The 57,671-nt window shown below is 40.1% G+C and carries 58 protein-coding genes (2 of these 58 only partly in view); 19 read left to right on the top strand and 39 right to left on the bottom strand.

Going from position 1 to position 57,671, the window contains the following annotated elements:
- Positions 1 to 584: the 3' portion of a tRNA (guanosine(46)-N7)-methyltransferase TrmB gene (gene trmB, locus FEE42_RS09580; protein ID WP_135969625.1), read on the top strand. It extends 163 nt beyond the left edge of the window; only the last 584 of its 747 coding nucleotides appear in the window; its start codon lies beyond the left edge, outside the window; its stop codon occupies positions 582 to 584.
- Between the two features lie 106 nt (positions 585 to 690).
- Positions 691 to 1,035: a YggL family protein gene (locus tag FEE42_RS09575; protein WP_059368194.1), complete on the top strand. Its 345-nt coding sequence runs from the start codon at positions 691 to 693 to the stop codon at positions 1,033 to 1,035.
- A gap of 139 nt (positions 1,036 to 1,174) precedes the next feature.
- On the opposite strand, the gene FEE42_RS09570 is transcribed toward FEE42_RS09575, so the two are convergent.
- From FEE42_RS09570 to FEE42_RS09560, 3 genes are all read right to left on the bottom strand, one after another.
- Complete coding sequence (locus FEE42_RS09570) at positions 1,175 to 2,194, bottom strand: ABC transporter ATP-binding protein (protein WP_059368196.1); 1,020 nt, start codon at positions 2,192 to 2,194, stop codon at positions 1,175 to 1,177.
- Positions 2,195 to 3,844, bottom strand: a complete 1,650-nt coding sequence (locus tag FEE42_RS09565; protein ID WP_059368200.1) for an ABC transporter permease — start codon at positions 3,842 to 3,844, stop codon at positions 2,195 to 2,197.
- 166 nt (positions 3,845 to 4,010) lie between these two features.
- Entirely contained in the window at positions 4,011 to 5,027 is a 1,017-nt protein-coding gene (locus tag FEE42_RS09560) for a Fe(3+) ABC transporter substrate-binding protein (protein WP_059368202.1), read from the bottom strand.
- A 337-nt stretch (positions 5,028 to 5,364) separates the two neighbouring features.
- Here FEE42_RS09560 and napF point away from each other — a divergent pair, with 337 nt between their 5' ends.
- From napF to FEE42_RS09525, 7 genes are all read left to right on the top strand, one after another.
- Positions 5,365 to 5,895: a ferredoxin-type protein NapF gene (gene napF, locus FEE42_RS09555; RefSeq protein ID WP_059368205.1), complete on the top strand. Its 531-nt coding sequence runs from the start codon at positions 5,365 to 5,367 to the stop codon at positions 5,893 to 5,895.
- Complete coding sequence (locus FEE42_RS09550; RefSeq protein ID WP_059368210.1) at positions 5,888 to 6,172, top strand: chaperone NapD; 285 nt, start codon at positions 5,888 to 5,890, stop codon at positions 6,170 to 6,172. The genes napF and FEE42_RS09550 overlap by 8 nt, the downstream gene beginning before the upstream one ends.
- Before the next feature lie 99 nt (positions 6,173 to 6,271).
- Positions 6,272 to 8,755, top strand: a complete 2,484-nt coding sequence (napA, locus tag FEE42_RS09545; RefSeq protein WP_059368212.1) for a nitrate reductase catalytic subunit NapA — start codon at positions 6,272 to 6,274, stop codon at positions 8,753 to 8,755.
- A 98-nt stretch (positions 8,756 to 8,853) separates the two neighbouring features.
- Positions 8,854 to 9,660, top strand: a complete 807-nt coding sequence (gene napG, locus FEE42_RS09540) for a ferredoxin-type protein NapG (protein ID WP_059368214.1) — start codon at positions 8,854 to 8,856, stop codon at positions 9,658 to 9,660.
- On the top strand, positions 9,660 to 10,526 hold the full coding sequence (gene napH, locus FEE42_RS09535) for a quinol dehydrogenase ferredoxin subunit NapH (RefSeq protein ID WP_164028355.1): 867 nt from the start codon (positions 9,660 to 9,662) through the stop codon (positions 10,524 to 10,526). The genes napG and napH overlap by 1 nt, the downstream gene beginning before the upstream one ends.
- 5 nt (positions 10,527 to 10,531) lie before the next feature.
- Entirely contained in the window at positions 10,532 to 10,975 is a 444-nt protein-coding gene (locus FEE42_RS09530) for a nitrate reductase cytochrome c-type subunit (protein ID WP_077494376.1), read from the top strand.
- A 12-nt stretch (positions 10,976 to 10,987) separates the two neighbouring features.
- On the top strand, positions 10,988 to 11,608 hold the full coding sequence (locus tag FEE42_RS09525; RefSeq protein WP_059368221.1) for a cytochrome c3 family protein: 621 nt from the start codon (positions 10,988 to 10,990) through the stop codon (positions 11,606 to 11,608).
- Between the two features lie 131 nt (positions 11,609 to 11,739).
- Here the strand turns inward: FEE42_RS09525 and FEE42_RS09520 are convergent, their stop codons facing one another.
- The 23 genes from FEE42_RS09520 to FEE42_RS09410 form a co-directional block, all read right to left on the bottom strand.
- The gene (locus tag FEE42_RS09520) at positions 11,740 to 13,293 is read right to left on the bottom strand and encodes a methyltransferase regulatory domain-containing protein (protein WP_164028353.1); all 1,554 of its coding nucleotides are present in this window, start codon (positions 13,291 to 13,293) and stop codon (positions 11,740 to 11,742) included.
- Between the two features lie 219 nt (positions 13,294 to 13,512).
- On the bottom strand, positions 13,513 to 14,499 hold the full coding sequence (locus FEE42_RS12890; RefSeq protein ID WP_237184419.1) for a hypothetical protein: 987 nt from the start codon (positions 14,497 to 14,499) through the stop codon (positions 13,513 to 13,515).
- A gap of 47 nt (positions 14,500 to 14,546) precedes the next feature.
- Entirely contained in the window at positions 14,547 to 14,672 is a 126-nt protein-coding gene (locus FEE42_RS12955; RefSeq protein WP_257792957.1) for a hypothetical protein, read from the bottom strand.
- A gap of 3 nt (positions 14,673 to 14,675) precedes the next feature.
- Complete coding sequence (locus FEE42_RS09505; protein ID WP_237184418.1) at positions 14,676 to 15,083, bottom strand: hypothetical protein; 408 nt, start codon at positions 15,081 to 15,083, stop codon at positions 14,676 to 14,678.
- Between the two features lie 44 nt (positions 15,084 to 15,127).
- Positions 15,128 to 16,309 carry a hypothetical protein gene (locus FEE42_RS09500; RefSeq protein WP_164028352.1) on the bottom strand — a complete coding sequence of 394 codons (1,182 nt, stop codon included), beginning with the start codon at positions 16,307 to 16,309 and terminating at the stop codon, positions 15,128 to 15,130.
- Positions 16,310 to 16,312: 3 nt separating this feature from the next.
- On the bottom strand, positions 16,313 to 18,226 hold the full coding sequence (locus FEE42_RS09495) for a hypothetical protein (protein WP_237184417.1): 1,914 nt from the start codon (positions 18,224 to 18,226) through the stop codon (positions 16,313 to 16,315).
- Positions 18,227 to 18,508: 282 nt separating this feature from the next.
- A complete protein-coding gene (locus FEE42_RS09490) occupies positions 18,509 to 19,627 on the bottom strand; it encodes a hypothetical protein (RefSeq protein ID WP_164027395.1) in 1,119 nt (372 codons plus the stop codon).
- 12 nt (positions 19,628 to 19,639) lie between these two features.
- Entirely contained in the window at positions 19,640 to 19,933 is a 294-nt protein-coding gene (locus FEE42_RS09485; RefSeq protein WP_164028350.1) for a hypothetical protein, read from the bottom strand.
- Between the two features lie 38 nt (positions 19,934 to 19,971).
- Positions 19,972 to 21,111: a hypothetical protein gene (locus FEE42_RS09480; RefSeq protein WP_164027394.1), complete on the bottom strand. Its 1,140-nt coding sequence runs from the start codon at positions 21,109 to 21,111 to the stop codon at positions 19,972 to 19,974.
- Positions 21,112 to 21,123: 12 nt separating this feature from the next.
- Positions 21,124 to 24,015 carry a toxin VasX gene (locus FEE42_RS09475; protein ID WP_164028348.1) on the bottom strand — a complete coding sequence of 964 codons (2,892 nt, stop codon included), beginning with the start codon at positions 24,013 to 24,015 and terminating at the stop codon, positions 21,124 to 21,126.
- Entirely contained in the window at positions 24,005 to 25,423 is a 1,419-nt protein-coding gene (locus tag FEE42_RS09470; protein WP_164028347.1) for a DUF4123 domain-containing protein, read from the bottom strand. Before FEE42_RS09470 ends, FEE42_RS09475 begins: the two co-directional genes overlap by 11 nt.
- Positions 25,424 to 25,677: 254 nt before the next feature.
- Positions 25,678 to 27,705: a BCCT family transporter gene (locus tag FEE42_RS09465; protein ID WP_135969401.1), complete on the bottom strand. Its 2,028-nt coding sequence runs from the start codon at positions 27,703 to 27,705 to the stop codon at positions 25,678 to 25,680.
- Between the two features lie 264 nt (positions 27,706 to 27,969).
- Complete coding sequence (gene mnmA / locus FEE42_RS09460) at positions 27,970 to 29,118, bottom strand: tRNA 2-thiouridine(34) synthase MnmA (protein ID WP_164028345.1); 1,149 nt, start codon at positions 29,116 to 29,118, stop codon at positions 27,970 to 27,972.
- Between the two features lie 108 nt (positions 29,119 to 29,226).
- Positions 29,227 to 29,433 carry a tautomerase family protein gene (locus FEE42_RS09455; RefSeq protein ID WP_077583476.1) on the bottom strand — a complete coding sequence of 69 codons (207 nt, stop codon included), beginning with the start codon at positions 29,431 to 29,433 and terminating at the stop codon, positions 29,227 to 29,229.
- Between the two features lie 16 nt (positions 29,434 to 29,449).
- The gene (gene nqrM, locus FEE42_RS09450; protein ID WP_018356316.1) at positions 29,450 to 29,710 is read right to left on the bottom strand and encodes a (Na+)-NQR maturation NqrM; all 261 of its coding nucleotides are present in this window, start codon (positions 29,708 to 29,710) and stop codon (positions 29,450 to 29,452) included.
- A 2-nt stretch (positions 29,711 to 29,712) separates the two neighbouring features.
- Complete coding sequence (locus FEE42_RS09445) at positions 29,713 to 30,753, bottom strand: FAD:protein FMN transferase (RefSeq protein ID WP_164028343.1); 1,041 nt, start codon at positions 30,751 to 30,753, stop codon at positions 29,713 to 29,715.
- Positions 30,754 to 30,920: 167 nt separating this feature from the next.
- On the bottom strand, positions 30,921 to 32,156 hold the full coding sequence (gene nqrF / locus FEE42_RS09440) for an NADH:ubiquinone reductase (Na(+)-transporting) subunit F (RefSeq protein WP_164028341.1): 1,236 nt from the start codon (positions 32,154 to 32,156) through the stop codon (positions 30,921 to 30,923).
- Between the two features lie 12 nt (positions 32,157 to 32,168).
- On the bottom strand, positions 32,169 to 32,765 hold the full coding sequence (gene nqrE, locus FEE42_RS09435; protein ID WP_018356313.1) for an NADH:ubiquinone reductase (Na(+)-transporting) subunit E: 597 nt from the start codon (positions 32,763 to 32,765) through the stop codon (positions 32,169 to 32,171).
- A 3-nt stretch (positions 32,766 to 32,768) separates the two neighbouring features.
- Entirely contained in the window at positions 32,769 to 33,395 is a 627-nt protein-coding gene (locus FEE42_RS09430) for an NADH:ubiquinone reductase (Na(+)-transporting) subunit D (RefSeq protein WP_164028339.1), read from the bottom strand.
- Positions 33,395 to 34,129 (bottom strand): Na(+)-translocating NADH-quinone reductase subunit C, encoded by a 735-nt coding sequence (locus FEE42_RS09425; RefSeq protein ID WP_135969405.1) that lies wholly within the window; start codon positions 34,127 to 34,129, stop codon positions 33,395 to 33,397. Before FEE42_RS09425 ends, FEE42_RS09430 begins: the two co-directional genes overlap by 1 nt.
- The gene (locus tag FEE42_RS09420) at positions 34,122 to 35,357 is read right to left on the bottom strand and encodes an NADH:ubiquinone reductase (Na(+)-transporting) subunit B (RefSeq protein ID WP_164028337.1); all 1,236 of its coding nucleotides are present in this window, start codon (positions 35,355 to 35,357) and stop codon (positions 34,122 to 34,124) included. Before FEE42_RS09420 ends, FEE42_RS09425 begins: the two co-directional genes overlap by 8 nt.
- A 2-nt stretch (positions 35,358 to 35,359) precedes the next feature.
- Positions 35,360 to 36,703 (bottom strand): Na(+)-translocating NADH-quinone reductase subunit A, encoded by a 1,344-nt coding sequence (locus FEE42_RS09415; protein ID WP_059368284.1) that lies wholly within the window; start codon positions 36,701 to 36,703, stop codon positions 35,360 to 35,362.
- A gap of 324 nt (positions 36,704 to 37,027) precedes the next feature.
- Positions 37,028 to 37,339, bottom strand: coding sequence for a BolA family protein (locus FEE42_RS09410; RefSeq protein ID WP_077583481.1), 312 nt, complete (start codon positions 37,337 to 37,339; stop codon positions 37,028 to 37,030).
- A 95-nt stretch (positions 37,340 to 37,434) separates the two neighbouring features.
- Between FEE42_RS09410 and FEE42_RS09405 the strand changes: the two genes are divergently transcribed.
- The 7 genes from FEE42_RS09405 (at position 37,435) to holA (ending at position 44,500) form a co-directional block, all read left to right on the top strand.
- On the top strand, positions 37,435 to 38,034 hold the full coding sequence (locus tag FEE42_RS09405; protein WP_164028335.1) for a YajG family lipoprotein: 600 nt from the start codon (positions 37,435 to 37,437) through the stop codon (positions 38,032 to 38,034).
- Between the two features lie 302 nt (positions 38,035 to 38,336).
- Positions 38,337 to 39,284, top strand: a complete 948-nt coding sequence (gene corA / locus FEE42_RS09400; RefSeq protein WP_018356306.1) for a magnesium/cobalt transporter CorA — start codon at positions 38,337 to 38,339, stop codon at positions 39,282 to 39,284.
- Complete coding sequence (locus FEE42_RS09395; RefSeq protein ID WP_018356305.1) at positions 39,284 to 39,829, top strand: YggT family protein; 546 nt, start codon at positions 39,284 to 39,286, stop codon at positions 39,827 to 39,829. Before corA ends, FEE42_RS09395 begins: the two co-directional genes overlap by 1 nt.
- 69 nt (positions 39,830 to 39,898) lie before the next feature.
- Positions 39,899 to 40,186 carry a DUF167 family protein YggU gene (yggU, locus tag FEE42_RS09390; protein WP_164028333.1) on the top strand — a complete coding sequence of 96 codons (288 nt, stop codon included), beginning with the start codon at positions 39,899 to 39,901 and terminating at the stop codon, positions 40,184 to 40,186.
- A gap of 127 nt (positions 40,187 to 40,313) precedes the next feature.
- A complete protein-coding gene (gene leuS / locus FEE42_RS09385) occupies positions 40,314 to 42,902 on the top strand; it encodes a leucine--tRNA ligase (RefSeq protein ID WP_164028331.1) in 2,589 nt (862 codons plus the stop codon).
- A gap of 60 nt (positions 42,903 to 42,962) precedes the next feature.
- Complete coding sequence (locus tag FEE42_RS09380) at positions 42,963 to 43,466, top strand: LPS-assembly lipoprotein LptE (RefSeq protein ID WP_059368318.1); 504 nt, start codon at positions 42,963 to 42,965, stop codon at positions 43,464 to 43,466.
- Positions 43,466 to 44,500 (top strand): DNA polymerase III subunit delta, encoded by a 1,035-nt coding sequence (holA, locus tag FEE42_RS09375; protein ID WP_135969409.1) that lies wholly within the window; start codon positions 43,466 to 43,468, stop codon positions 44,498 to 44,500. Before FEE42_RS09380 ends, holA begins: the two co-directional genes overlap by 1 nt.
- Here holA and mutT read toward each other — a convergent pair.
- The 3 genes from mutT to secM form a co-directional block, all read right to left on the bottom strand.
- Positions 44,484 to 44,903, bottom strand: coding sequence for an 8-oxo-dGTP diphosphatase MutT (mutT, locus tag FEE42_RS09370; RefSeq protein ID WP_135969410.1), 420 nt, complete (start codon positions 44,901 to 44,903; stop codon positions 44,484 to 44,486). The two genes, holA and mutT, sit on opposite strands and share 17 nt — an antisense overlap.
- 61 nt (positions 44,904 to 44,964) lie before the next feature.
- Positions 44,965 to 47,658 carry a preprotein translocase subunit SecA gene (gene secA, locus FEE42_RS09365; RefSeq protein ID WP_135969411.1) on the bottom strand — a complete coding sequence of 898 codons (2,694 nt, stop codon included), beginning with the start codon at positions 47,656 to 47,658 and terminating at the stop codon, positions 44,965 to 44,967.
- Positions 47,659 to 47,776: 118 nt separating this feature from the next.
- A complete protein-coding gene (secM, locus tag FEE42_RS09360) occupies positions 47,777 to 48,076 on the bottom strand; it encodes a secA translation cis-regulator SecM (protein ID WP_135969430.1) in 300 nt (99 codons plus the stop codon).
- A 76-nt stretch (positions 48,077 to 48,152) separates the two neighbouring features.
- On the opposite strand from secM, the gene FEE42_RS09355 reads away from it, so the two are divergent.
- Positions 48,153 to 48,482 carry a DciA family protein gene (locus FEE42_RS09355; RefSeq protein WP_059368335.1) on the top strand — a complete coding sequence of 110 codons (330 nt, stop codon included), beginning with the start codon at positions 48,153 to 48,155 and terminating at the stop codon, positions 48,480 to 48,482.
- Here FEE42_RS09355 and FEE42_RS09350 read toward each other — a convergent pair.
- The 8 genes from FEE42_RS09350 to FEE42_RS09315 form a co-directional block, all read right to left on the bottom strand.
- On the bottom strand, positions 48,472 to 49,323 hold the full coding sequence (locus tag FEE42_RS09350) for a Dam family site-specific DNA-(adenine-N6)-methyltransferase (protein ID WP_059368337.1): 852 nt from the start codon (positions 49,321 to 49,323) through the stop codon (positions 48,472 to 48,474). The two genes, FEE42_RS09355 and FEE42_RS09350, sit on opposite strands and share 11 nt — an antisense overlap.
- Before the next feature lies 1 nt (position 49,324).
- Complete coding sequence (gene aroB / locus FEE42_RS09345) at positions 49,325 to 50,413, bottom strand: 3-dehydroquinate synthase (protein ID WP_059368340.1); 1,089 nt, start codon at positions 50,411 to 50,413, stop codon at positions 49,325 to 49,327.
- Between the two features lie 42 nt (positions 50,414 to 50,455).
- Positions 50,456 to 50,998 (bottom strand): shikimate kinase AroK, encoded by a 543-nt coding sequence (gene aroK, locus FEE42_RS09340; RefSeq protein ID WP_059368343.1) that lies wholly within the window; start codon positions 50,996 to 50,998, stop codon positions 50,456 to 50,458.
- Between the two features lie 260 nt (positions 50,999 to 51,258).
- Entirely contained in the window at positions 51,259 to 52,293 is a 1,035-nt protein-coding gene (locus FEE42_RS09335) for a glycosyltransferase family 9 protein (RefSeq protein WP_164028329.1), read from the bottom strand.
- Entirely contained in the window at positions 52,293 to 53,549 is a 1,257-nt protein-coding gene (locus FEE42_RS09330) for an O-antigen ligase family protein (RefSeq protein WP_164028327.1), read from the bottom strand. The genes FEE42_RS09335 and FEE42_RS09330 overlap by 1 nt, the downstream gene beginning before the upstream one ends.
- 67 nt (positions 53,550 to 53,616) lie before the next feature.
- Entirely contained in the window at positions 53,617 to 54,693 is a 1,077-nt protein-coding gene (gene fbaA / locus FEE42_RS09325) for a class II fructose-bisphosphate aldolase (RefSeq protein ID WP_164028325.1), read from the bottom strand.
- 81 nt (positions 54,694 to 54,774) lie between these two features.
- Positions 54,775 to 55,938, bottom strand: a complete 1,164-nt coding sequence (pgk, locus tag FEE42_RS09320; protein WP_059368358.1) for a phosphoglycerate kinase — start codon at positions 55,936 to 55,938, stop codon at positions 54,775 to 54,777.
- 92 nt (positions 55,939 to 56,030) lie between these two features.
- Complete coding sequence (locus tag FEE42_RS09315; protein WP_164028323.1) at positions 56,031 to 56,744, bottom strand: ribonuclease T2 family protein; 714 nt, start codon at positions 56,742 to 56,744, stop codon at positions 56,031 to 56,033.
- Between the two features lie 81 nt (positions 56,745 to 56,825).
- On the opposite strand from FEE42_RS09315, the gene FEE42_RS09310 reads away from it, so the two are divergent.
- Both FEE42_RS09310 and FEE42_RS09305 read left to right on the top strand, forming a co-directional pair.
- The gene (locus FEE42_RS09310; RefSeq protein WP_077550490.1) at positions 56,826 to 57,092 is read left to right on the top strand and encodes a YfhL family 4Fe-4S dicluster ferredoxin; all 267 of its coding nucleotides are present in this window, start codon (positions 56,826 to 56,828) and stop codon (positions 57,090 to 57,092) included.
- Positions 57,093 to 57,107: 15 nt separating this feature from the next.
- Complete coding sequence (locus FEE42_RS09305) at positions 57,108 to 57,260, top strand: DUF1232 domain-containing protein (RefSeq protein WP_077550517.1); 153 nt, start codon at positions 57,108 to 57,110, stop codon at positions 57,258 to 57,260.
- A gap of 48 nt (positions 57,261 to 57,308) precedes the next feature.
- On the opposite strand, the gene FEE42_RS09300 is transcribed toward FEE42_RS09305, so the two are convergent.
- Together FEE42_RS09300 and trpS are read right to left on the bottom strand one after the other, a co-directional pair.
- Positions 57,309 to 57,599, bottom strand: a complete 291-nt coding sequence (locus FEE42_RS09300; protein WP_077550489.1) for a YfcZ/YiiS family protein — start codon at positions 57,597 to 57,599, stop codon at positions 57,309 to 57,311.
- A 28-nt stretch (positions 57,600 to 57,627) separates the two neighbouring features.
- Positions 57,628 to 57,671, bottom strand: partial view of a tryptophan--tRNA ligase gene (gene trpS, locus FEE42_RS09295; protein WP_164028321.1) — the 3' end only. The gene runs 961 nt beyond the window's last position; the window shows 44 of its 1,005 coding nt (coding positions 962-1,005); the start codon falls outside the window, past its right edge; it ends in the stop codon at positions 57,628 to 57,630.

The raw sequence follows: 57,671 nt of genomic DNA, 5'->3' as shown, positions 1-57,671 counted from the left end.
TAGACTACCAAACTACCCCTTTCAATTTCGTAAAAATTTATGGCAATACGAATCCAGTGATCTTAGAAATCGGTTTTGGCATGGGAAAATCCCTTGTCGATATGGCGGTTGCTAATCCCGATAAAAATTATCTTGGCATTGAAGTGCATACCCCCGGTGTCGGGGCTTGCGTTGCTTATGCGGTGGAAAAAGGGGTAAAAAATCTTCGCGTAATTTGCCATGATGCCACCGAAATTTTACGCGATAGTATTGCGGATCATACACTCGCCGGATTACAACTATTCTTCCCCGATCCTTGGCACAAAGCAAAACACCATAAACGCCGTATCGTTCAACCGCACTTTGTCGAACAAGTGGTAAAAAAACTCGACAAAAACGGTTTTATCCATATGGCAACGGACTGGGAAAACTATGCCGAACAAATGTTGGACGTGCTACAATCCAATACGAATTTAGTGAATACCTCAGCAACCGGCGATTATATTCCCCTCCCGGATTTTCGTCCGCTAACAAAATTTGAAGCCCGCGGGCATCGGTTAGGACATGGTGTGTGGGATTTATTTTTCGTTAAAAATAATGTTTAACTCATTGAAAATATGTATTTTTGTTTAAGTTTAGTGTTTTTCACAAACAAAATCTAATATAAATAAACCGATTTATCCTTACCACTAACAAAAACAGGAGAACAATATGTCTAAATCCTACAACCAACGCCAACGTAAGAAACTCCATCTTGCGGAATTCCAAGAGTTAGGATTTCTAGTAAACTTTCAGTTTGCTGAAGGTACTTCAATCGAAACCGTTGATGAAATGATTGATCGTTTTATTGAAGAAGTCATTCAACCAAACGGCTTAGCTTATGAGGGCAGTGGCTATTTACACTGGGAAGGCTTGGTTTGCTTAGAGAAAATCGGTAAATGTGATGAAAGCCACCGTGAAACCGTGAAAAAATGGCTAGAAACCAACGGATTACAACAGATTGAAATCAGTGAATTATTTGATATTTGGTGGGAATACCCTGCATCAAAAGCGTAAATTTTTCACAATAAAAAAACAGCATGGGAAAACATTATTTTCATGCTGTTTTTTTATGATTTGTTCATCTAACATGATTACGTTGGCATTTACGATAAAATCAAGTTTGTCATCGATATATTGATTTCAGCCTAATACTTTACTTAGCGGGAAAAAAGACAAATTCTTGGCAATGAAGATCAATACTCACCGCGGATTGCAGAGGTAAATCTGCAATGTGGTAAGCGGTAAGATGAATACCGTTTATTGCAATTTGATAACGATAGTATTGCCCTAAAAAAAGTTTATTAATAATCTGCCCTTGCCCTGTATTGTCAGGTTTAATGAGGATCTGCTCAGGACGAAGAAGCCATTGATAATGCCCTTCAGCGTATTCCGTTTCAGAAGGCAGACAATAACTACCGATTGGGCTTTTGAAACGCCGATCGGCATAAATTTCACAAGATAAATAGTTTGTAGTACCGAGAAAATCAGCAACAAAATTGTTGATTGGCTGGTGATAAAGTCGGTTTGGAGTGCCAATTTGCATAATTCTTCCTTGATCCATTACCGCAATTTTATCGGCAAAAGCAAAAGCCTCTTCTTTGCTGTGCGTAACAAAAATCGCAGGGACTTTTTGGCTTTTTAGAATCTGTTTGATCTCTTGGATCATTGAATATCTTGTTTGGCTATCAATGTTAGAAAAAGGCTCGTCCAGCAAAAGCAAGGTCGGCTGACAAGCCAAGGCTCTAGCGACGGCAACCCTTTGTTGCTGTCCGCCTGATAATTCGTGGGGAAAACGTTGTTCAAATCCCTCTAGTTTCACCACGTTAAGCATTTGTTGCATAATGGTTTGCCGCTCACTTTTTGCTAATTTAGTTAAGCCAAACTGAATATTGTCCGCAACGGTTAGATGTGGAAAAAGGGCGTAATCCTGAAAAATTAAACCGATTTGACGTTGTTCTACGGGGATTTGATTAATCACCCTGCCCGCTAATTTTATTATGCCTTGTGTAGTGGGAACTAATCCGGCTATCGCTTTAAGTAAGGTGGTTTTACCACAACCGCTCGCCCCGAGTAAGCAAACAATTTCATTTTCTGCGACGTCAAGCTCAAGATTTTTTAAAATCTGATTTTGTTCAAACTGACAGCTAAGTTGCTGAACTTCAAGTAATTTCATTTAACGCTCTTTTTGTGATTGCGAAATTAATGAACGAGTCAGCCAAATCACGGGAATCAACCCTACCAGCACTAAGACGATAGCAGGCAAGGCTGCGCGCTCCAACTGTTCATCCGAGGTAAAAGTAAAAACGTAGGTAGCCAAAGTATCAAAATTAAATGGTCGGAGTAATAATGATGCATTGAGTTCTTTCATACTTTCAATAAAAACCATCAATATTGCCGTAATCATTCCTTTTGAAATCAAAGGAATATGAATATTTTTAAACATAGCAACACCCGTTTTCCCCATGCTTCGACTTGCCATGTCCAATGTCGGGGAAATTCGTTCAAGACAAGCGCCCAAAGTGCCAATTGCCATTGCTAAAAAACGAATAGTATAAGCCAGAACCAAAGCAAACAATGAGCCGGAGAAAATCAATCCGACCGGTTTTAACTCTAATGATTTAAGTAAACCGTGTAATTGATGATCGGCAAAGGTAAGAGGAGAAAGCAAGCCGATAGCCAATACTGTGCCTGGAATCGCATAACCAAAACCGGATAAACCGAGTGATAATCGGGTCATTTTGCTAAAGCACCGATTTTCCTTAGAAAGCCTGTGGGCAAAATGCAATAGCAGCGCGACACAAACAGTAGTGATCGCAGCAATAGAGGATACTTTCAAGCTATTTGCCGCAAACTTCACAAAGTCCAAATTCCATGACTGCTCAAAATACTCTATTGACCAAAAAATTAACCGACCAAAGGGAATAAAAAATGCGATAGCCAATAACCCCCAACACCAAGTTAATGCCAAAGCATTGCGCCAACCTGTTAAGGTTTTCAAATGTGCTTTCTTTTCATAACCACGTTGATAGCTTTTTTGTTTACGGCGACTGTACTGTTCAAGGCTGATGAATAAGAAAATCATCATCAGCATAAAAATTGAAATACGGCTTGCCGTGCCTAAATCGTGGAAGCTGAGCCAAGAATCATAAATTGCAGTTGTAAGCGTCGGCACGGCGAAATAGGCAACCGTACCAAAGTCACCTAGCGTTTCCATTGCCACTAACGCCATCCCTACCGCAATGGCTGGGCGAATAAGCGGAAAAGTAATGCGGCGGAAAATTTGACTCGGTGTGGCGCCAAGCATTTTGGCACTGTGTTGTAGATTTTCGGATTGTTCTAAAAATGCGACACGTACAAGCAAAAAAATATAGGGATACAAGACTAAAGCGAGCACAAAACACGCGCCATAAAGTGTACGAATTTGTGGAAACCAATAATCTCTAGGAGTTTGCCAACCAAAAATATCACGCAGTAAAGACTGAAATCCCCCGGAATAATCAAGTAAATCAGTGTAAAGATAGGCAATCAAATAAGCAGGCATGGCAAGAGGGAGACAAAGTAACCATTGTAATGTGCGTTGTCCCCAAAATTGAAAATTGGCAACCAACCAAGCTGAAGGCAACGCAAAAAATAATGCCAAGGCGACAGTACCGACCACCAATAAAACGGAGTTGATGACATAGTGCCCAAGCATGGTATTCCAAAAATGAATAAGGTTATCCATTTCACCACTTGACGCATGATAAACAATCGCTAACAACGGTAGCAAAACCAAAAGTGCGGTCAAAATTGCAGACAATTTCCAAGAAAGATGGTGTTTCATTTAATTATATTAATGTAAAAAATCAGACGTGCCGAGTAGCCTAAAAATTATTTGACTTGAAACAGGATTATACATTCTAGACACAAAACGAGCTTCAACAAATGTTAGATAAAAATCTATCGCTTGCTTAAAGCCCGTTATTTTGTTTAGTAAGAAATACTAGTAATTAAAATTCATCAAATTTCACTTCATCGACTAATTTTAATGCTTTTTCATAATTTTTAGCGATAGTTTCTAATTTTATCGTATCCGGCGTAAATGTTCCCCAACCTTTCACTAGCTCGGAAGGCTCTACACCTGCTTTCACCGGATATTCATGATTGAGCGTGGCATAAAGTTTTTGGGCTTTTTCACCGCTTAGATATTCGACTAATTTTACTGCGTTTGCTTTATTCGGTGCGTGTTTCGCCAAGGCTACGCCACTAATATTAACATGTGTACCGTACTCGCCAGCCGGGAAATTAATCACCGCCGCTTCAGCCCATGCTTTTTGCTTCTCATCATCTAACATTTTACCGTAGTAATAACTGTTACCAAGGGAGTAATCGCAAATTCCTTCTTTAATTGCTTTAACTTGATCACGGTCACCACCTTGAGGTTTTTGAGCAAGATTTGCTTTTAACCCCTCTAGGAAAGCTTTCGTTTTTGCCTCACCGTAATGTTCGATCATTGAAGCAAAAAGTGAAACATTATATGAATTTTTACCTGAACGTACGCATACTTTACCTTTGAGTTCAGGTTTGGCTAAATCAAAATAATTGAAATCTGCAGGTAATTTTCCTACACGCTCTTTTGAAGAATAAATAACACGGGCACGTGTCGTTAAACCATACCACTTCCCTTCAGTATCACGATATTGTGCCGGAATATTTTCATCTAAAACTTTAGAAGTAAACGGTTGTGCCAAGCCTTCATTTACGATTTGCATCACTCGTGAAATATCCACGGTTAATAGCACATCCGCCGGACTTAATTCGCCTTCTTGTTTCACACGTTCAACTAAACCCTTATCGGCAAAAATTACATTCACTTTAATACCGGTTTCTTTCTCAAATTCCTTGAGCATCGGTTCAATAAGGTAAGGTTGGCGATAGGAATAAACATTAACTTCCTCTGTCGCAAAGGCAGAAGTTGAAAATAGTGCAGAAAGAGATAACGCAACAGTGGTAAGGGATTTTTTCATTGGACTTTCTCCATAGGGATAGGTTGATTATTCGGTATGATTCTAAAAGTTTATCCCATCACCGTCAATAAGAATTATTATTATTTAAATTGATTTAAATATATTTTGATGCGTTCCTAAAACTGATTACTTGTTGCTAGGGAATATAAAAAATATGGCTTACTGTTATAAAATATTTCTAATAAAATCAATGAGTAAAATCCTTTTATTGATCTAACACAACAAAAGTTCAAGTCTTTATCAATCTACCTCTTTTTGGTAGTTTATATCTTGCGATCACAATTAGATAATTCACTATCCAAAGTCAGGTATATAACTATCCACAAAGGTAAACCGAATGAGCGTTGAAAACTTACCCCGCAGGCAATTTTTACGAGGTAAATTTTTAACATCATTACACACTGAAAACGAACAAAAACAAGGGTTTGAAGGAATTCGCCCGCCATGGGCCGTCTCCAATAATGAATTTATTGAACAATGTACGCGCTGTGACGGCTGTCTGTCGGTTTGCGAAACTAAAATTTTAGTGAAAGGTGACGGCGGTTTTCCGGAAGTTCAGTTTGAGAACGGTGAATGTACTTTTTGTAGAAAATGCGTTGAAATTTGTCAACAACCGATTTTCCGTCCCCCAAATGAGCAACCTTGGGCACATAAAGCCGAAATCAGTACAAATTGTTTAACGCAACTGGGCATTGAGTGCCGCTCATGTCAAGACAACTGTCCTGTGAGCGCCATTTCTTTTCATTTCCAAGTGGGTAGAGTAGCACAACCTCTTGTAAACACAGATACTTGTAATGGCTGTGGTGCTTGTTTGCAAAACTGCCCTGTTAATGCCATAAAACTCAATCATCTAAAACGCAATGAATAATAAAGAAAATTTAATCGATAAAAATATACAGGATTGGCATGTAGTCGGACTGATCGTGCAAGGAAATCCCCAAAAAATGGTGGCAATTCAGACCGCACTTTTGGAAATTGAACACACCGAAATACCCACTTTTGATGAAAAAACGGGCAAACTGGTTGTCGTGATGCAATCCCATGACCAGCATATTCTGCTTGATAACATGGAAAGCGTGAATCACATTGACGGTGTCATTAATGTTTCACTGATATATCACGAACAAGACGAGAGAAAAAAATAATCCATTTTTGTATATTGATTAATCTTTAGTGGCGTGAAATTCACCCTGAAAAATATAAACTTAATTTTTAAAATCAACGTGTAATGTGGGAGAAACGCGATGAGCTTAAGTCGTCGAGACTTTATGAAAGCCAATGCAGCTATGGCAGCGGCAACGGCTGCGGGATTAACCATCCCTGTCAAAAATGTGGTTGCGGCAGAATCCGAAATTAAATGGGATAAAGCAGTATGCCGTTTTTGTGGTACCGGCTGTGCCGTATTGGTGGGTACGAAAGACGGACGTGTTGTTGCTTCACAAGGTGATCCGGATGCAGAAGTAAACCGCGGTTTAAACTGTATTAAAGGTTACTTCTTACCGAAAATTATGTACGGTAAAGATCGTGTTACGCAACCAATGTTGCGGATGACCAACGGAAAATACGACAAGAATGGGGATTTTACCCCTGTTTCTTGGGATATTGCCTTTAAAACCATGGCTGAAAAATTCAAAGAAGCCTTTAAGAAAAATGGTCAAAATGCAGTGGGAATGTTCAGCTCCGGTCAATCGACCATTTGGGAAGGCTATGCCAAAAACAAACTTTGGAAAGCCGGCTTCCGCTCTAATAACGTCGATCCGAATGCCCGTCACTGTATGGCATCTGCGGCTGTTGCATTTATGCGTACCTTCGGTATGGATGAACCAATGGGTTGCTATGATGATATTGAACGTGCCGATGCATTTGTACTTTGGGGTTCCAATATGGCAGAAATGCACCCGATCTTATGGTCTCGTATTACGGATCGCCGCATTTCGAATCCTGATGTGAAAGTTGCCGTACTCTCCACTTTTGAACATCGTAGTTTTGAGCTTGCCGATCACGGTTTGGTATTCACACCGCAAACCGATTTAGCCATTATGAACTACATCATTAACTATCTCATTCAAAATAATGCGATTAATTGGGATTTTGTTAATAAACATACTAAATTTAAACGTGGTGAAACCAATATCGGTTACGGTTTACGTCCTGAAAATCCGTTAGAGAAAGACACCAACCGTAAAACCGCAGGTAAAATGCACGATTCTTCATTTGAAGAATTAAAACAATTGGTATCGGAATACACCCTTGAAAAAGTGGCAGAAATGTCCGGTGTAGATAAAGCCCAACTTGAGAATCTGGCAAAACTTTATGCCGATCCAAATAAAAAAGTCGTGTCTTTTTGGACAATGGGCTTTAACCAACATACCCGCGGTGTTTGGGCAAACCATCTGATCTACAACATTCATTTGCTGACCGGTAAAATTTCAATCCCGGGCTGTGGTCCATTCTCTTTAACCGGTCAACCTTCCGCTTGCGGTACGGCTCGTGAAGTGGGTTCTTTCCCACACCGTTTACCTGCAGATTTAGTGGTAACCAATCCAAAACACCGTGAAACGGCAGAACGTATTTGGAAACTACCAAAAGGGACAATTTCCGAAAAAGTCGGTTTGGACACCATCGCCCAAGATCGTGCAATGCACGATGGTAAAATGAACGTATTATGGCAAATGTGTAACAACAATATGCAAGCAGGGCCAAATATCAATACGGATCGTTTGCCCGGTTGGCGTAAAGAAGGCAACTTCGTCGTTGTATCCGATCCTTATCCAACGGTTTCCGCTTTATCCGCCGACTTGATCCTTCCAACAGCAATGTGGGTGGAAAAAGAGGGGGCATACGGTAATGCAGAGCGCCGTACCCAATTCTGGCGTCAACAAGTGAAAGCGCCGGGAGAAGCAAAATCCGACTTGTGGCAATTAATGGAATTTGCCAAATACTTCACAACAGATGAAATGTGGACGGAAGAATTGCTGGCACAAATGCCGGAATATCGCGGAAAAACATTATATGACGTGCTATTCAAAAACGGACAAGTGGATAAATTCCCATTAAGTGAACTTGCCGAAGGGCAATTAAACGACGAATCGGAGCATTTTGGTTACTACGTACACAAAGGATTATTTGAAGAATACGCCGAATTTGGTCGAGGTCACGGTCATGATTTAGCACCGTTTGATATGTACCATAAAGCCCGTGGATTACGTTGGCCGGTAGTAGATGGAAAAGAAACCTTATGGCGTTATCGTGAGGGTTACGATCCTTATGTCAAAGAAGGTGAAGGCGTAGCGTTTTACGGCTATCCGGATAAAAAAGCGATTATCCTTGCCGTACCTTATGAGCCGCCGGCAGAATCTCCGGATGCGGAATATGACTTGTGGTTATCTACCGGACGTATTCTCGAACACTGGCACACCGGTACAATGACTCGCCGTGTACAAGAATTACACCGTTCATTCCCAAATAACTTAGTGTGGATGAACCCGTTAGACGCGGAAGCCCGAGGTTTACGTCATGGAGATAAGATCAAAATCTCATCACGCCGTGGCGAGATGATTTCTTATTTAGATACACGCGGACGTAACAAACCGCCTCGCGGTTTAGTTTATACCACGTTCTTTGATGCAGGCCAGCTTGCTAATGTATTAACACTTGATGCAACAGACCCGATTTCAAAAGAAACCGACTTCAAAAAATGTGCGGTAAAAGTGGAAAAGGCTGCGTAAAAACGACATAAAAACCAACCGCACTTGTCACTACAATAGGAAATGAAATATGACACATTCATTTCCTATTAAAAGTGCGATCAATATTTAAAGAGAAAATGAAAAAAACCACGCTAAATCCTGAACGCCGACGCTTTCTAAAAGAGACAACCCGAACAGCGGGTGGTCTTGTTGGCATAGGAATTTTGCTGGGGTTACAACAAAAGCAAAGCTTAGCCCGTGAAGGGGTAACGCTACGTCCACCGTTTGCCTTGCAGGACGCGAAAGCATTTTCTGCGGCTTGTATCCGTTGTGGGCAATGCGTACAGGCTTGCCCTTACGATATGTTGCATTTGGCATCGCTATTATCGCCGGTAGAAGCGGGGACACCATACTTCATTGCACGCAATAAACCCTGTGAAATGTGCCCCGATATTCCGTGCGCACACGCTTGTCCAAGCGGCGCGTTAGACCGCAATGCAACGGATATCAACGAATCCCGTATGGGATTATCCGTGCTATTGGACCACGAAACCTGCCTCAACTGGCAAGGTCTGCGTTGTGATGTATGCTATCGGGTTTGCCCATTAATCGACAAAGCGATTACGTTGGAAAAACAACATAATCCCCGTTCGGATAAACATGCTTTATTCATTCCGACAGTGCATTCCGATGCCTGCACCGGTTGTGGCAAATGCGAACAAGCCTGTGTGTTGGAAGAAGCGGCAATTAAGGTTCTACCGATGGAGCTTGCAAAAGGAATGTTGGGTAAACACTATCGCCTAAGTTGGGAAGAAAAGGAAAAAGCCGGTCATTCTCTTGCACCGCAAGATATCATTTCTTTACCAGCCCGCACACCGGAGGCTGCCGCAATACCTGAGCCGGCTGAACCTGTTTTGGCACCAATTTTAGAGGTCACCAAATAATGGCAGCGAATGCACCTAAACATGCCGGCAGAGAAGCCCGCCAAAAATGGGGCTGGTGGTATGCCAACCGCTTTTTATTTTGGCGACGTTTAAGCCAATTCAGCATTCTGGCAATGTTTTTAAGCGGTCCTTATTTAGGGGTATGGATCTTAAAAGGTAATTACAGCGGTAGCCTGCTGTTTGATACGATTCCTTTAAGTGATCCCTTAATTACCGCAGAAAGCCTTGCGGCAGGCCATTTACCCGATGTCCTGACACTAATCGGCGCGGCAATTATTGTACTTTGCTACGCAGTACTGGGGAGTAAAGTTTTTTGTGGTTGGGTTTGTCCGCTAAATGTCGTGACGGATGCCGCAGCATGGCTACGCCGTAAACTCGGTATTCGCCAAACGGCAAAACTCTCACGCGGGCTACGCTACGGTATTTTGGCGATGATTTTAGTCGGTAGTGCAGCAAGCGGAATGCTATTGTGGGAATGGATTAATCCCGTCGCGGCATTAGGACGCGCTTTTGTCTTTGGGCTTGGCGCGACAACTTGGTTAATTGTCGTCATTTTTCTTTTTGATTTGTTGATTGTCGAACACGGTTGGTGCGGACATTTATGCCCAATCGGGGCGGCTTACGGTATTATTGGTGCCAAAAGTATTCTCCGCATTAAAGTCGTTGATCGCAGCAAATGTGACAATTGTATGGATTGCTATAATGTCTGTCCGGAAGCACAAGTATTACGTTCACCTTTACACGGAAAAAAAGACGATAGCCTACTTGTGCTTTCTAAAGATTGCATCAGCTGCGGACGTTGTATTGATGTTTGCGCTGAAAAAGTTTTTAAATTTTCAACTCGATTCAATCATTCAGGGGAGTGATTAATATGACCAATCAGGTATCTAAAATTTTAGTGGGATTAATGACCGCACTTTTTGCCGGTTATTTAATGGCAAATGACGTTAAATCTATAGGTAAAGATTTAACCCAATCGCCGGAAAATATTGCACCGGCATTTCACACTGCGCCACGTAACAGTGACTTACCGGCATTAAATTATGTGAACCAACCCCCAATGGTGCCGCATAGTGTGGCTAATTATCAAGTGACAAAAAATGTGAATCAATGCTTAAACTGTCATAGCCCTGAAAATTCACGTTTAAGCGGCGCAACCCGAATCAGCCCGACACACTTTATGGATCGTGACGGAAACATTGGTTCCAGCTCATCGCCACGCCGTTATTTTTGCTTACAATGCCATGTTTCTCAATCAAATGTCGATCCTATCGTACCAAATGATTTCAAACCGATGAAAGGTTACGGTAACTAAGAAGGAAGGATTATGTCAGAGAAAAAACCAAATTTCATCGTTCGCTTTTGGCATTGGTTTCGTAAACCGAGCCGTCTTGCGGTGGGAACAATCATTAGCCTAGCCTTTATTGGCGGCATTTTATCTTGGGTAGGATTCAATTACGGTTTAGAGAAAACGAATACCGAACAATTCTGCGCAAGTTGCCATATGAATGATGCCTATCCAGAATATCTCCACAGCGTGCATTACCAAACCCGTACCGGTGTGGGCGCAAGTTGTCCGGATTGTCACGTACCACACGAGTTCGGGCCTAAGATGAAACGTAAAATCATTGCGGCAAAAGAAGTTTATGCCCATTACACCGGCAAAGTGGATACCTTGGAGAAATTTAATCAACATCGTTTAGCAATGGCTGAAAACGAATGGGCACGAATGAAAGCCAACGATTCCCAAGAATGCCGTAATTGCCATAATGTGGATCGAATGAATTTCAATGAACAACGCCCTGTTGCTGCGAAAATGCACGAGAAAATCAAAATCGAGGGAAAAACCTGTATTGACTGTCATAAAGGTATTGCCCACCGCTTACCGGATATGAGCAATGTAGAATCTGGGTTTAAAAAAGAAACATCGGATAAAGCAGAAAAGTAATCAAATTTTGACCGCACTTTATTTCCATAAAATGTTTCTATATTAGAAATATATTTAAAGCCCGATACTTTCAACAAGATCGGGCTTTATTTCATCGTTAATAAAAAATATTAAGCTATTAATGGCGGTTTTTAGTTAGTTGAAATAATCCCTAAACATTTTAACTGTGGCAGTTGATTTTCTACAAATCCGTTGTAGATTCTTTCCATTCTGGCTTTTCCTTCCTCATCCTTTTCCAAGGTTTTCCCATCTTCTGCCATAAACAAATCGTTTTCCTTTAATAAACACCAAGCGAAATCCAATTGTTCTTTCTTCGTAAGCCCCTCAATATGGGCAAGTAAAAACCAACGCTGTACCATATCAATGTTGTATGCTCCACCAGTAATTGGACTGGCAAGATAGTTAATACTGAATTGTGAAGAACGGGATTGCTCCAGTACGTAGCGATTAAAGGCTTCACAATGTGGACGCGCTTGCTCAATGGCGTCTTCTGATTGCACTATAACCAAATTATTTTTACCGGCAAGGATAGCTAAAACCGTAAAAATATCCATTTCATTAAAACGACCTTTTAGTGCTTCCACAATATCTTTAACCAAGTGGATTTTATGATCATGCAGAATATCCAGTATGGGACTAAATAAATCCACATTCAAATCAACAGTCAAATGGCTTGAGGCTTTCATTTCAATTTGATTACGGGAAGTGAGTAGCAACACACGCAATTTTTTCCATGCTTCTCTTTGTTCATAGCTATTTAATCGACGTGCGCCTTTTACCCAAAAATCCTTACGGAACTGTTTATTTAAGATAAAGTCTTTAACCGTTTGAGCAAATGATGGATCACTAAAGCCAGCCATAAGCTCTCGTTGTTCTTGGTTATAGAGGGTTTCGTTAAAATCGTCTAAATAATTACTGGAACAAGCGAAAGTCAATTTAGCGGATTCCAACCATTTTTGCATATCGGCAAAATACATCGGTTGCCAGTCTTTATTCAGATATTCGTGGGCTACATAATGTGGATCATGATTTTTAAGTCGTTCTACTCGAGAAAGTAATTCCGGTGATTTTTGTGTTAGATTGGAGCTTTGAGCAAATACTTTACTCACAAATTCTATACTATCCTTAATATTTTGTTGGCGACTATTGGAATGAGCGGTCATTGTATTGTGATGTTGAAGTAATAAATGACGTACCGGCGACGGCGCAGACCAGCCCGGTAAGGTGTTATAACTGATATATAAAATGCCCCAGACTTTGAGTTTACGGCGAATAAAATCCACAACAATAGCACGATTTTCATCAGAAATCCAAGACCAGATACCATGCAAACCGATAAAATCAAATTCCGGTAAATCATCACGTTTACAAAATTCATTAAAGCCTTGATCAGCAATTAACACACCGTTATTCGCCACATCAGAAAGATAACGGGCAAAATTAGCTTGGGACGGATTAAAATCCGTTGCATACCATTTCGCATGGCCGGCTGTCGCATGCACATTAACCGATATCCCCTGCCCAAATCCAAGCTCACAAGCGTTATATTGAGAGCTTGAAATTGATTCCGGTAACGCAATCCCTGCCATTAAAAACGGAATAATGGCATTATTAGGATTAAGTTCCGAATAATAGCCAAAAGTATAGTTTATATCACTAACATAACCTTCCGACCAACTAGACATACAAAATTCTCCTCATGAATTTAATATTGTTAAATAATTTTTATAAATATAGAACGGGTTTACTTTAGTAATACATTAATAAAGCCTGCGCACTATAACTTATTTCCAACTTATTTTTAACACATCGTTATTAAAATTAGGTGAATTTTTATATTTCTTTCCAGCCGGAACATTAAAAAAGTGCGGTCATTTTTAACCGCACTTTTAAGTGAAATATCACTATTTCTTATTCTTTAGTTTCCGACTTTTCCATTTGCCCGGTGGTTTAGGAAACTGTTCGACATCTCCTGCCTCATTCCCCCAAGCAATATCAAATCGATTACGGTGCAATGAACGAATCGGGTAGGCATATAAATTCGGACAAGGCATCACGCCATAACCCGCTTGAATATTTTCCTCCACCGAAATAATCTTCATGTTCTTGAATTTCCATTGTAATTCCAAACTTTCTTCATAACTTCCCATTTCAAATGAAGGAAGTGCCTTGATATGCAGAGCTTGTTCGGCAAAATAGTGTTCAATCTCTTTTTCTAATATTTCATCTTTCGGCAACCTACGGCAATATAACCCACCGTCAATCCAACCGAATAAAATCTTTTCGAGATATTCACAAATACTCGGGCGGGTCTCCAACGCTTTCATCATACTTGCAATACGCTCCGGTGGCGTATCGGGATTCATAAATTCCACTAAAAACCGTTTAAGCACTGCGCCTTTACTGCGTTGATACATACCCGGGAACATCATAAAAATCATGGGTAGCCACATGGTATAGTCTGAAACAACTATCTGAGAGCCCCTAATTGCATTAGCAAAGTATTTTGCTTGTTGATATGGGTGTACCCAAAAACTAACCATTCCCCCCATAAAAGCAAAATATTCCGGAAATGGGCGCATAAGTTTATTCACTTCCGTTAAATAAAACTTGTTATTAATGTAAGTATAAATAATACCTCGCTTGCGATCAAAACGTACCCGGCGTTTGGTCGGACGAAGGAAACAGAGCAAAACAAGAACATATTTACCAATAGTAAAATAGCCCCACCACTGTTCCTCTTTTCGAGTTTTATCAGCTTCAAATATATATACTTCTTTTGGTTCCCCCCAACGAGTAACATTAGGATCGGAAATTGATACGACTTTAGAATATTCCCTTTCAAACCACACTGTTGGTTGAAATGCAGCATAAATCTGAGTTTTTGTCATTTCTTGGTAACGAGGATCAAGAAAATCATAATAAACCCAACCAATCATTAAAGCGATAAAAAAGACCTTAACAAATCCCCATTTTTTTCCTTTATTTCAATGGTATTTTCATCGGTTTTTCTAAACCAACGGCGCATTAGGCGCTGCTCTTTCTTTGTTAATTCATTTTGCATTACTTACTCCGAATAACCTTCATCTAGTGCTTTTTCCATCACAGCCTGTGCTTGTTGTTGGATTTCCTTCGTTTTATTTTGGAACTCCTCGCTGAAATAGACCTCCTCAAAGGTGCCACCTTCCTTATCCGTAAACTCCGCAGTAATACGCACCTCTTTGATATGAATATTATTTTCGGCAAGATAAAATGTAACCTCCCCGGAAGATCCCGCATAAAACCGTTTAATCGGGCGTGCTTGAGCGGAACCCCATTCATACAGGTTAATCACTAGATTATGAGTAGTCGGCTCGGTGCCTCTAAATTCGGCACAGCTAATACGGTAATAACCTTGGCTAATTTTGCTGTTCCTTGTGAAAACAAAAGTGCGGTCATTTTTCTTGGTATTTCTTACTCTTAAAAAAACACTCAAAATTTTAACCGCACTTTTACCAAGAGTTAATTTAGATAGGATAACTATTTCTTATTCCTGTACTTGAGTTTCTGAGTTTTCCATTTATTTGGTTTGGGTGGTTTAGCACAAGGCTCTACATCTCTTGCCTCATTTCCCCAAGCAATATCGAATCGGTTATAGTGTAATGAACGTACCGGATATTCATATAAATTAGGGCAGGGCATCACGCCATAACCCGCTTGAATATTTTCCTCCACCGAGATAATCTTCATATTTTTAAATTTCCACTTTAATCTCATCCCTTCTTCATAAGTGCCCATCTCAAACGAAGGAAGTGCCGTGATATGAGGGGCTTGTTCGGCAAAGTATTTTTCAATTTCTTTTTCCAACACTTCATCTTTCGGTAATTTACGGCAGTATAAGCCACCGTCTATCCAACCGAATAATATCCTTTCCAGATATTCAAAAATACTCGGACGGGTTTCCAGTGCTTTCATCATACTTGCAATCCGTTCCGGTGGCGTATGAGGGTTCATAAACTCCACTAAAAAACGTTTAAGCAAAGCGCCTTTACTATGTTGGTACATTCTTGGGGAGAGCATAAAAATCATAAAAATCATCGGTAACCACATGGTGCGGTCTGACACAATCATTTGTGAGCCGCCTCTAAAATTAGCAAAGTGTTTTGCTTGTTGATATGGGTGTACCCAAAAAAATAATGCACCACCTACAAATGCAAAATATTCGGGTAATGGACGCATTAATTTATTAACTTCGGTTAAATAAAATTTGTTATTCACATAGGTGTAAATAATGCCTCGTTTGCGGTCAAAACGGACTCTACGTTTGGTTGGCCAGAGGCAGTAGATGAGAAAGAGAATATATTTGCCAACAGTGATGTACCCCCACCATCTTTCTTCTTTACGGGTTTCATCAGCCTCAAGTATATATACCTCTTTAGGTTCTCCCCAGCGAGTAACATTAGGGTTTGAAATAGAGACCACTTTAGAATATTCTCTTTCAGACCACACCTCGGGTAGGAATGCTGCATAAATATGAGTTTTGGTCATATTTGTGTAGCGAGGATCAATAAAATTGTAATAAATAGCAGTTATTGCCAATATAATTAAGACAATTTTTACAGCCGCCCAGCGTTTTTCTTTCAATTCAATGGTATTTTCATCAGTTTTTCTAAACCAGCGGCGCATTAGGCGCTGCTCTTTTTTTGTTAACTCGTTTTGCATCATTTACTCCGAATAACCTTCTTCTATTGCTTTTTCCATCACAGCCTGTGCTTGTTGTTGGATTTCCTTCGTTTTATTTTGAAACTCCTCGCTGAAATAGACATCCTCAAAGGTGCCGCCTTCCTTATCGGTAAACTCTGCAACAATACGCACTTCTTTGATATGAATATTATTTTCGGCAAGGTGGAATCTGACTTCACCGGCAGCGCCTGCATAAAACCGTTTAATCGGCAGTGCCTGAGCGGATCCCCATTGATACAGGTTAATCACCAAATTATGTGTAGTTGGCTCAGTGCGTCTAAATTCGGCACAGCTAATACGATAATAATCTTGACTGATTTTGCTGATTTTTAATCCCGATTGAATCTCATATTCATAGAGTTCTTTTTCAAAACCTTGGATGATTAAAATATAATCTTCAACCTGTTCATTTATTGGTAATACAATACTTGAAACCGCATCTACCTGACCGTGAGCCACTAACTCCAATCGTTCAAGATATTGTTTGGCGATTTCAGCGATGTTTTCGTTGGCTAAGACTTCTGCTCGTTTAATTTGAGTGTCAATACTTTTTCTGGGTTCATCATTCCAGTAAAAATAACGCTTTTTACCCCAGAACCCTTTTTTCACCCATGTTTCTAATGGAGTTGAACCCCAAAGGAATATTGAAGCCGTAGCTACCAACAAAATAATCCAACCAACAGGACCAAAAGAAGAGAAAACGGGAATCATACCTACCAAGATCATTGCACCGGAAAGTATGATCGCACCGTTCGCTACTATTGATACTTTATCTTCATTCACAATAGCTTCTTGTAACCCACCCCAAGCAATCACCATAGTCAGCACGCCGCCAACCACCGCAGCGCCTGTATAAGCCAGTGCCCGCAGACCAACCAATATTGAGCGAGTTGAAGCGCCGGCAATATTTCTTAACACGCCCATTCCCGCCCCCGGCTTGCCGATTAATTTCAAAGCATACGCCGTATCCGCCGTTCCCACCGAAATATCCAGTATCGCCGTAGTTTTGACTACCACCGGGTCTAACGCCAGTCTGCCCGCTGCCGTGCGTGCCAATTTTCTCGGTATGGTTAAATCATTATTTAATGATAGTATCCCCGCATAAATCGCCAATACACCGCTAAAACCATAATAGCGTTCGCTAAACTGTATGCGGGTTTCCAAATCCTGAATTTCACCGAGAGTGATTTGCCGATAATTGATTAAGTCTTGTTTGATTTGGCGGAGTTCTTTTTTAATGGCTTTCTTACCGCCATTGCCTCGGCGGTTATCATACTGCCGTGAACGCTCTTCTTTCATCAGCCTGTCTATCTGCTTATCCGCCACTTCGGCAAAGAAATAATCGACATTTTTGATTAATTTTTTCTCATCCCAACCATAAATCGCCATTACCTTATCAAACTGTATTTTTCTTAATGCCGCTAAATTCGCCACCGTACGTCCGCTGTTCAAATACACATGCTCCATACCTTGAAAATAGCCTTTTAATATATGATGGCGTTGCTGAGGAGGAAGTATTTTCATCGCCAGCCCATACACGGCATCAGTCACTTTTTTACTGTGTTCTTTCAGCCAACCTATTGTGGTTGGGGCATTATTGGTTGGTGCCGCTTTATCATCACTAAACAAATTTTCTAATAACTCAACACCGTCAGAGGTGCATTCTAAGCCATAGGTTAAATCCGACAGTAAACGGTAAAACACATAAAAACCACGGTCGATACCGTTTTCTAGCGGAGCATAACCAATAATATCGTCAGAAATATTGAAAAATTCTTTAAACGAAGCTCGTTGTGCCAGTTGTATCACTTGCTTCACCAATCCGCCTGCCGGTTTTTCATAACGTTCAAAGGGTTCTTTTAACAGTGCCGTCATTTTGCTGTTAAATTCACTCACCAGCCCATCCCGCACGCCTTTTTGTTCGATTACCCGCTCTTTTTCCTTAAACGGATAGTCTTTTCCTTTGATATCATAGCCAATTTTCGGGTCAATAATATTGCCGATAGTTATCGGATAGGCATAACGGGCGTAGTAGGCTTTTTGTTTTTCCGTAAAATCAATGATGAGTTTTTGTAATTCATTTAGTTAGCTATTGAAAAGGAAAGTGCGGTCATTTTTCTCAGTGTTTTTAGTTCTCATTATAAAATACCTGAATAATCGACCGCACTTTTATAAACTTTAAAGCTCTTTTCCCTTCACATTTCCTAACTCTTCATCAAACACATATTCTGACTTATGCATCGAAACTTCAGGATATTCAAATAAATTTGGACATGGCACTTTAATAAAACCCGCTTTCCGATTTTCATCTTGACTGATGATTTTAAATAATGGCGCCCCTTTAAATTTACTGATTTCCGTTGGATAATGCTGTCTACAGGAAGGTAGTGCTCTGATTTTAGGGGCGTCGTTTTTAAAATATTGTGCGATTAATCCCTCTAACTTCTCTTTCTCCGGAAGTCTGCGTGTATATAGTCCTTCATCTATCCAACCGAATAAGAATGAACACAATCGTTCTATAAATCCTTTCTTAGTTTCTAATGCGTTCATCATTGCCGAAATTCGCTCTGATGAGGTATTTGGATTCATAAAATCAACCAAATATTTTTTTAAATATCTGGCTCGATTTTTTCGATGAATATTTATGCAAAAACCACCAAATATGGCAGGGAGATACATTGAATAATCCATAAAAAGTATTCTTGAATGTCTTGCAAGACTGCTAAATCGTACTTTATTACTATAGGGATGAATCCAAAATAAGAATGAATTTGAACTAATAAAATATTCAGGCAATGGACGCATTAATTTATTAATTTCCGTGAGATAAAGCCTTCTGTTGGTATAGGTATAAATAATTCCCCGCTTTCGATCAAAACGCACCCGCTTTCCGGATGGGAAAAGGATAATAGCAAGTACAACAACATACCAAGCCAGACTTAAATAACCATCCCAAACACGATGTTTATGTCGCTCCCACATCCTTTTCATAAAATCTTCTTTTGTATCTCCATACATTGTCATATTGGAGTCTGTGTCAGATACAATCTGATTATATTCTTTTTTAAATCTAGTCTCAGGTTGAAAAGAGAATCGTATTTCCTCCCGAAATCTCTCACTCGAGTCTGGTTTAATGAGATCGTAGTATAGTGGGAGAAGTAATGCTAACGCAATCAACATAAGATTAAATGCACCTTTCCACTTTATTTTTAGCTCAATAGTATCTTCATCTATTTTGGTAAACCAACGGCGTAATTCACGCTGTTCTTTTTTTGATAAGTCATTTGTGGTTAACATATTATTACATCCTTAGTTCATCATCATCATATGCAAAATATACTCATCACTCGTGTAGCTTGCGGTAAATTCTGTTCCGTCTTTATCGGTAAAAGTGACTTCTAGCTTAACATTTGCTTGTCTGATACCATTTTCAGCTAAGGAGAAAACTAATTCTCGATTCGAGGTCAACTCAATATTCTCTATTTTCCGAGATTTAGCATAAGGAAGATAACAAACAATCTTCAGATTAGTTAAATTCGGCGTTATTCGCCCAAGCAATACTATTAAAAGTGCGGTCATTCTCTCTGTGTTTTTTGCTTCCACAAAATACCTACAAAATAAACCGCACTTTTATAAATAATTTAAACTTCTTTACCTTTTACATTTCCCCATTCCGGATCCGGCATATTAGTCGGTCTATGCATAGAAACTTTTGGATATTCATACAAATCAGGACAAGGCACCTTAATAACCCCCTCTTTGCGATTTTGTTCTTGGTTTACGATTACTAGAAAGGGGGCGCCCCAAAACTTATGGACTTCATTCTCATATGCCATTCGATAAGATGGTAATACTCGTATTTGAGGGGCGTTTTCTTTAAAGTAGCCTGTTATCATATTTTCCAGCCGTTCTTGTTTGGGTAAATTTCTCGTGTATAACCCTTCATCAATCCAACCAAATAAAAATGAATAGAGGTGCTCCTTTAATCCTTTTGGTGCTTCTAATGTATTGACTATTTGGGATAATCGTTGAGGTGCAATATTCGGATTCATAAAATCTACGAGACTTTTCTTCAGTATTGGTGCTCTACTTTTCTTATAGGCATTTGGTATTAAAAATACTCTGCTCCCTAGCTCAAACAAATACATAGAATAATCCGACACAAACACCATTGAACCCAAGGGGAAATGTTTAAGAAATGGTGTGGTATTTTTAAATGGCGGTAACCAAAAAACGATCCCCCCTCCAGTATTAATAAAGCATTCAGGTAATGGCCTTGCTAATTTGTTTACTTCCATTAAATAAAATTTTTTATTTATATATGTATAAATAATTCCACGTTTTCTATCAAAACGCACTCTACGTTTTGTTGGCCAAAATATAATACCGAGCAAAATCACATACCAAGCGAGATTAAGATATCCATCCCATTTATTCCAGCCCAGTCCTTCTCTCCATTGCCATAAGTTATTTATATACTCTTCTTTAGTTTCATTCCAGATAGTCATATTTGGATTATTTTTAGATACAACATTACGATACTGTTGTTCAAAATATACATTTGGATTAAATGAAATATGAATCTCATTCCAGAATAGCTCGCTAGAGCTTGGTTTAATAAAGTCATAATAAAGAGATGGAATTAATGCCAAGATAATTAACACTACATTGATAATTCCTTTACCTTTTATCTTTAACTCAATGGTATCTTCATCTATTTTTGTAAACCAACGCCGTAATTCTCGTTGCTCTTTTTTTGATAAGTCATTTGTAGTTAGCATATTATTACGTCCTTAGTTCATCATCGTATGTAAAATATAATCATCGCTAGTATAGTCTGCCGAAAACTCTGTTCCGTCTTTATCCGTAAAAGTGACTTCCAGTTTAATATTTTCTTGTCTGATACCATTTTCAGCTAAGGAGAAAACTAATTCTCGATTTGGGGTCAATTCAATATTCTCTATTTTCCGAGATTTAGCATAAGGAAGATAACAAACAATCTCCAGATTAGTTAAATTCGGTATTGTTCGCCAAAACTCTGCACAGGTCACTTTAAAGCGATCTTTGTTATTCTTTGACATTTGAGTAATTTGCAAACCAAATTGAATAAAATAACCATAGACTTCATCCTCAAAACCTTTAGCAACAAGAGAATAGTCTTCATTTGTATGATAAGCACTTACTTTTTCTAATAATTTTGCTTTGTTAATTTGTTCTTCAAGATTATTTCTTGGCTGATTTTTCCAGTAATAATAATTAGGTGTTTTTCCCCAAAAACCATTTTTAGCCCAACTCACTAGAGAGCTATCGCCAAAGAATGTTACGAGTGTTCCACCAATTAATGCAAGCGCAGCAATTACCCAACCAACATATGGAATCTTTGACAAACCAAACGCAATTGCAACTACACCACTAATAGAACTATAGAATAAAAGACGATAACCCCATACGGAAACGTCATCATTATTGGCCTTAGCTTCCTCGATACCGCCCCAAGCCACAACCGCAGTTAATGCGCCTCCAAGAATCCCTAAGGCTGCATAACCAAACTTTAACGGTTGACCTTTAATCGTTTGCCATATACTTCCGGGACGGTTTTTAAATGTAAAGCCCGTTGGATCACGCATTAATCCTGCCGAATGCGATAAATTCATTGTCGCCACAGCCGTGTCCATGATCGCCGCACTTTTTACTAATGCCGGATTTGTTGTCCATTTTCCAGCATTAGTTTTTATTGATTTACGTTTTAGCGCCAAATCTTCATTTAACGAAATAAAACCACTAAACAGGGCAATGAAGTTTAGTGTCCCGGCATAACTACGACTAAACATGAAATCGAAATTCGCTTTCGCTTGGGAAATCGAAGTCGGTTCATGCTCAAATAAGCCTGATAATTGTTTATCTAAGAACCACAAAAAGGTTTTTCTGTGTGTTGCAGAAAAATCAATATGTTGATTCGGTTTACCGTTTGCTTTATTGGCTGCACGTTCATTCTTTGATAATTGGGATAATTGTTTTTTATTCTCTTGTAATAGGATTTTATGCAGTTTTTCAAATGCAGCTTTACTTTTTTCTGCATTTCCCCAAACATCGGATATACCTAAAATACTAAAGATCTGTTTTGCAGTAGTAGTCTTATACAATGCTGCCGATTGTCCAAATACATTTAATCCCGTTTCAAGAAAATCATTAAGTCCTTTGTAAATTCGTTTTGCTACTATCCATTTCTCATTGAGCGCAAAACCGATATTTGCTCCCTGCATCACAATAGGTTGGATAGTTTCCACACCTTTTGAAAGTGATTGTTTTGCCCAATCTAAAAACGGTGAAGGGGTATTATGTTTCATGGGTGCGCCAAATAAATAGCTCAAATAATCAATGCCATTTGGCGCACTTGATGTGCCGAAAGTAATATCTTTTAATTGTTTAAAAAAGCAATAAGCAGTTCGAGACACACCTTCCATATCTTTACAATCTGTTATTGCTTGCAATATCCCTTTCAAAAATTCCTGAAAGGAGTTTCGTGAACCTAAGCACCAAATCTGATCAACCAGTTTTTCCATCGGTTTTTCATAACGCTCAAACGGCTCTCTCAGTAATTCAGTAAGTTTTGCTTTAAATTGCGGATGTAGTACTTTTTCTACTCCGCGTTGTGCAATGGCACGCTCACTTTCCTTCAAAGGAAATTTTTCCCCTCTTATATCGTAGGCAATTTTAGGATCAATGATGTTACCGATGGTTATCGGATAAAGATATTTAGCGTGATAATTCGCTTGTTCTTGGGCTAAATCCAACACAATTTTTTGTAGCTCATGCATTTCACCGACAACATCCTGCAACGCCACCATCAATCCCGTTTCTTGATAATCAGGTAAACCGGCTACAGAGGTGGGGATAGCAGCATAGTTGAGTTTTGTGTACCAACTTTGTGTTTGCTCGGATAAATCATTTGAGTTTTTAGGCGGTTGATATTCCAATACATGTATGTTGAGGTCTTTTAACGGCGCCGAATGTTTTTCCGGCGTGTTAATATTGACCGTTGTCATGACTATCTGTCTTAATTTATCGTCTTTTTCAAAGCGTTCAATGATCTCTGACGACCACATATACTCACTATAAGCAATATCGACAATATCAACGTCTTTATCGACAAATGCGGTATTGAAACTTTTGAGGTGAGAAACACAAGGGTAGTTTTTTGTGTCAATTTGACCAAGGGTCCAGTCGCCGTTAGCACCTTGTTCGCCCCATTTGCAAAGTAAAAAGCATGTGTTTAATCCGGCATTTTGACCGGTACTCAATTGGTCAAATTCGCTTGCGCTATTGGTGTCATCATTGTTGGTCACATAGCGAAATACCAGCCATTTTCCTTTATCATCGGTAGAAAATAAACGGTGTTTGGTATGGGCATAGATATAGACAAAACCTTGGCGGAGTTTCATCAGTGAGTGTTCCTCTGATTGCCCGATACCGGCAGGTGCGATCTCAGATAAGTTTTTTATATTTCCCGCTCTTGCCTGCGCTAAATAATCGATACTTAATCCATAGCGCACTGGATAAAGGGGAATAATCGGTAATTCACATTTGCTGTGTCCGTCTGACAATTCCTGAGCGGCTTGATTAATTTTAGCAACATCAAGTTTCATTTTAGGTTTGGTTTGTTTGGTCTGCGTGCTATCTTTCATCTTCATTTTCTTTCTCAATTAGATTATTCATTAGCGTTTCAAGTAAATTTGTTGTTGAAAACTGTGTTTTTTGCCATAGCTGTTCAAGCAGGCTGAAATAGTTCAATCCATTATTTTCGGCAATTACACGACCGACTAAATAAAACCAGTATTCACGTTGGGATTGCGCTATGTTACGTGATTTGGCATTTTCTAACCATTTGTCAATAATATCTAAATCAATTTCGTCAAAATAGTCTGACACCATATTTTTTAACGTCGATTTTGTATTGAGCCACTTACTGCGTTCAAAAGCGTTCCGTTCCACCTCTCCCAACTCAATTTTAGCAGGCTGGGTATTTTCCGGTAACGGGTTTAAGCTAAAGCAAATAAATTCCTGCTCTACACGTACTCCAAACGCTTCAATAATAGGGTCTTGCGTTTCTTGTGGTTGAACCGCTTGTTGTGCCTGTCGGGTATTTGACTTCACCCCAAACAATGCCGCGAGTTGAGCCGGGTAGTGGGTCAGTTGCGGCAGATAGCGATTGAGCACGAGCGGGTCGTAGAAGCGGAAAAAATACCACTTTTCAGAGCTGGGGTCATAAAGGTGGGTCCATTTTCGCAGGTGACGATAAACCTCATCAAAGGATTGACGGCTTTTAATAAAAATTACCGGGTTAATCGCCCAATGGCTGAATACTTTGCTGTCGGCTTTTCTAAACAGACGTTGTAAAAACGCGACGGTTTCTTCTTGGTATGGGTCAAATTCCAATAGGTAAGGGGCTTGCTCTTCTAAGGCTTGCCCGATATTACCGGTATAAAGATTTGCCATACGACCGGCGCTTTCTAGGCGGTAAGGAAAACTGACGGCTTTGGCACAATCAACCACGGCATAAAAGTGCGGTGGATTTTGGCTGTGCTTTTCCGGTTCCGCTTCTTTTGCTTTTTCTCTTTGTTTTTTATGTGTGGCTTGATTTAAGATTTGATGGTATTCCCCCAGCCCTTCAAAATCCGCAAAGAAAAGCGACCGCACTTCGTCGGGCAGAACCGCAGGGGCAATAAACTCGGTAAAGGGGGAAAATCGGACGGACTGTCGGTTAAGAAAGGTGTCAAGGTGTTGTTTGGTTTGTCTCGCTTCATCGGTATATAAACAAAACAACGGCGAGTTATTGGACACTTGTTGCGCCGCCCGCCAAAGTGCTGCCTCAAAGCCGTGTCGAGAGAGCCATGTTTGAATGGGAAGCGGTGCCAGTTGTGCTTGCCAGATAAGTTGATGTTGGTTGAGATAATGCTCAACCTGCTGAAAGTAGTTTTCCGTATCTTCAGCCAAACAAAGTAAATAAGCGGTCTGTGTGATATGGGGTGTGACTTGATGGCTTAAATGATAATGGGTGAGCCAAATTTGTCCGGTCGGTTGTTGTGTGGACATAGTGTTATCTCCTATCGCCCTGTAATAGACCAAAAGTGCGGTTGTTTTTTCAAATTAATCATTCTAATCTTTCTTCGATTATCCGACAACAAAAACGGGCTGAAAAACAACCGCACTTTGGTTCTTTTGCAATATGATACCGCAGTGTCTCCGATAATAATCATTTCAATCGCTTATTAAATAGGGCGTACACAAGTACGCCCTACATTTAGTATCAATTTTTTATTTTATGCGTTTGCTACATAATTCTTACGCTACTCTGCCAGCTCTACTTGCTCATGAGCCATTAATTCCTGACCGACATCATCAAGTAAAGTTAAATAGCGCTCGTATTGTCTCAATATATCGGCAATCAATTCATCTTGATCCATATATTGCACATCGTAACCGACACGCCCATCAAAAAAATACGTATAGGGCTGATAACTTGTTTCATGTTGAATATGCGGAAGATTTTCATCGTTAATGAGCTGTTCGGAAACCTCATGCCCAACGGATTTAATTCCATACATAAAATCACGCATCAATTCTTTTTGAATGACTAATTCTACGGCGGGTTCTTCCTGATCAAATAAGGTATTGATTTGTACGTTTAAATTATATTTGCCGATAAGTTCTTGGCGTAATTCACGCATAGCCGGCAACGCCGTGTATTTTAAGAAACGCAAAATATCTTTTTCCTGCGTTTGGTTCATCATTTGTTCCAAACGTTCTTTCCATTTTTCACCCGTCCATAAAATACTGGTCGGATTAACCTTTGTGGCGAAATATTTTTGATCTGCATTTAAGCCTTTCCATAGGCTAAAACACATGATTAACATCAATACGGCAAAGGGCAATGCAACCATTAATGTCATGGTCTGCAAGTTTGCCAAGCCGCCTGATTGCATTAATACGACCGCTACTACGGACATCAACACACCCCACATCAGGGTTTGCCAGTTCGGTGAAGTAAGACTTTTATCACGAGAGGCAATATTGTTCAAAACATAAATTCCCGAATCCGCCGAGGTGATAAAAAATAGCGAAATCACGATCAAACTCACTAAGCCGCTAATAGTAGGCAGTGGCAAATAATCAAGAAACTTAAACAATAAGGTTTCCGGTGATGAAATCATTTGCCCCAGCGCTCCGGCTGCCTCGCCATCATTTAGCCAAATCGCGGTATTCCCAAATACCGTGAACCAAAGTATGCCGAATAAACTTGGAATAACCAATACACCAAAAATAAATTCACGAATTGTTCGACCTTTGGAAATTCGGGCGATAAATAACCCCACGAAAGGTGCCCATGAACACCACCACGCCCAATAAAGTACCGTCCATCCGCTAAACCAGTCGGTATGTTCTTGTTCATACACATAGGTTTTGAAACTCAGTTGTACTAAATTGCCGAGATAGGTTCCGATGTTATCGCTAAATGCCGAGAGTAAATAAAGTGTTGGCCCGCTGATTAATACAAAAATGAGTAATAAAAATGCCAGTGTTAAATTTAATTCACTCAGTATTTTCACCCCTTTACCGACCCCCGAAATGGCTGAAAAAATCGCTAAGCTCATTACGACAATGATCACCATCACCTGCAATGTAAAGTTATTTTCACTTACCCAGCCCATTTGATGTAGCCCTGCACCTAATTGAGATGCGCCAAAACCTAGTGTGGTAATAATACCGAATAAGGTGGCAAGTAATGCCATAATATCGATGATATCCCCCATTTTTCCGTTAATGCGATCTTTCAATAACGGATAAAAACAGGAGCGTAATGCTAACGGCAATTTATAACGAAAACCGAAATAAGCTAAGGCTAATGCAATCGTGCCATATACCGCCCAAGCATGAATGCCCCAGTGGAATAAGGTATGTAGCAATGCCTCTTGCTGTCGATGTTCTGCCGCTCCGCTTGTAATTTCCGAAAGGTAATGGGTTAGCGGTTCGGCAACCCCAAAGAACATTAATCCCACCCCCATACCGGCGGCAAATAACATCGCAAGCCAAGATAGGAAACTAAATTCAGGCTCTTCTTCATCGCTGCCGAGTTTAATATTTCCCAAACTACTCACAGATAAAATCAGTAAAAAGCCTAAAAAAATTGAAAATACCAATACATAGAACCAGCTAAAATTTGCAAAAATTCCTGTTTTCGCTTGGTTTAATAATGTTTGAGTTTGATTTGGTGCGATTAAAATCATCACCACCAGTAACAAAACAAAAAACAGCGTCAATCCAATCACAAAAGGATTAAATGACGTTCGCTTTTCCACAAATTGAGATAAAGACAAACCTTTCCCCTTAAAATTAAGTAGATAAATTCAAAAATTCGATTTATTTAAAATTGCGATTAAGTAACAAAATGTGTAGTAAATACACGACAATGACAGCACATAGAGGTGCGATTTTGAAGGAAACTTTCAGTAGAAATTGAAGGATTGTTTCCAAAATTGCGGGTATTATATAAAAACTTAAGAATTATTTCAAATTAGTAGAAATTCACTATAAAAAAGTGCGGTGAAAAATACCGACGTTTTTCACCGCACTTTTAAAAACTACATTCTTGTTTCAATAATGCCGCCGCCTAAACAGACTTCATTTAGGTAAAACACCGCAGATTGACCCGGTGTAACCGCAGTCTGAGGCTCATCAAAAATAACTTGAATAGTTTCATCGTCAATCGGTTCAATGACGCAAGGAATGTCCGTTTGGCGATAACGGGTTTTCACTGTGCAGCGTAACAATTCGCGAATTGGTTGGCGATCCACCCAATGCAACTGCTTTGCAATTAACCCTTTAGAAAATAAACGCGGATGATCATGCCCTTGAGCCACAATCAATTCATTATTTTCTATATCTTTATCCACCACATACCAAGCTTCTTCTCCGGCATTTTTCAAACCGCCAATGCCTAAGCCTTTACGCTGACCGAGAGTGTGGTACATCAAGCCATCGTGGCGACCAATCACCTCTCCGTCCACCGTACGAATATCGCCGGGCTGTGCCGGTAAATAACGAGCCAAGAAATCTTTAAATTTACGTTCCCCGATAAAACAAATACCGGTCGAGTCTTTCTTTTTCGCGGTAATTAAACCTAAATCTTCTGCAATGGCACGCACAATCGGTTTTTCAATTTCACCTACGGGGAAAAGGCTTTGCCCCACTTGTTGATGGCTTAGGGTATATAAAAAATAGCTTTGATCTTTATTGGCATCCAAACCACGTAATAATTTGGCTTGATTGTCATCACCAGAGCGACGAACATAATGCCCCGTGGCGATATAGTTTGCGCCGAGATCTTCTGCCGCATATTCTAAAAATGCTTTAAATTTAATTTCTTTATTACATAAAATATCAGGATTCGGTGTTCGACCGGCTTTGTATTCCGTTAAAAAATGCTCAAATACGTTATCCCAGTATTCTGCGGCAAAATTGATTTTATGAAGTTTAATTCCGAGCTTATCGCACACCGCCTGCGCATCTGCTAAATCTGCTGCTGCGGTACAATAATCCGTATCATCATCCTCTTCCCAATTTTTCATAAACAGGCCTTCTACTTGATAACCTTGCTGCTGAAGGATAAAAGCAGATACGGATGAATCTACTCCACCGGACATACCGACAATGACTTTTTTAGCGGCGTTCTCAGTTAATTGCTCCGCCGTAAGTTGCGGGAAATGATTTTCGTAAGTTTGTGATTTCATAATGTGATAGTAAAAATTTCGCTAAATTAAGTATTCGGGCATTCTACCGCAAATCAATTAAGAGTAAAAATGCCCAAGAATTTCGGGCATTTATGGTTATATTCATGATCATTTCATTGTCCGTCTGGCAGTGACCGTTTTTCCACCGATCCCCCAATTATCCATATCAACTTCATCAATAATCACGACCGTTGTTTCGGGGTTTTTATTCAACACTTTTTGTAATAACTGTGTTACCCCTTCGATTATTTCCGCCTTTTGCTGTGCCGTCGGCGCTTCCTTCCCTCCGGTTACTTTAATATTGACATAAGGCACATTAATTTCTCCAAAATTATTTCACTTCATAAAATGACGAATCATCATTTTTCTTTGCGAATTTTTGTTCATACTCCGCTTTCGCTTTTTCATCCCCCGAATCAAGTTTTGATTGAAGCGTATCGCAAGGCTTATCACAATCACAGGCTTTAGCGATGCCTAACGTGGATAAACCGCCACAGCTACCTTTTAAGCTCTGTTTTTTGATGATAAAACCAATAGACATCAATAAAATAATCGCAACAAATACGATGAGGGTAAAAAATAAAGTTTGCATGATTAGTCCTTTGTTTCCATTAGTTTTTTAAATGCAGATGATATTTTCGTTTCAAAGCCATTTGCGGTTTTGATAATTAAATATATTGCGATATCATTTTTCTCTGCCACTTCAAGGGCTTTTTCTTCCCCGAGTACAAATAACCCCGTTGATAAACCGTCTGCCGTCATAGTTGTTGGAGAAAACACCGTGATAGAGGCAAGATGATGTTGAATCGGATAACCGGTTTTCGGATCAATTTCATGGGCAAAACGTTTATCGTTTTCTTCAAAATAAATACGATAATCGCCGGACGTTGCCATTGCCATATTATTTAAACCAATCACATTTTCGACCGCTCTTTCTCCCGTCATATTAGGCTTTTCAATGGCAATTTGCCAAGGTTTCCCTTCTGCATTCTTTCCTTTAGCTCGAATTTCACCACCAATTTCTACCATATAGTTTTGTGCATTAAGCTGTTCTAACTTCTCTGCAACTTGATCCACACCAAAGCCTTTCGCAATGGAAGAAAGGTCAATATAGACTTGCGGAACTGATTTACTTAATGTTGGGATATTACCACTCATATCAAGTGTGATTTTATCAAGTCCGACCCAAGCTTGACGCTCGGCGAGTTGTTCAGCAGTCGGTTGACGCTCAGGGCGTTTTTCCGGACCAAATCCCCATAAATTCACGACCGGCCCAACGGTAACATCAAGTGCGCCTTCCGTAACTTGGTGTAATCGAACCGCTTCAGCCAACACTTTGGCAAAATCCGCTGAAATTTCGACAGGCGTATTTACTTGTGTATTTTGGTTAAAACGGCTTAATTCCGAATCCTTAATATAGGTGGACATTTTCGCATTAACATCTTTTAGAATGTGTTCAATTTGCTCATAAGTCTTTTGTGAATTTTCACTCACCGAGCCATCATCAATATATTTAACATGATAGGTTGTTCCCATGGTTTTGCCACTTAATGTAATCACTTCAGCGTCTTTCTTACAAGCTGCAAGTGAACAAGCGAAAGCAACAACAAGGAGTCTGCTTAATATTTTCTTCATTTATTTTTCCTAACGAGATGAATTATAGGCAAACTGACTTTTCAATCAGCTTGCCTGTAATCTAAATAACAATAAGGGCGTACACGATACGCCCCTAAAAACACGTTAAATTTTGACCGCACTTTATCACAAAGTGCGGTCAATTTTTGTGGTGAATTTAGTTAAGATCAACCACCGAAGTCATCTAATAAGATGTTTTCGTCTTCAACGCCTAAATCTTTTAACATTTTGATTACGGCAGCGTTCATTACTGGAGGACCACACATATAGTATTCACAATCTTCCGGTGCTTCGTGATTTTTCAGATAGTTTTCATAAAGCACGTTGTGAATAAAGCCGGTGTAACCCGTCCAGTTATCTTCAGGCAACGCATCTGAAAGTGCTACGTGCCATACAAAGTTATCATTTTCGGCTTGTAATTGGTCGAAGTCTTCTTGATAGAAGATTTCACGCTTAGAACGTGCACCATACCAGAATGAGATTTTACGTTTAGAATGTAAACGTTTTAACTGGTCGAAAATATGCGAACGCATTGGCGCCATACCTGCACCACCACCGATGAAGACCATTTCCGCATCGGTTTCTTTGGCAAAGAATTCACCAAACGGCCCTGAAATTGTTACTTTATCACCCGCTTTTAATGACCAAATGTAAGAAGACATTTGACCCGGAGGTGCATCTGGTTGACGTGGTGGAGGCGTTGCAATACGCACGTTAAGCATAATAATGCCTTTTTCTTCCGGATAGGAAGCCATGGAATAAGCACGAATGATATGCTCGTCCACTTTAGACACATAACGCCATAAATCGTATTTATCCCAGTCTTCGTGGTATTCTTCAGGAATATCAAAGTCTTTATAGTGAACGGTGTGAGGTTCCGCTTCAATTTGGATATAACCACCTGCACGGAAAGGAACTTCTTCACCTTCAGGAATCGCTAATTTAAGCTCCTTAATGAACGTCGCTTTGTTATCGTTAGAAATAACGGTACATTCCCATTTTTTCACGCCGAAGATTTCTTCCGGAAGTTCAACTTCCATATTGCCTTTCACATTCACTTGACAAGCCAGACGATAACCTTCTTTTGCTTCACGCTTATTGATGTGAGAAAGTTCGGTTGGGAGAATTTCGCCACCACCGCTTTTCACTTTCACAATACACTGACCACAAGAGCCACCGCCACCGCAAGCAGAGGAAACGAAGATACCTTTACTTGCCAATGCGCCTAATAATTTGCCACCGGCAGGTAATGTGATTGCCTTTTCGGAATCATCATTAATACCGATTGTAATATCCCCGGAATCCACGAGTTTTGATTTCGCAAATAAGATGATTGCTACCAATACCAATACGATAACCGTAAATGCAGCAATACCGAGTGCAAGAATTACTGAATCACTCATTGATTACACTCCTTATAATTGAATACCGGAGAAGGACATAAAGCCCAACGCCATTAAACCAACCGTGATGAAAGTAATACCTAATCCTTTCAAACCACCCGGAATATCCGCATATTTCATTTTTTCCGTTAAGCCGGCAAGTGCAACAATAGCAAGCATCCAACCTAAACCAGAACCGAAACCATATACGATAGACTCAGGGAAATTGTAATCGCGTTGAACCATAAAGGATACGCCCCCGAAAATCGCACAGTTTACTGCGATAAGCGGCAAGAAGATCCCTAATGCGTTATAAAGAGACGGCATAAATTTGTCTAATACCATCTCAAGGATTTGTACTAAACCTGCAATCACACCGATAAAAGTGATGAAGTTTAAGAATGACAAATCCACACCTTCAATTAACGCATTTTCTTTTAGTATGTTAGCGTAAATTAACTGGTTAACAGGTACCGCAACGCCTAATACGAAGGTTACTGCAATCCCTAAACCAAAAGCCGTAGAAACCTTTTTTGATACCGCCAAGAATGTACACATCCCTAAGAAGAAAGAAAGTGCCATATTTTCAATGAAGACGGCCTTCACAAATAGGCTAATGTAATGTTCCATTGATTATTTCTCCTGTTGCTCCGGTTTCCAAGTTCTTAATCCCCAGATAACAAATCCAATGATAAAGAATGCACTTGGTGCAAGTAGGAATAAACCGTTTGCTTGGTACCAACCACCATTTTGAATAGTTTCAAGAATAGTTATACCGAATAATTTACCTGAACCGATAAGTTCACGGAAGAAAGCAACAATGATTAACATTGCGCCATAACCTAAACCGTTACCAATACCGTCCACAAAACTGTCAAGCGGAGGGGATTTCATTGCGAAAGCTTCCGCACGCCCCATCACGATACAGTTTGTAATAATCAAACCGACAAATACCGAAAGCTGTTTAGATAGACCGTAAGCATAGGCTTTTAGTATTTGGTCAACAACAATTACCAATGAAGCAATAATCGCAAGTTGTACGATAATACGAATACTGTTAGGAATATAGTGACGGATTAATGAAACAAATAAGTTTGATAAGCCCGTTACTAAAGTTACAGCCACCGCCATAACAAATGCAGTTTCTAATTTCGTTGTTACCGCTAATGCAGAACAGATCCCAAGGATTTGCAAAGCAATTGGATTGTTTTTAGCAATCGGAGCTAATAACAGATCTTTTAAATTTGTTTTTCCAGACATTAGTTCGCTCCTGCTTGAAATTTTTCAAGATATTTACTAAAGCCATTTCCACTGAACCAATAATCAAAAGTACCTTGAACACCATTACCGGTTAGTGTTGCCCCGGATAAACCATCAATACTATGATCATCTTTTGGTGCTTGACCTTTCACAATGTGGATAGCCGGTTGATGTTGTTCATTGAAAAGTTTTTTACCTTTAAATAAACCTGCCCAATTTGGGTTTTCAATCTCACCACCTAATCCCGGAGTTTCACCATGTTGATAATAAGTAATCCCATTAATCGTGTTGCCATCCGGTTGAACGGAAACTAAACCATACATAACAGACCATAAACCTGTACCGTAAATTGGCAAGATCACCTGCTGAGTTTGACCTTGTTCATCTTTCACAAGATAAATTTCAGCTGTTTTTCCACGAGTGCGGATTCTCGCCTTATCTTGTTCGGCAGGAATCACCTCTTGAGAATCATCAGGCTGTTGAACATAATCACCTGTTGCCAAATCAACAAAACGTGGTTCGATAAATTTTGCATAGGTTTCTTTTACATTTGTTTTTTCCTGTAAAAGTCCCGCAACATTTAGGATATTTTTTTGTTTGTCGAGTAATTTTTGCTCTTCTTGTGCAGGTTTTAACATCACTGCGGAACCAGCAACAATAATGGAACAAACTAAACTCAGGAGCAACACAACAAGAATTGTGCCGCCTACACTGTCTTTATTAAACTTAGCCATTTGTTCTTGCTCTCCGACGTTTGATATTTGCTTGAACAACGATGTAGTCAAAAATTGGTGCAAATAAGTTTGCAAACAGAATCGCTAACATCATTCCTTCCGGATAAGCCGGATTCACAGTACGAATTAATACCGCCATTACACCTATCAACGCACCATACCACCATTTACCTGTATTGGTGAACGATGCTGAAACCGGATCCGTTGCCATAAACACCATACCTAGTGCAAAGCCACCTAAAACAAGATGCCAGTGCCAAGACATTGAGAACATCTGATTCGTTTCAGAACCAATTAAGTTAAACAATGTTGAGGTTGCAATCATACCAATCATCACCCCTGCGATAATACGCCACGAGGCAATTCGGGTGAAAACAATGATTGCGCCGCCAACTAAGATCGCTAAGGTTGAAACTTCGCCCATTGAGCCCGGGATATTACCAATAAACGCATCCATCCAAGAGATTGGTTGTCCGGTTACGATGTGTTGCAACGCACCTTGACCCGCTTGTGACCACTGTGAAAGTGCGGTTGCTCCAGAGAAACCATCCGCAGCAGTCCATACAGTATCACCGGAAATTTGTGCTGGATAAGCAAAAAATAGGAAAGCACGACCGGCAAGCGCAGGGTTCATAAAGTTACGACCTACACCACCGAAGATTTCTTTTGCCACCACGATACCAAAACTGATACCAAGTGCGGCTTGCCATAATGGTAAAGTTGGCGGAACAATTAAGGCGAAAAGAATCGTAGAAACAAACATCCCTTCATTAACTTCGTGACCACGTACCACAGAGAATAATAATTCCCACATCGTACAAACGGTAAATACCACCAAGTAAATCGGTAGGAAGAAAATTGCACCTAAGGCCATTTTACTGCCCCAACCTGCGTTTAAGGTTAAATCCAACCCTAAACCGTTAGCCAGTGCATAGTGCCAATCATTTGCAATTAATTGCTCTAAATTGCCTAATTGATTCAATGCAGGGATCGCTTGATTACCCACATTGTATATACCATAGAAAATCGCTGGAAATAATGCGAGGAACACGGTGATCATCATACGTTTTGAATCTAATGCATCACGCACGTGTGTGTTTTTGTGCGTTACCGTACCTGGTGTATAAAGCAAGGTATAAATCGATTCAAAGATCGGGTAAAGCTTGCTGTATTTACCTCCCGGTAAAAACGCGGGTTCCATTTTTTCTAAAAGATTTTTTAAACCCATTTCTAACCTTCCTTCTCAATCTTTTCTAAAGCTTGACGTAAGATGGAACCATATTCATATTTGCCCGGGCAAACAAAGGAACAAAGTGCCAAATCTTCTTCATCCAACTCTAAACAACCTAATGCTTGAGCACCATCAGTATCACCTGCGATTAAATCACGGAGCAATAATGTTGGTAAAATATCCAACGGCATAACACGCTCATAGTTACCGATTGGTACCATTGCACGCTCACCACCATTTTCCGCAGTGGTAAAATTAAATAATTTTTTACCAAAATGTCCTAATACGGTACGGGTAATGGAATATTTATTAGGTTGCGGTGTAATCCAACCAAAGAACTCTTTTTCATTGCCTTCTATAATAACCGAAACCTGTAATGCGTAACGACCCAAATAGTCATGTGCGCCTTTCGCGGTATTACCGCATAGCACAGAACCGGAAATCACACGATTTTCACCCGCACTTAGCTCGTCTTGCACTAATTGTGAAAGATTTACGCCAATCACGGTACGGATCAGACGTGGATTTTTCACTTGAGGACCGGCAAGAGAAATCACTCTCTCAACACAAAGTTCACCGGTTGTGAATAATTTACCGATAGCAATAACATCTTGATAATTAATATGCCATACGGTTTTATGTCCGCCTACCGGATCAATAAAGTGAATATGGGTTCCCACCAGACCTGCCGGATGTACTCCACCAAAGTCATGGATTTGAAGATTTGATAAATCCACAGCCGGAATATTCATATTGCCTGTTTTACACAGATGTAACGGCTTGCTAGGGAATAAACGACTTAACACGGTTAAACCGTTGATGAAATCTTGCCAGTGCTCTTTTAACACGACTTCAGGATCAGCCGCGAGAGGATTAGTATCCATCGCATTCACAAAGATAGAAGAAGGTTCGCTTTCAAGTGTAGGAACTTTGCTAAAAGGACGCGTACGTAATGCCGTCCATAAGCCTGACTCCACAAGATTTTGTTTTACTTGTTCGGAAGAAAGCGTATTGAGTTCATCTGCATTGTATTTTGCGAAAGTGATTTGTTCATCGCCTTCCACATTAATGACCACAGATTGTAATACACGTTTTTCGCCACGATTTATTGCTGTGATAGTACCACTTGCAGGGGCTGTGAAAACCACACCGGGATTTTTCTTGTCTTCAAAAAGCACTTGTCCTTTCTTAACAACATCACCTTCACGTACCTTCATAGAAGGACGCATCCCCACATACTCCTCACCAAGAATCGCAACTTGATTCACAACGTTACCGCTGTGGATTACTTGTGCCGGTTTTCCTGCAATAGGAAGATCCAAGCCTTTCTTAATTGTAATCATATTGTTTGCACTACTTTTCAAGGTTAAAAATACGATTGCAAATAACTAAAATTAAATGCAATCTCGTGTTTGAGCGTGACAGAGAATACGTTAAACCATCAAAGTATTAACTACTGACACATAAATAAAAAACTCAAATTGGTTTAATTTTTTGACAAAGTAAGTGAGCTTTTACAACATCAAAAAATTGAAAATATAAAAATTAAAGCGACCTATTCTAGCTAAAATCTGTGTTTCATTCCACTTTAACCCACACTTTTTGTGAAAAAATTGTGAACTTTTTGAAAGATACACACAAAGAGTTATGAATGGAAAATAATCAAACTACAACCCAACTCCGGCACAGTTTGGTGAATTTGGAAATACCTCACCACGTTCTTCCCATTCTTTTTTTGTGTAAAGATGAAGGGCTAAGGCATGGATACCGTTTGTTAAATCATCGGCAAATAATTGATATAATTTTTGATGGCGTTTAACCTTACTCATACCGTCAAAAACATCACTGACAATCACCAATTTAAAGTGAGAATTTGCACCACGACCGGAGCTATGCATATGGCTTTCATTTTCTACTGTCGCAAAGTGCGGTTGAAATTCAGTGTGAATTTTATCTAATAATTCTTGTTGTTTTGACATTATTCATCTCCAATAAAATTTTGCTGAAGGGCTATACATCCATCATTAAGTTTGCAAGAATAGCACAAATTAACTAATTTTTAATTGAGGAAATTATGAAACTTGCAAATAAAATCAAAACATTATCTGCTGTTACTCTTGCTGCCGCAACAATCTTTCTTACCGGCTGCCAAGCTCAATCCAATACACTAACATTCACACCGCCAGCCCCCAATGCGTCCATGAATGTTAATCAATCAGCCGTTGTTTATGTCACCACAACCGATGCCCGTTCAAAACAAGATATCGCCAGCTATGTAAAAAACGGGGAATTAGTAAAACTCAATGCTTCTCCGAGTGTAACGCAACTATTTCAACAAGTGATGCAACAAAATCTGGTAAGCAAAGGATTCCGTATTGGGCAGGTCAATAATTCAAATGCAGGCGTTACCGTTGAAGTAAAAGATTTTTTCACTCAGGTGGATCAGGGCAATTTACGCTACAATCTAAATAGCAAAATTCAAGTTACCGTACACATACAGGGTGCAGGCGGAAAATATAACAAAGACTTTAACGTCAGCCGTTCACAATCCGGTGTATTTAACGCTAATAATGACGAAATTCAAAAAGTGCTTGGCGAAACCTTCAAAGACATTGTTAATAACATCTATCAAGATCAAGAAGTCGCTACAGCAATCAATCAATATATCCGTTAATTCTATTCGGGGCGTTATGTCCCTTTTTTCTATAAAAACTTGACGAATCCCCCTTTCAAGCGTAACATTCGCCCGATTTTTTAATGAGAAGGACACACACTTTGGACAGTCATAGTCGATACCGAATATCGCTTTAGACTCCCGCCTAATGTCAAAATGGCTATCGGCGAGAGTTCGTCGGTAGATTTACCGCTTTCGGCATCCTTATACAAAACGAAAATAACGCAATTTTTCACCGCACTTATTCGTTTGACATTCTTTTGTTCACGGTTAACTGTTCATAATCCCAAAAGGAGTATGAAATGATCAATGCTTTTACTATCAACGATTCCCGTTTATTTCGGATCGATGAAAATGAAACAGATCTCAATAGCGCAATCTGGCTTGATTTGCTCGAACCTACCGGCGAAGAGCGTGAAATGCTACAAGAAAGCTTGGGACAAAGCCTCGCTTCTTTTCTGGAATTAGAAGATATTGAGGCCTCCGCCCGTTTCTTTGAAGACGAAGACGGATTACACTTACACTCATTCTTTTACTGTGAAGATGAAAATAACTATGCCGATCTCGCCAGTGTCGCATTTACCATTCGCGATGGACGTTTATTTACCTTGCGTGATCGGGAACTCCCGGCATTTCGTTTATATCGTATGCGCTCCCGCAGTCAGCGTTTATTGGAATTCAATGCTTATGAAGTATTGCTTGATTTATTTGAAACCAAAATCGAGCAACTTGCCGATGTAATCGAAAATGTTTACGCCGACTTAGAAGAATTAAGTCGTGTGATCTTAAATGGCACACAAGACGAAGCCTTTGATGAAGCTTTAAACACTCTCACAGAGCAGGAAGACACCAGTTCTAAAGTGCGTCTGTGCCTGATGGATACCCAACGCGCCCTCGGTTTTTTGGTACGCAAAACCCGCTTGCCGGCAAACCAGTTAGAACAGGCTCGAGAAATCCTACGGGATATTGAATCCCTACAACCGCACAACGAATCCCTATTCCAAAAAGTGAACTTTCTTATGCAAGCGGCAATGGGTTACATTAATATTGAGCAGAATAAAATTATGAAATTTTTCTCTGTGGTATCCGTTATGTTCCTACCGGCAACATTGGTTGCCTCTACTTATGGAATGAACTTTGAGTTTATGCCGGAACTACATTTTAAATATGGTTACCCAATGGCTATCGGTTTAATGATCGCTGCCGCACTCACCCCATATATTTATTTTAAACGAAAAGGATGGCTATAATGGAATTATCTCAAACTGCATTATTTGTCGGTTCAATCATCAATCTTTATGCGCTCGTGTTGGTCTTACGCATTTGGTTGCAGTTGGCTAGAGTGGATTACTACAACCCCCTTTCACAGTTTGTGGTAAAAATTACAGAACCTGTACTTAAACCCATTCGTAAAATAATGCCGATCGTCAAAAACATTGACACTTCGGCTGTCCTTGTGATCTTTATCCTCGGTGCACTAAAATCCTTACTTTACTTCGGATTAGCCATTGATGTCATGATACTTTTAGGCATATTAAGCATCTTAAAAGCAATCGGAATGACCATTTTCTATGTGTTATTTATCGGTGCGATTTCAAGTTGGTTTAATCGTGGCAATAATCCTATTTTCTACGCATTCTATCAGCTGTCAGAGCCACTATTACGCCCTGTTAGAAAAATTTTGCCGACGATCGGTGCGATTGATTTTTCTCCTATGGTGATTGTATTTATCCTATTATTCATCAATAACTTTATGATTGATATGCTACAAGGACTTTGGTTGATTGCAGGATAAAAAGTGCGGTCATAAAATAATATGTTTTCAGCCACGTTCCACGTGGCTTTTCTTTATGAGATTTATAATATGTCAGCAATCGAAAAAATGTCTGATGGTATTCGTCTGAAGATTTTTTTACAACCCAAAGCCAGCAGAGATCAAATTGTTGGAATACATAATGAAGAGCTCAAAATCACCATCACCGCCCCACCTATAGAAGGACAAGCAAACGCTCACTTATTAAAATTCTTAAGCAAAATTTTTAAAGTTCCGAAAAGCAGTATCCTGCTGGAGAAAGGAGAATTAAATCGGCATAAACAAATTTGGATTCCTAATCCTAAATTAATCCCGAAAGAAATTGAGAATTTGTTATAAAACAAGTAAAAATGACCGCACTTTACGCCTCTTAGCCTACCAATTTATAGCGTTTTACGATATTCTATGAATCAATTTTCTCATGTAAGAATCCCGCCCAAGTGCGGTCAAAATTTAAGGTGATTTTATGCAAGAACAATATCGTCCCGATATGATTGAACCTAAGGTTCAGCAGTATTGGGCAGAAAATAAGGTTTTCAAAGCCGTTAAAGATACCAATAAAGAGAAATATTATTGTCTTTCTATGTTCCCGTATCCGTCAGGTCGTCTGCATATGGGACATGTGCGTAACTATACCATCGGTGATGTTGTTTCACGTTATCAACGTATGAACGGCAAAAATGTGTTGCAACCAATTGGTTGGGATGCCTTTGGTTTGCCTGCGGAAGGAGCAGCAATTAAACACAAAACCGCACCGGCAAAATGGACATACGAAAACATTGAATATATGAAGAATCAGCTCAAAATATTGGGCTTTGGGTATGATTGGGATCGTGAAATTGCGACTTGCAAACCTGAATACTATAAATGGGAGCAATGGTTTTTCACCGAGCTTTACAAAAAAGGCTTAGTGTATAAAAAAACCTCAACGGTAAACTGGTGTCCGAATGATGAAACAGTGCTTGCGAACGAGCAAGTACATGACGGTTGCTGTTGGCGTTGTGATACCCCTGTGGAACAAAAGGAAATTCCTCAATGGTTTATTAAAATCACTGATTATGCCGAGCAATTATTAGGCGGACTGGATAATCTTCCGCAATGGCCGGATATGGTAAAAACCATGCAACGAAACTGGATTGGGCGTTCTGAAGGGGTGGAAATTATCTTTGATGTGGCGGACACCAATGAGAAAGTCGCAGTTTATACCACACGCCCTGATACCTGCTATGGCGTGAGCTATTTAGGCATTGCCGCCGCTCATCCTTTGGCGAGCCTAGCGGCACAAAATAATCCAGAATTGGCAGCATTCATTCAAGAAGCGAAAAATGCCAAAGTTGCCGAAGCTGATCTTGCCACAATGGAGAAAAAAGGCATGGCAACGGGCTTGTTTGCCATTCATCCGTTAACCGGTGAAAAATTGCCGATCTGGGTGGCAAATTTCGTTCTTATGCACTATGGCACCGGCGCTGTGATGGCTGTCCCTGCCCACGACCAGCGTGACTATGAGTTCTCACAAAAATACGCTTTGCCACTAAAACAGGTTATCGAGCCGCTTGCCGATCAAGAAATTGATTTAGGTAAAGAAGCCTTCACAGAACACGGTATTTTGGTCAATTCAGCCGAATTTGACGGATTAGATTTCGATGGGGCATTCAACGGCATTGCAGACAAACTTGAAAAACTAGGCATGGGTAAACGCCAAGTAAACTATCGCTTGCGTGACTGGGGGGTATCCCGCCAACGTTATTGGGGTGCACCAATTCCAATGCTGACCCTTGAAAACGGTGATGTAGTGCCCGCACCGCTGGAAGATTTACCGATTATTCTCCCGGAAGATGTGGTGATGGACGGTGTGAAAAGCCCGATTAAAGCGGATCCAAACTGGGCGAAAACTACCTTTAACGGTGCACCGGCGTTAAAAGAAACGGATACTTTCGATACGTTTATGGAGTCTTCTTGGTATTACGCGCGCTACACCTCACCAACATTTGCAGAAGCCATGTTAGATAAAGAGGAAGCGAATTACTGGTTACCGGTGGATCAATATATCGGCGGTATCGAACACGCTACAATGCACTTGTTATACTTCCGCTTCTTCCACAAACTCTTGCATGATGCCGGGTTTGTAACCAGCGATGAACCGGCAACCAAATTATTATGTCAAGGTATGGTACTTGCCGATGCTTTCTATTACACCAGTCCGACTAATGAACGTATCTGGGTCAGCCCAACGCAAGTTACCCTTGAACGTGACGAGAAAGGCCGTATTATTAAGGCGACTGATCCTGAGGGGCGCGAACTTGTACATTCCGGTATGACCAAAATGTCGAAATCGAAAAATAACGGTATCGATCCGCAAGAAATGGTGGAAAAATACGGTGCGGATACGGTTCGTTTGTTTATGATGTTTGCTTCCCCTGCGGATATGACCCTTGAATGGCAAGAATCGGGCGTGGAAGGGGCGAAACGTTTTTTAGGTCGTGTGTGGAACTTGGTGTATCAATACCAACAAAACCCTGCAAAAACGGCATTAGATGTCACCTCACTTTCAGCGGATCAAAAAGCCCTTCGCCGTGAAGTGCATAAAACTATAGCAAAAGTGAGTGACGATATTGGCCGCCGCCAAACTTTCAATACTGCGATTGCGGCAATTATGGAATTGATGAACAAACTCACTAAAGCGCCATTAGAAACCGAGCAAGATCTTGCGGTAATGGCGGAAGCATTAAGTGCGGTAGTACGTATGCTTTATCCGATTACCCCACATATTTGTTTCGAGTTATGGCATGCCTTGGGCAATAAAAACAATATTGATACGGCTGAATGGATGAAAGCCGATGAAGCGGCAATGGTGGAAGATGAAAAACTCATTGTTGTGCAAGTAAACGGTAAAGTACGTGGAAAAATTACCGTCGCCTCAAATGCCGATGAAGAAACAGTAAAAACCACTGCTTTTGCCGATGAAAATGTGAAGAAATTCATTGATGGTCAGCAAATCGTGAAAGTAATTTACGTGCCGGGTAAATTGTTAAATGTTGTGGTGAAACCACAATAATCCATAGAAATAACCGCACTTTGGTAATAATAAGTGCGGTTGATTTTATAGGTAATTTTTATGATTAAATTAACGAAAAAACTCTTTCTAATTACAACCGCGATCGTACTTTCAGCCTGCGGATGGCATCTGCAAAATGGGGCATTAATTCCACAAGAATTGCAAACGCTAACCTTTGAAAGTGCAGATCCTTATAGTGAGATGTCAATGGCAATGCGCCGCCAATTACAAATCAATAATGTCAATCTTGTTAAACCGACACAAAATATACCGGTTCTACGCATCAATAAACAAACCAGCGATAATCAGGTTGCTTCTATTTTTAAACGTGGTCGTGAAGCAGAAAAAGTCTTAATGTTGGAAGTAGAAGCCAGCGTACGTCTAGCCAATGGTGAAACCTATCCAATCAGTGCAAAAGTAAACCGCACTTTCTTTGATAACTCACGGGCGGCACTGGCAAAAGCGGCGGAACGTGATGTGATTTGGAATGATATGCGCGATCAAGCTGCCCGTCAGCTCATCACCAAAATGGTTGCATTACAGCACCAAGTAAAAGGTAAGTAATGAACCGTCTTTTTCCTGGGCAACTCGCCCATCAGCTTAGCCAACGTCTAACCAAAGTTTATTTATTGGTCGGGCAGGATCCGCTATTACTCAGCGAAAGTGAAGATGCGATTTATCAAACCGCCGTTCAGCAAGGCTTTGATGAAAAAAATACGGTACAAGTTGATAACCAAACCGATTGGAGTGAGCTTATTGAAGCCAACCAATCAATGGGCTTGTTTTTTAATAAGCGAATGCTGGTTCTCAATTTACCGGAAAATTTAACCGCCCCTTTGCAGAAAAACCTACAAGCATTCATTGGTTCATTAACTGAAGATAGTTTACTTGTTCTCTGCATAGCAAAACTTTCTAAAACCATGGAGAAACAGGATTGGTTTTTAGCCGTTAATCAATATGAACCGGATTCAATATTGATTAACTGCCAAACACCAACAATCGAGAATCTTCCCCGTTGGGTGAAAAATCGGGTTCAAATGATGGAATTAGAAGCCGACAGTGAGGCTATTCAACAGCTTTGTTATAGTTATGAAAATAATCTACTTGCACTAAAACAAACGTTACAGCTTCTGGATTTGCTTCATCCTGATCGCAAACTTAATTACAATCGAGTCATTGAGGTTGTGGAACAGTCTTCTATATTTACACCTTTCCAATGGATTGACGCGCTTCTTGCCGGTAAAGTAAATCGAGCCAAACGAATTTTAGGCGGTCTACAAGCAGAGGACATTCAACCAATTATTTTACTTCGCACTTTACAACGTGAACTATTAATGCTACTTGAGCTTACAAAACCTCAACAACCCACTCGTATAAGCGAGGCGTTACCACTTCAACAAATTAAGCAGGAATTTGATCGCCTTAAAATTTGGCAAAATCGTCGACCGCTCTTTTTAACTGCGGTACAGCGATTAACCTATAAAAAACTGTATGAGATTATCCAAGAATTAGCCGATATTGAACGCCTTGCCAAACAAGAATTTAGCGATAATGTATGGGAAAAATTAGCGGATTTATCCGTTAGAATTTGCTCGTAGATAAATCGCTTTCTGCAATTAAACGTTGAATTAACCTTGCATTTGCCGGTGGAAATAATCCCGCATCCAGTGAGTGTTGTTCAATCCAACAGCCCTCTTGCCCCTCACGCCCAAAAGGCTCACCAATCCATTCATCCACAACATAAAAAAAGAACGAAATAATCTTAGCGGGATATTCAAACTGAAATCTTTCATACAGTTCGGCATTTAATACCACGATCCCGATTTCTTCCTCTAATTCACGTTTTAAAGCCTGTTCCGGCGTTTCACCGGCATCCACTTTACCACCCGGAAATTCGAGAGATTGTGCAAAATCTTGTCCTTCCAAGCGTTGAGTTAAATAAATCTGTCCGAATTCATTACGAATAATGCCGGCGGCAACTTGTATTACAGGTTTTTCCATTTTGTCAGATCCAAGTATGAAAAAAGTGCGGTCAAAACAACCGCACTTTTAGTGAGAGTCATTAGTTATATTTAGCACGATTGCCATGGCAATGCTTATATTTTTTTCCGGAACCGCAAGGGCAAGGCTCATTTCGTCCTACATGGCGATCAGAATAATCCTCTTGTTGTGCCGAGCGATTCTCATCCACCGGTTTATGGCTCTGAGTTTCACGTGCCGCCATTTCTTGACGCAAACGCTCGGCATCTTCAACTTCCTCTTGAGTACGAACACGCACACGAGTGAGCGTGGTGATAACCTGGTGTTTTAAAGAATCCAGCATTTCCGTAAACATACGGAAAGATTCTTTTTTGTACTCTTGTTTCGGATCTTTTTGCGCATAACCGCGTAAATGAATTCCTTGACGAAGATAATCCATCGCAGCCAAATGCTCTTTCCAAAGTTCATCCAAGGTTTGTAACATCACGCCTTTTTCAAAATGGCGCATGGTTTCTTCACCGGCAAGCGCTTCTTTTTCTTTGTATTCCTCTTCTGCAATTTCTACAATGCGTTCCCGCAAGTTTTCTTCGTGCAGATTATTGTCTTCTTCCAACCACTTCTCAATCGGTAATTGCATACCGAATTCTTGTACAAGGCGTTCTTCAAGCCCTTTAATATCCCATTGTTCTTCCAAAGATTGCGGCGGAATATATTGATCAATCAAATTATTGAATACGTCATGGCGAATCGCTTTGATGGTGTCTGAAATATCATCATTATCCAACAGGTGATTACGTTGCTCATAAATGGCATGACGTTGGTCATTTGCCACATCATCATATTCAAGTAAATTTTTACGACCGTCAAAGTGGAAGGCTTCCACCTTCGCTTGCGCAGAGGCAATCACTTTCGCCAACATTTTGGATTCCATCGCTTCACCCGGTACAGTGAAGGCTTTACGCATTAAGTTGAGCTTGCCTTCATTGAGGTAAATGCGCATTAATCCGTCCTCTAAAGAAAGGTAGAAACGGGAAGAGCCCGGGTCGCCTTGACGACCGGAACGACCGCGCAACTGGTTGTCAATACGGCGTGACTCGTGACGTTCCGTACCGATAATATGTAATCCTCCGGCTTTCATCACGATATCGTGATTTTTATCCCACTCCGCTTTTAAAACATCGAGTTGTTCTTGAGTCGGGTTATCTAATTTAGCCGCCTGTGCTTTCCAGTTACCGCCGAGAATAATATCCGTACCGCGTCCCGCCATATTGGTTGCAATAGTAACCGCCCCCGGATAACCTGCTTCCGCCACAATTTCCGCTTCCTGTTGATGGAATTTCGCGTTTAGTACATTGTGTTTAATTCCCGCTTTATCTAAGGCTTTTGATAATTCTTCGGATTTTTCAACGGAAATCGTCCCCACCAATACAGGCTGTTGGCGTGCGACACAATCTTTAATATCCTCAATGATCGCATTAAATTTGTATTCTTCATTTTCAAACATTAAATCTGTGCGATCATCACGAATCATTGGACGATTTGTTGGGATCACGACGGTTTCCAAACCATAAATTTGTTGAAACTCAAAGGCTTCGGTATCCGCCGTACCGGTCATACCGGCCAGTTTTTCATACAGGCGGAAATAGTTTTGGTAAGAAATAGAGGCGACGGTTTGGTTTTCGCTCTTAATATCCACCCCTTCTTTGGCTTCAATTGCTTGGTGTAACCCGTCCGACCAACGGCGACCGGCCATAGTACGACCGGTATGTTCATCCACGATCACAATTTCGCCGTCTTTTACAATATAATCTACATCACGTTCAAACAAAGTATGCGCGCGTAATGCCGCCATTACGTGATGTAACAAAACAATGCGCCCCGGTGAATACAGTGAATCACCCTCCGGCATTAAGCCTTGATCTATCAACCAATTTTCGACTTTTTCCTGCCCGCGTTCGGTTAAATGCGCCTGTTTCGATTTAAGATCTAAGGTAAAATCGCCTTCACCTTGGTATTCTTCGGTGTCTTCTTTTTCTTGTTTAATCAAACTCGGAATTAATTTATTAACGGCGATATAAAGATCCGAACTATCTTCCGCCTGACCGGAAATAATCAACGGCGTACGAGCTTCATCAATTAAAATGGAATCCACTTCATCCACTAACGCATAACCTAAGGTACGTTGGAAACGTTCTTCTTTTGAATGGGCTAAATTATCGCGTAAATAGTCAAAACCAAGTTCACTGTTCGTGGCGTAAGTAATATCCGCAGTGTAAGCGGCACGTTTTGCTTCCGGTGGTAAACCTGGAATATTTACCCCGACACTCATCCCCAAAAATTCAAATAACGGTCGGTTGGTTTCCGCATCTCGACGTGCTAAGTAATCATTTACGGTCACGACATGCACCCCTTTGCCTTCTAGCGCGATAAGATAACAAGGCAAGGTAGCAGTCAAGGTTTTCCCTTCCCCGGTACGCATCTCTGCAATACAACGGTTCGTTAATACCATACCGCCGATAAGCTGCACATCAAAGTGACGCATTCCCAGCACACGTTTACTCGCCTCACGCACTGTGGCAAAGGCTTCCGGTAAAATATCTTGTAGGGTTTCACCAGCATTTAAACGCTCACGAAATTCATCGGTTTTAGCACGAAGTTGTTCATCGTTTAACGCTTCAAATTCCGGTTCTAATTTATTAATTTTGATAACTTGTTTTTTAAGTTTACGTAAGATACGGTCATTACGACTGCCAAAGATTTTTGTTAAAATACTCATAATTTTTCTTTAAAAATAATAGGTTAAAATAATCAACGGATGAAATTTTCAAATTTCGTACATCACAACGATCCGGTATGAATTTTTCAAATTCATCGGGATCATAAAAAATCAGAAATTAAATGAGTAAAGGACCTGCTCGAATCGGAGCTTGAGGATTGAGTATCTCCGCAATAAAGTGCGGTTGAATTTTAGATTGTTTTTTTGTTGAATGAGAAAAGGGAAGCTGTTGGAACAATTGGCGTTGCTCATCCTGCAACACCTTCGCTGTTTCCAACACTTGCTGAACCGATACGTTCGATGAATAACTTTCTGCAGGTTGATTCTCTAAGCTTTGCGCATTAGGCAAGGCAAAGATGGCGATCATACTTAAAAGTAATCGCGACCAAAAATTCGGTTTGGTTTTACCTGAAATCATCATCTCGTTGTGTATTACAAAAATTGCGTGTATTGTAGCGGAAATCTAAACTGATGTCATTTATTGGGGGGATTTCATGAAAAACAAGGCCGAACGTTATCAAAAAGCCGTAAATATTGTCGAGATAATGGAACAATCGTCCTTTGCTCAAATAATGCAAAAAGGCTTAGCAATACATGAATTAAACCAAAAATTTAACCGCTCTTTTCCCCAAGAATTTCAAGACTTATTTCGTATTGGTCGGATAAACGGGGATACACTGTTTATTGAAGTCGCAAATGCGATTGTTAGGCAAGGAATGCTGTTTCGCCAATCGGATTTATTAACACTGATTCAACAGGATTACCCGCAGGTAAAAAGGCTAGATTTGAAAATCAGCCCTGAATTTAACAGAGTTATGCCTTAAAAATTGCAATCAACTCTTTTACTTTTACCCGTTTTTCCGAATTTTGACTAATAGAACGCTGCACTTTAACCCGCTTAAATTTTGCCCCTTGGTAAATTTCACGGGTAAATTTTATATCGTGATTGGAAATCAAAACAGGAATCTGTTTTTCCTTTTGCACTTTTTTAGCGAGCTCCGCTAAAGCCCGTTGATGTTCCAGACCAAATTCATTACCTGCATAACCGGTGAAGTTGGTCATTTGTTGTAACGGTGCATAAGGCGGATCACAGTAAATCACTGATGTTTTATCCGCCAGTTCAAAGGTTTGTTTAAAATCTCCGCATAAAAATACCGCACTTTGCGCTTTGTGCGCAAAATAGCGCAGCTCATCTTCCGGAAAATAATGGGTTTTATAAGCACCAAAAGGCACATTAAATTCGTTATTGCTGTTATAACGACACAGCCCGTTAAAACCGAATCGGTTTAAATAAAGAAAAATAACGGAACGCTCAAAAGGATCATGGGATTCATTGAATTGCTGACGTTTCGCATAGTAGTAATCGGGCGTATTGGCTTGAGGTGAAAAGAAAATCTGCTTACAAGCGTCAATATATTGATCAACGTTATCCTTAACAATATTAAATAAATTAATCAGATCAGGGTTAATATCCGCCAGAATATAACGTTCAAAATTAGAATTTAAAAACACTGCCCCTGCGCCCACGAAAGGCTCAATTAAACATTGTTTTTTCTTTGGGAAGGCTTTATTAATATCGTCGGTTAAACGAAACTTACCGCCCGCCCATTTCAAAAAAGGGCGGTGCTTTATTTTAGATTTAATCTTTTTTTTCGGACGTAGCATTTTAGTCCGTTTGAGAACAACAGCGGATAGCGTTTAGCACAAGCTTATGATCCGTGTCCGTCGCCACATAAGCTTGCCCCAGTGATTTAAGCAATACAAGACGTAACTTACCGGCAAGCACTTTTTTATCGCGCATCATATGAGGCAGATAGTCTTCCGCTTTCATTCCATCCGGTGATACAGTGGGTAAATTGGCACGGGCAAGTAATTTTTCCAAACGAGCAACCTCTGCGATGGAAATATTCCCCAATTCCTCAGAAAGCGCGGCAGCCATCATCATTCCGACGGAAACCGCTTCTCCATGTAACCAATTACCATAGCCAAGATGTGTTTCGATGGCATGACCAAAAGTATGCCCGAGATTTAATAGTGCACGATCGCCTTTCTCTGTTTCATCACGGGCTACAACATCCGCTTTTATTTGGCAACAACGGGCAATGCAATACTGGAGTGCTTCCTGTTTCAGCGACACAAGATCATCAATATTCTTTTCCAACCATTCAAAAAATTCATTGTCAAGAATAGCACCGTATTTAATGACTTCCGCAAGACCAGCATTGACTTCACGTTTTGGCAAGGTGTTCAGCGTAAGCGTATCAATCATCACTGTTACAGGTTGATAGAACGCACCGATCATATTCTTACCAAGCTCATGATTGACGGCGGTTTTCCCCCCGACGGAAGAATCCACTTGAGAAAGTAAAGTAGTCGGAATTTGAATTAAACGAACACCGCGCTGATAGCTTGCGGCTGCGAAACCTGCAACATCACCGATAACGCCACCGCCAAGTGCGATAATCGTTGTATCGCGACCATGGTTGCCTTGTAAAAGTTTGGTAAAAATCAGATTAAGAGAATCAAGCGTCTTGTACTTTTCACCATCGGGTAACAAAACATGATCGACTACACAACCCCGTTTTTCAAGGGCATCCATCACCGTTTTCAGATAAAACTGTGCGATCGTCGGATTGCTGACAACCATTATCCGCTCTCCGTCTTTAACCGGATAGCAAGTTTCATCTTGTAGCAAACCACTACCGATTAAAATCGGGTAACGACGTTCTTGTAATTCTACATTTACGCACAGCATAATTTATCCTTTACAATAATGATTAAATACTGCCAGTTAAAGCTAAAGAGTGCCGTTTAGCCCATTCATATTATCAATTAAATCAATAATTTGATTCACCATCACTTTAGCATTTTGGTCATCGGTAGGGAGGGTAATATCCGCAACTTCCTCATATAACGGGTTACGGATTTTCGCGAGATCTTCCAAGACTTGGCGCGGGTCTTCCACATCTTGTAAGAGTGGTCGTTTTTTATCCCGTTGTGTACGTTGGAATTGTTTATCAACCGTCGTTTCCAAATAAATCACAATACCACGCGCCGATAAGTAATTACGATTGTCTTTTGACAGCACTGTTCCGCCACCGGTAGAAAGAACAATACCTTGCATTTGGGTTAATTCATTAATGATACGTTCTTCACGTTTACGAAAGCCTTCCTCGCCTTCTAAATCAAAAATCCAACCGATATCAGCACCTGAACGCTCTTCAATTACTGCGTCAGAATCTAAAAAATCCATATTTAACTGTTGTGCTAATTGACGACCAATTGTGCTTTTACCCGCACCCATCGGCCCTACTAAAAAAATATTACGTTTTTCTGCCATTACTCTTTTTCTAATGATAAATTTACTCAAATTGATCTTTTTAATACTAAGCAAAACCACGAAATGAAAGTTGCCAAAAGATCACCCAAAAAATAATGGGGATTATCGCAATAAACCGCCTTAACTTTCAACCTTTAAAGGGAATTATTTTTAAATAAGTCTAAAGTGCGGTCAAAAATCGTTTAATTTTTGTTTGCTGGCTAAATTAACAATTAAATTTTTTCCCACACCTTATCGTAGCACTGATGTTATACACCGAATTAATCCGCTATTTGCCACACCCGATGAATAAAAGGAATAATTTCAGCTAAGGCATTCTTGATTGAAATCAAGCCCAAATTCATTTGCGTTTGTTTACCGGCTGGCGGGCAAAACGCCAGATGCTTATCCAAATCATTAATCGGTTTCCAACGCCTTGGTTGAGAGGAACGGCTATTAGGATAAAATCCCACCGTTGGAAGATTAAAAGCACTGCTTAAATGCAACGGCCCGGTTGAACCCGCAATAAATAAATCGGCACAAGCTAAGGAGTGGGCAAAATCAACCAAACCTTTATTTTTATCGTAAATCACAACACGTGAATCCCCCACTAATTGCGCCAGTTCATGGGCTTTTTCACTCTCACTGGGGCCAGCGGTCAGCACGATTTGACAATCAAACTCGATGAGTAATCCCTGAATTAATTCTGCATATTGAGTAAGTGAAAGATTTGTTGCCGATCCCCCTGAGCCACTATGAACAAAAATCCATTTCTTGTTCGCGGAAAGCCCTAATGTTTGTTGTAAAAAAACACGCTGATTTTCAACCGCACTTTTATCCAATACAAGATAGGGCGGTTTGGGTTCAACAATCGGTATATTGTATTTTTTTAAAAAAGCCCGAACTAAATCCTGATTATATTCTGCTTCCGATTTTTCCGAACGGGAACGGCGTTGTGTAAGACGATGATTATAAAGAAATTGAACCAGCTTTGTCGCTGGTGCAAGGCGATATTTAATGCCGCTTTTCCACGCTAATTTAGCATTATGCGTATTGGAAAAAAAACTGATCATCGCATCAAAGTTTCTTATTTTAATTTCACCAATAAGGCGGTTAAAATCTGCTTTGTCGCCTTTTTTACTATCAACAATCACATCATCCAAATAAGGACAAATTTCTGCAAGCGGTGCAGTATAACTTGGCACAAGAGCGGTCAATTTTAGTGAAGGATTTGACGCTTTCAGCATAGCAAAAGCCGGCCATGCCTGCATAAAATCACCCAGTTTATCATTACGAATAACCAGAATTTTTTCCATTATACTCGCTCCAAAGATTGTCTTTTTTCACTTTGTTTTAACATGACATAAAACACTGTTGTTAAGAAAAGATAGAAGATATTACCGGAATTATGCGCAAAAAAACCTTGGCTCAAACAATAAATCATAACCGATAAAATATGCACCACTCCTAATGCGGCAATTAATTTTGTTTCTGAAGAAGTGCTGTTTAAACGACGTTTAAATTGAAATAACGGTACAAATAAAATGGCTAAAAATGCGATCAGTCCGACGATTCCTCGCTTAGAAAAATCATCGAGATATTGATTATGCGCATGGGTAAATTGCCCGATATGACCGGCTACTACTTTCGTTTCGACATCCTGTTTACGCTTTTCTGTCGCCCCTTGCTCTCCCCAGCCTAAAACCGGTTTTTCTTTTATCATTCCAACCGCACTTTTCCACATTTCAAAGCGTAATCCAAGCGAGGTATTCGCATTATTTTTTTCATATCTGACAATGTCGTATTGAATTAATGAAAGACGCTCCATCACACGGCTATTCGGCATTTGGCTAACACCGACTACAACTACGGCAAACATACCAATCAAACTCAGAAAAAATCTTTTTGACAGCGAACGGCGATAAATCCACAATACGACCATCAACATAACGGGTAACGCTACCCAGCCTCCACGAGCCGTAGAAAGAATACTGCCTAATACGCCACCAAATGAAGCAATAATACAAAGTGCGGCGATTTTTTTATGTGATTTTTGCCAAAAATAAAGCCCAATCACAAAACTAAACAGCCCCAATGACATTGCAATATCCCCGCCCTGAATCTGCATGGTTCGAGGAGCATATGCCATAGGACTGTGTAAAATAAACTTATCATAAAGAGCAACGAATCCCGCGATTACCGATCCTAATGGAATAGCATAAATCAATGCACATAACTTTAATGGGGTTCTTAATAAGAAAATGAACGCCGGAATTAATAAAATAGCACGGCTCGGATTATCTAATTCCCTTCCCTTCCCTTCATTCATTAATAACGAAAGCACAAATACCGTAAAATAAAAAATATAACTATAAATAAGCCATTTATCTTCTTTTGATAAATCCCATTTGAATTTTTTGATCAGACCGTAAATGCCGTAACCTAAACCTAGCAGCATTAAAAAAATCGGGGCGATATTATGTCCGCCTTTCAAAGTCAACACGGATAAAAAGAAAAAGCTAATACTTAAATTTGCCAAGAAAGGGAGAATATTCTGTTTTGAAATTTGCATAAGTTGTCACTCAAATATAAAAAACCGCACCTAAAAGTGCGGTCGTATTTTATGCTAGTTTTGTGGATTATAAAACATCAACACAGTTTAAGTCTTCGAAAGATTGCTCTAAACGTTTAGACATGGATTCTTCCATTTTGCGTAACCAAACACGCGGATCATAATATTTTTTATTCGGTACGTCCGGGCCTTCAGGATTACCTAATTGACCTTGTAAATAGGCTTCATTCGCTTTATAGAAGTTTAGAATACCATTCCAAGCCGCCCATTGAGTGTCGGTATCAATGTTCATTTTGATTGCACCGTAACCGATCGCTTCACGGATTTCCTCACGGGAAGAACCGGAACCGCCGTGGAACACGAAATTAATTGGTTTTGCAGGAAGATTACGCTCTTTCGCCACAAATTCTTGTGATGCCCCTAAGATAGACGGCTTTAATTTCACATTACCCGGTTTATAAACACCGTGTACATTACCGAATGCCGCAGCAACAGTAAAGTTCGGGCTGACCGGATTTAGTTGGTCATAAACATATAATACGTCTTCAGGTTGAGTATAGAGTTTAGACTCTTCCACATCTGAATTATCTACGCCGTCTTCTTCACCACCGGTGATACCGATTTCGATCTCAAGAGTCATCCCCATTTTATCCATACGGGTAAGATATTCACGGCAAATTGCCATATTTTCTTCCATTGGCTCTTCAGATAAATCAATCATATGAGAAGAGAATAATGGGCGACCGGTTTCGGCAAAATGTTTTTCACCCGCTTCTAATAAACCGTCAATCCATGGAAGTAATTTTTTCGCTGCGTGATCGGTATGAAGGATAACCGGCACACCATATTCTTTTGCAAGAGTATGAACGTGTTTCGCACCGGCAATTGCGCCTAAAACGTCGGCACACTCGCCTGATGTAGGTTTGATACCTTTACCGGCATAGAAAGAGGCACCACCATTAGAAAATTGAACAATCACAGGGGCTTTTACGCGTGCCGCCGTTTCTAATACCGCATTCACGGAATCCGAACCTACACAGTTTACTGCCGGAATAGCAAAATTATTCTCTTTTGCATAAGCAAACACTTTCTGCACATCTTCACCGGTCAATACACCCGGTTTTACAATATCTAATAAACCCATCTTATTGTTTCCTTCTTTAAATGTTAAGAACTTTTATATGGTGTATGTCATTCAACACACACCATCACCATATTCGGTTAATTAACCGTTCGCACGTTTTTCAAGAATTTCCACTGCAGGCAATACTTTACCTTCGACAAATTCTAAGAATGCACCGCCACCGGTTGAAATGTAAGAAATTTTATCGGCAATACCAAATAAATCGATCGCGGCAAGGGTATCACCACCACCGGCAATAGAGAATGCATCACTATTAGCAATAGCGTGAGAAATCACTTCAGTCCCTTTACGGAAATTAGGGAATTCAAACACGCCTACCGGCCCATTCCATAAAACGGTTTTCGCATTTTTGATGATTTCAGCCAATTGCTCTGCAGATTTATCACCAATATCAAAAATGGATTCATCGTCTTTTACTTCAGTCACGGCTTTTTCGGTTGCAGGTGCTGTTTCAGAAAATTCTGTTCCTACACGCACATCAACCGGAACGGGAATATCCGTACTGGCGGCTAATTCTTTTGCCACAGGAATTAAATCTTCTTCATACAAAGATTTACCTACATTGTGACCGGCCGCCGCGATGAACGTATTTGCAATACCGCCACCCACGATAATTTGATCAGCAATTTTTGAAAGAGAGTTTAACACTTCTAATTTTGTGGAAACTTTAGAACCGCCTACAATTGCCACCATTGGACGAGCAGGTTCTTTTAACGCTTTACCTAAGGCATCTAACTCAGCGGCAAGCAATGGACCGGCACAAGCAACCGGCGCAAATTCAGCAACACCGTAAGTTGAAGCTTGTGCACGGTGTGCGGTACCGAATGCGTCCATCACGAATACGTCACAAAGTGCAGCATATTTTTTCCCTAATTCAGGATCATTTTTCTTTTCACCTTTGTTTACACGAACGTTTTCTAAAACAACGATTTCGCCTTCTTTTACATCCACACCATCAAGGTAATCACGCACTAAACGCACAGGAACATCAAGATGTTCGTTCAAATAATCAACAACCGGTTGTAAAGAATCTTCAGGTTTAAATTCCCCTTCAGTCGGACGACCTAAGTGAGACGTCACCATCACTTTCGCCCCTTTCTCAAGGGCTAACTTCAAAGTTGGGATGGTTGCACGAATACGTGCATCGGAAGTCACTTTGCCGTCTTTTACCGGTACATTAAGATCTGCACGGATAAACACACGTTTGCCCGCTAAATCTAAGTCGGTCATTTTGATTACTGACATAATCTATCCTCTTTGTTAATTAAAATTAAAACCGGATTCATTATACCTAGATCTCGCTATGTTGTAACGATTTAGATCAAAGAAACCCTAAATTACCTCCGGCAATCAATTACTTGCCATTGCTTGTCATAACAAATAAATAACTCATTGCGACTTGCGTCAAGATAGGCATTTTTAAGCTGCGGATTGTTCTGTTTCATCCAACGAAATAATTCACGCCGTTCTAACTTTTCTTGCGGTAAGCGTAACGTACTAAACAATTCCAATTCTTTGGCAAAATACTGTTCCGCAGAACTAAAAGCACAGCTACCGTGCTTTTCCCATTCGCCTTGTAGCAGTTTCGCCCCCGGCGATAGGGTTAAATAAGGTTCAATAACCGATTTTGGCAATGCCGGCAAATCCCCTTGACAAAAACGGGGATGCTCAACGGCAGAACGAGCCTTTGCATTTTGTGGCCATAAACCGTGAACTACCCAGCCAAAAGAGCGATTCGTTCCGCATTGATATTGTGCTGATGTGGGTAAGCTTGTGCCATATTTTTCATACTGGGTATCACAAAAACCCGGTGACCAAGAAAGTGCCAACATATAATAATCCACCGGCGCATTTGCATTTTGTCCAATCGGATCATCACGCATTACCACATCATAATCGGCAAAAATATCTATATTTTTAACCGCACTTTTGTCTTTTTTGGGAGTGGAAGATTCTGCTTGAGAAGAAAACTTTTGATTTTCGCTAAAATATTGCCAAATGCTAAATGCCGCAAGGGTAATAATGGAAAATGTGGAAATTTGTTTCTTCATAAAATATGTTTATTTTTTGTCAATTTTATATTTGTCGGCTATAATTCGCCGCTTTCATATCTAATATCCCAAAGGATCACAATGGCATTATTCATCACCCATAAATGTACGAACTGCGATATGTGTTTGCCGGAATGTCCCAACGAGGCAATTTCTATCGGTGATGAAATTTATGTAATCGATCCCGTACTTTGCACGGAATGTGTTGGTCATTATGACACACCAACCTGCCAAAAAGTTTGCCCTATTACGAACTGCATAAAACCTGATCCCGACCATCAAGAAACGGAAGAACAGCTTTGGGAGCGTTTCGTGATGATCCACCATGCCGATAAACTTGAAGGTTAAGCAATGTTTTCTCGAATGAATAAAACAAAGTTACTCAAAATCGTGGCAATTTTGATTTATCTGTTTAGTCCGATCGATATTCTACCGGAAGCCGTACTCGGGCCGTTGGGCTTAGTAGATGATGCCGCTGCCGTGTGGCTATTAATAAAAATTTTACTTACTAAATAAAAAGTGCGGTTGGTTTTCGTTGAGAATTTCCACCGCACTTTTATTGCTTTAGCTAATTTTCATTTGAAAAATGACTAACTCGGCTTGACAGCAGAAAGTCAGTTTCGCTTTTAACAAATAGCCGTCTTCCGCTTTGCTGATTTCCGCCTGAATTTCACAAGGTTCACTTTCAATTTCACGGGCTTTCTGGGTAAAAAAATCTAACGCGGTTTGCGCTTGTTCCTGTGTATCGTAAAGATAATGAATCTCTTGCGTGCAATCCCGATTATCAAACAACGATTTCATATCAAAAGTGTTGCACCCTACACACTCAATCGGTTTTTCCGTTTGAATTGCCATATTTCGCTCCTTTTTTAAGTTGTAAGCCTTATTTTGCCGCAACAAAACCTACTGCGTCATACACTTTTGCCA

This window comes from Rodentibacter caecimuris, from assembly GCF_010587025.1.
GTDB classification, from domain to species: Bacteria; Pseudomonadota; Gammaproteobacteria; order Enterobacterales; family Pasteurellaceae; genus Rodentibacter; species Rodentibacter caecimuris.
The sequence above is the reverse complement of the archived record's forward strand: the minus strand, read 5'-3'. Positions and strand labels throughout refer to the sequence as shown.

What these genes read in the sequence shown, in the direction of transcription:
- FEE42_RS09575 (WP_059368194.1), top strand. Translation starts at nt 691, where the DNA reads ATGTCTAAATCCTACAACCAACGCCAACGTAAGAAACTCCATCTTGCG.
- FEE42_RS09570 (WP_059368196.1), bottom strand. Translation starts at nt 2,194, where the DNA reads ATGAAATTACTTGAAGTTCAGCAACTTAGCTGTCAGTTTGAACAAAAT.
- FEE42_RS09565 (WP_059368200.1), bottom strand. Translation starts at nt 3,844, where the DNA reads ATGAAACACCATCTTTCTTGGAAATTGTCTGCAATTTTGACCGCACTT.
- FEE42_RS09560 (WP_059368202.1), bottom strand. Translation starts at nt 5,027, where the DNA reads ATGAAAAAATCCCTTACCACTGTTGCGTTATCTCTTTCTGCACTATTT.
- napF (WP_059368205.1), top strand. Translation starts at nt 5,365, where the DNA reads ATGAGCGTTGAAAACTTACCCCGCAGGCAATTTTTACGAGGTAAATTT.
- FEE42_RS09550 (WP_059368210.1), top strand. Translation starts at nt 5,888, where the DNA reads ATGAATAATAAAGAAAATTTAATCGATAAAAATATACAGGATTGGCAT.
- napA (WP_059368212.1), top strand. Translation starts at nt 6,272, where the DNA reads ATGAGCTTAAGTCGTCGAGACTTTATGAAAGCCAATGCAGCTATGGCA.
- napG (WP_059368214.1), top strand. Translation starts at nt 8,854, where the DNA reads ATGAAAAAAACCACGCTAAATCCTGAACGCCGACGCTTTCTAAAAGAG.
- napH (WP_164028355.1), top strand. Translation starts at nt 9,660, where the DNA reads ATGGCAGCGAATGCACCTAAACATGCCGGCAGAGAAGCCCGCCAAAAA.
- FEE42_RS09530 (WP_077494376.1), top strand. Translation starts at nt 10,532, where the DNA reads ATGACCAATCAGGTATCTAAAATTTTAGTGGGATTAATGACCGCACTT.
- FEE42_RS09525 (WP_059368221.1), top strand. Translation starts at nt 10,988, where the DNA reads ATGTCAGAGAAAAAACCAAATTTCATCGTTCGCTTTTGGCATTGGTTT.
- FEE42_RS09520 (WP_164028353.1), bottom strand. Translation starts at nt 13,293, where the DNA reads ATGTCTAGTTGGTCGGAAGGTTATGTTAGTGATATAAACTATACTTTT.
- FEE42_RS12890 (WP_237184419.1), bottom strand. Translation starts at nt 14,499, where the DNA reads ATGACAAAAACTCAGATTTATGCTGCATTTCAACCAACAGTGTGGTTT.
- FEE42_RS12955 (WP_257792957.1), bottom strand. Translation starts at nt 14,672, where the DNA reads ATGCAAAATGAATTAACAAAGAAAGAGCAGCGCCTAATGCGCCGTTGG.
- FEE42_RS09500 (WP_164028352.1), bottom strand. Translation starts at nt 16,309, where the DNA reads ATGCAAAACGAGTTAACAAAAAAAGAGCAGCGCCTAATGCGCCGCTGG.
- FEE42_RS09490 (WP_164027395.1), bottom strand. Translation starts at nt 19,627, where the DNA reads ATGTTAACCACAAATGACTTATCAAAAAAAGAACAGCGTGAATTACGC.
- FEE42_RS09480 (WP_164027394.1), bottom strand. Translation starts at nt 21,111, where the DNA reads ATGCTAACTACAAATGACTTATCAAAAAAAGAGCAACGAGAATTACGG.
- FEE42_RS09475 (WP_164028348.1), bottom strand. Translation starts at nt 24,015, where the DNA reads ATGAAAGATAGCACGCAGACCAAACAAACCAAACCTAAAATGAAACTT.
- FEE42_RS09470 (WP_164028347.1), bottom strand. Translation starts at nt 25,423, where the DNA reads ATGTCCACACAACAACCGACCGGACAAATTTGGCTCACCCATTATCAT.
- mnmA (WP_164028345.1), bottom strand. Translation starts at nt 29,118, where the DNA reads ATGAAATCACAAACTTACGAAAATCATTTCCCGCAACTTACGGCGGAG.
- nqrM (WP_018356316.1), bottom strand. Translation starts at nt 29,710, where the DNA reads ATGCAAACTTTATTTTTTACCCTCATCGTATTTGTTGCGATTATTTTA.
- FEE42_RS09445 (WP_164028343.1), bottom strand. Translation starts at nt 30,753, where the DNA reads ATGAAGAAAATATTAAGCAGACTCCTTGTTGTTGCTTTCGCTTGTTCA.
- nqrF (WP_164028341.1), bottom strand. Translation starts at nt 32,156, where the DNA reads ATGAGTGATTCAGTAATTCTTGCACTCGGTATTGCTGCATTTACGGTT.
- nqrE (WP_018356313.1), bottom strand. Translation starts at nt 32,765, where the DNA reads ATGGAACATTACATTAGCCTATTTGTGAAGGCCGTCTTCATTGAAAAT.
- FEE42_RS09430 (WP_164028339.1), bottom strand. Translation starts at nt 33,395, where the DNA reads ATGTCTGGAAAAACAAATTTAAAAGATCTGTTATTAGCTCCGATTGCT.
- FEE42_RS09425 (WP_135969405.1), bottom strand. Translation starts at nt 34,129, where the DNA reads ATGGCTAAGTTTAATAAAGACAGTGTAGGCGGCACAATTCTTGTTGTG.
- FEE42_RS09420 (WP_164028337.1), bottom strand. Translation starts at nt 35,357, where the DNA reads ATGGGTTTAAAAAATCTTTTAGAAAAAATGGAACCCGCGTTTTTACCG.
- FEE42_RS09415 (WP_059368284.1), bottom strand. Translation starts at nt 36,703, where the DNA reads ATGATTACAATTAAGAAAGGCTTGGATCTTCCTATTGCAGGAAAACCG.
- FEE42_RS09410 (WP_077583481.1), bottom strand. Translation starts at nt 37,339, where the DNA reads ATGTCAAAACAACAAGAATTATTAGATAAAATTCACACTGAATTTCAA.
- FEE42_RS09405 (WP_164028335.1), top strand. Translation starts at nt 37,435, where the DNA reads ATGAAACTTGCAAATAAAATCAAAACATTATCTGCTGTTACTCTTGCT.
- corA (WP_018356306.1), top strand. Translation starts at nt 38,337, where the DNA reads ATGATCAATGCTTTTACTATCAACGATTCCCGTTTATTTCGGATCGAT.
- FEE42_RS09395 (WP_018356305.1), top strand. Translation starts at nt 39,284, where the DNA reads ATGGAATTATCTCAAACTGCATTATTTGTCGGTTCAATCATCAATCTT.
- yggU (WP_164028333.1), top strand. Translation starts at nt 39,899, where the DNA reads ATGTCAGCAATCGAAAAAATGTCTGATGGTATTCGTCTGAAGATTTTT.
- leuS (WP_164028331.1), top strand. Translation starts at nt 40,314, where the DNA reads ATGCAAGAACAATATCGTCCCGATATGATTGAACCTAAGGTTCAGCAG.
- FEE42_RS09380 (WP_059368318.1), top strand. Translation starts at nt 42,963, where the DNA reads ATGATTAAATTAACGAAAAAACTCTTTCTAATTACAACCGCGATCGTA.
- holA (WP_135969409.1), top strand. Translation starts at nt 43,466, where the DNA reads ATGAACCGTCTTTTTCCTGGGCAACTCGCCCATCAGCTTAGCCAACGT.
- mutT (WP_135969410.1), bottom strand. Translation starts at nt 44,903, where the DNA reads ATGGAAAAACCTGTAATACAAGTTGCCGCCGGCATTATTCGTAATGAA.
- secA (WP_135969411.1), bottom strand. Translation starts at nt 47,658, where the DNA reads ATGAGTATTTTAACAAAAATCTTTGGCAGTCGTAATGACCGTATCTTA.
- secM (WP_135969430.1), bottom strand. Translation starts at nt 48,076, where the DNA reads ATGATTTCAGGTAAAACCAAACCGAATTTTTGGTCGCGATTACTTTTA.
- FEE42_RS09355 (WP_059368335.1), top strand. Translation starts at nt 48,153, where the DNA reads ATGAAAAACAAGGCCGAACGTTATCAAAAAGCCGTAAATATTGTCGAG.
- FEE42_RS09350 (WP_059368337.1), bottom strand. Translation starts at nt 49,323, where the DNA reads ATGCTACGTCCGAAAAAAAAGATTAAATCTAAAATAAAGCACCGCCCT.
- aroB (WP_059368340.1), bottom strand. Translation starts at nt 50,413, where the DNA reads ATGCTGTGCGTAAATGTAGAATTACAAGAACGTCGTTACCCGATTTTA.
- aroK (WP_059368343.1), bottom strand. Translation starts at nt 50,998, where the DNA reads ATGGCAGAAAAACGTAATATTTTTTTAGTAGGGCCGATGGGTGCGGGT.
- FEE42_RS09335 (WP_164028329.1), bottom strand. Translation starts at nt 52,293, where the DNA reads ATGGAAAAAATTCTGGTTATTCGTAATGATAAACTGGGTGATTTTATG.
- FEE42_RS09330 (WP_164028327.1), bottom strand. Translation starts at nt 53,549, where the DNA reads ATGCAAATTTCAAAACAGAATATTCTCCCTTTCTTGGCAAATTTAAGT.
- fbaA (WP_164028325.1), bottom strand. Translation starts at nt 54,693, where the DNA reads ATGGGTTTATTAGATATTGTAAAACCGGGTGTATTGACCGGTGAAGAT.
- pgk (WP_059368358.1), bottom strand. Translation starts at nt 55,938, where the DNA reads ATGTCAGTAATCAAAATGACCGACTTAGATTTAGCGGGCAAACGTGTG.
- FEE42_RS09315 (WP_164028323.1), bottom strand. Translation starts at nt 56,744, where the DNA reads ATGAAGAAACAAATTTCCACATTTTCCATTATTACCCTTGCGGCATTT.
- FEE42_RS09310 (WP_077550490.1), top strand. Translation starts at nt 56,826, where the DNA reads ATGGCATTATTCATCACCCATAAATGTACGAACTGCGATATGTGTTTG.
- FEE42_RS09305 (WP_077550517.1), top strand. Translation starts at nt 57,108, where the DNA reads ATGAATAAAACAAAGTTACTCAAAATCGTGGCAATTTTGATTTATCTG.
- FEE42_RS09300 (WP_077550489.1), bottom strand. Translation starts at nt 57,599, where the DNA reads ATGGCAATTCAAACGGAAAAACCGATTGAGTGTGTAGGGTGCAACACT.